Annotated in this window: 53 protein-coding genes and 1 tRNA gene (1 of these 54 cut by a window edge); 22 read left to right on the forward strand and 32 right to left on the reverse strand. The window is 70.8% G+C overall.

Annotation, left to right across the window (positions count from 1 at the left end; all coding sequences use genetic code 11):
- The 6 genes from ACIBP6_RS43700 to ACIBP6_RS43725 all read right to left on the reverse strand — a co-directional run.
- Positions 1 to 44, reverse strand: the start of a protein-coding gene (locus ACIBP6_RS43700) for a sugar transferase (RefSeq protein ID WP_397060728.1). It extends 1387 nt beyond the left edge of the window; the window shows 44 of its 1431 coding nt (coding positions 1-44); its start codon is at positions 42 to 44; its stop codon lies beyond the left edge, outside the window.
- Positions 45 to 164: 120 nt separating this feature from the next.
- Positions 165 to 749, reverse strand: coding sequence for an aminoacyl-tRNA hydrolase (gene pth / locus ACIBP6_RS43705; protein ID WP_397060730.1), 585 nt, complete (start codon positions 747 to 749; stop codon positions 165 to 167).
- Between the two features lie 66 nt (positions 750 to 815).
- Complete coding sequence (locus ACIBP6_RS43710) at positions 816 to 1436, reverse strand: 50S ribosomal protein L25/general stress protein Ctc (protein WP_397060732.1); 621 nt, start codon at positions 1434 to 1436, stop codon at positions 816 to 818.
- A 164-nt stretch (positions 1437 to 1600) separates the two neighbouring features.
- On the reverse strand, positions 1601 to 2578 hold the full coding sequence (locus ACIBP6_RS43715) for a ribose-phosphate diphosphokinase (protein ID WP_132620149.1): 978 nt from the start codon (positions 2576 to 2578) through the stop codon (positions 1601 to 1603).
- Positions 2575 to 4026, reverse strand: a complete 1452-nt coding sequence (gene glmU, locus ACIBP6_RS43720) for a bifunctional UDP-N-acetylglucosamine diphosphorylase/glucosamine-1-phosphate N-acetyltransferase GlmU (protein ID WP_397060734.1) — start codon at positions 4024 to 4026, stop codon at positions 2575 to 2577. Before glmU ends, ACIBP6_RS43715 begins: the two co-directional genes overlap by 4 nt.
- A 120-nt stretch (positions 4027 to 4146) precedes the next feature.
- Positions 4147 to 4218 (reverse strand) — tRNA-Gln (locus ACIBP6_RS43725).
- Positions 4219 to 4528: 310 nt separating this feature from the next.
- On the opposite strand from ACIBP6_RS43725, the gene ACIBP6_RS43730 reads away from it, so the two are divergent.
- The 4 genes from ACIBP6_RS43730 to ACIBP6_RS43745 all read left to right on the forward strand — a co-directional run bounded on the left by ACIBP6_RS43730 (position 4529) and on the right by ACIBP6_RS43745 (position 9472).
- The gene (locus tag ACIBP6_RS43730) at positions 4529 to 5467 is read left to right on the forward strand and encodes an acyl-CoA desaturase (protein WP_132620153.1); all 939 of its coding nucleotides are present in this window, start codon (positions 4529 to 4531) and stop codon (positions 5465 to 5467) included.
- A 49-nt stretch (positions 5468 to 5516) separates the two neighbouring features.
- A complete protein-coding gene (locus ACIBP6_RS43735) occupies positions 5517 to 6458 on the forward strand; it encodes a TetR/AcrR family transcriptional regulator (RefSeq protein ID WP_397060736.1) in 942 nt (313 codons plus the stop codon).
- 118 nt (positions 6459 to 6576) lie between these two features.
- On the forward strand, positions 6577 to 8637 hold the full coding sequence (locus ACIBP6_RS43740; protein WP_132620157.1) for an RNA degradosome polyphosphate kinase: 2061 nt from the start codon (positions 6577 to 6579) through the stop codon (positions 8635 to 8637).
- The gene (locus ACIBP6_RS43745; RefSeq protein ID WP_397060738.1) at positions 8630 to 9472 is read left to right on the forward strand and encodes an NUDIX hydrolase; all 843 of its coding nucleotides are present in this window, start codon (positions 8630 to 8632) and stop codon (positions 9470 to 9472) included. The genes ACIBP6_RS43740 and ACIBP6_RS43745 overlap by 8 nt, the downstream gene beginning before the upstream one ends.
- Here the strand turns inward: ACIBP6_RS43745 and ACIBP6_RS43750 are convergent.
- From ACIBP6_RS43750 to ACIBP6_RS43760, 3 genes are read right to left on the reverse strand one after another with little or no spacing between them, the layout of a single operon-like run.
- Entirely contained in the window at positions 9469 to 10947 is a 1479-nt protein-coding gene (locus tag ACIBP6_RS43750; protein ID WP_397060740.1) for a CYTH and CHAD domain-containing protein, read from the reverse strand. The two genes, ACIBP6_RS43745 and ACIBP6_RS43750, sit on opposite strands and share 4 nt — an antisense overlap.
- 52 nt (positions 10948 to 10999) lie before the next feature.
- Entirely contained in the window at positions 11000 to 11350 is a 351-nt protein-coding gene (locus ACIBP6_RS43755; protein WP_397060742.1) for a VOC family protein, read from the reverse strand.
- Positions 11347 to 12117: a trans-aconitate 2-methyltransferase gene (locus ACIBP6_RS43760; RefSeq protein WP_397060744.1), complete on the reverse strand. Its 771-nt coding sequence runs from the start codon at positions 12115 to 12117 to the stop codon at positions 11347 to 11349. The genes ACIBP6_RS43755 and ACIBP6_RS43760 overlap by 4 nt, the downstream gene beginning before the upstream one ends.
- A gap of 57 nt (positions 12118 to 12174) precedes the next feature.
- Between ACIBP6_RS43760 and ACIBP6_RS43765 the strand changes: the two genes are divergently transcribed.
- Entirely contained in the window at positions 12175 to 12681 is a 507-nt protein-coding gene (locus tag ACIBP6_RS43765; RefSeq protein WP_397060745.1) for a MarR family winged helix-turn-helix transcriptional regulator, read from the forward strand.
- 93 nt (positions 12682 to 12774) lie between these two features.
- Here ACIBP6_RS43765 and ACIBP6_RS43770 read toward each other — a convergent pair whose 3' ends face one another.
- Positions 12775 to 14589, reverse strand: coding sequence for an ABC-F family ATP-binding cassette domain-containing protein (locus ACIBP6_RS43770; RefSeq protein WP_397060747.1), 1815 nt, complete (start codon positions 14587 to 14589; stop codon positions 12775 to 12777).
- A gap of 121 nt (positions 14590 to 14710) precedes the next feature.
- Complete coding sequence (locus ACIBP6_RS43775; RefSeq protein ID WP_397060749.1) at positions 14711 to 15613, reverse strand: 4-(cytidine 5'-diphospho)-2-C-methyl-D-erythritol kinase; 903 nt, start codon at positions 15611 to 15613, stop codon at positions 14711 to 14713.
- A 357-nt stretch (positions 15614 to 15970) separates the two neighbouring features.
- Here ACIBP6_RS43775 and ACIBP6_RS43780 point away from each other — a divergent pair, with 357 nt between their 5' ends.
- On the forward strand, positions 15971 to 16783 hold the full coding sequence (locus ACIBP6_RS43780) for an arginase family protein (protein WP_397061285.1): 813 nt from the start codon (positions 15971 to 15973) through the stop codon (positions 16781 to 16783).
- Between the two features lie 98 nt (positions 16784 to 16881).
- On the opposite strand, the gene ACIBP6_RS43785 is transcribed toward ACIBP6_RS43780, so the two are convergent.
- A complete protein-coding gene (locus tag ACIBP6_RS43785; RefSeq protein WP_397060750.1) occupies positions 16882 to 17988 on the reverse strand; it encodes an epoxide hydrolase family protein in 1107 nt (368 codons plus the stop codon).
- Positions 17989 to 18050: 62 nt separating this feature from the next.
- On the opposite strand from ACIBP6_RS43785, the gene ACIBP6_RS43790 reads away from it, so the two are divergent.
- Positions 18051 to 19040: a helix-turn-helix transcriptional regulator gene (locus tag ACIBP6_RS43790; RefSeq protein WP_397060752.1), complete on the forward strand. Its 990-nt coding sequence runs from the start codon at positions 18051 to 18053 to the stop codon at positions 19038 to 19040.
- Between the two features lie 185 nt (positions 19041 to 19225).
- Here the strand turns inward: ACIBP6_RS43790 and ACIBP6_RS43795 are convergent, their stop codons facing one another.
- Positions 19226 to 19489, reverse strand: a complete 264-nt coding sequence (locus ACIBP6_RS43795; RefSeq protein ID WP_397060754.1) for a hypothetical protein — start codon at positions 19487 to 19489, stop codon at positions 19226 to 19228.
- 311 nt (positions 19490 to 19800) lie between these two features.
- On the opposite strand from ACIBP6_RS43795, the gene ACIBP6_RS43800 reads away from it, so the two are divergent.
- Positions 19801 to 20460, forward strand: a complete 660-nt coding sequence (locus ACIBP6_RS43800) for a TetR/AcrR family transcriptional regulator (protein WP_397060756.1) — start codon at positions 19801 to 19803, stop codon at positions 20458 to 20460.
- Positions 20447 to 20680 (forward strand): Tn3 family transposase, encoded by a 234-nt coding sequence (locus tag ACIBP6_RS43805; RefSeq protein WP_397060758.1) that lies wholly within the window; start codon positions 20447 to 20449, stop codon positions 20678 to 20680. The genes ACIBP6_RS43800 and ACIBP6_RS43805 overlap by 14 nt, the downstream gene beginning before the upstream one ends.
- A gap of 221 nt (positions 20681 to 20901) precedes the next feature.
- On the opposite strand, the gene ACIBP6_RS43810 is transcribed toward ACIBP6_RS43805, so the two are convergent.
- From ACIBP6_RS43810 to rsmA, 3 genes are all read right to left on the reverse strand, one after another.
- A complete protein-coding gene (locus ACIBP6_RS43810) occupies positions 20902 to 21324 on the reverse strand; it encodes an ester cyclase (protein ID WP_397060760.1) in 423 nt (140 codons plus the stop codon).
- Between the two features lie 1127 nt (positions 21325 to 22451).
- Positions 22452 to 23645, reverse strand: coding sequence for a C40 family peptidase (locus tag ACIBP6_RS43815; RefSeq protein ID WP_397060762.1), 1194 nt, complete (start codon positions 23643 to 23645; stop codon positions 22452 to 22454).
- 344 nt (positions 23646 to 23989) lie between these two features.
- Complete coding sequence (rsmA, locus tag ACIBP6_RS43820) at positions 23990 to 24850, reverse strand: 16S rRNA (adenine(1518)-N(6)/adenine(1519)-N(6))-dimethyltransferase RsmA (protein ID WP_397060764.1); 861 nt, start codon at positions 24848 to 24850, stop codon at positions 23990 to 23992.
- 46 nt (positions 24851 to 24896) lie between these two features.
- Between rsmA and ACIBP6_RS43825 the strand changes: the two genes are divergently transcribed.
- Together ACIBP6_RS43825 and ACIBP6_RS43830 are read left to right on the forward strand one after the other, a co-directional pair.
- A complete protein-coding gene (locus ACIBP6_RS43825; RefSeq protein ID WP_397060766.1) occupies positions 24897 to 27275 on the forward strand; it encodes a serine/threonine-protein kinase in 2379 nt (792 codons plus the stop codon).
- Positions 27275 to 28513, forward strand: coding sequence for a hypothetical protein (locus ACIBP6_RS43830; RefSeq protein ID WP_397060768.1), 1239 nt, complete (start codon positions 27275 to 27277; stop codon positions 28511 to 28513). Before ACIBP6_RS43825 ends, ACIBP6_RS43830 begins: the two co-directional genes overlap by 1 nt.
- 39 nt (positions 28514 to 28552) lie before the next feature.
- Here ACIBP6_RS43830 and ACIBP6_RS43835 read toward each other — a convergent pair whose 3' ends face one another.
- The 6 genes from ACIBP6_RS43835 to ACIBP6_RS43860 all read right to left on the reverse strand — a co-directional run bounded on the left by ACIBP6_RS43835 (position 28553) and on the right by ACIBP6_RS43860 (position 35145).
- Positions 28553 to 28996 (reverse strand): hypothetical protein, encoded by a 444-nt coding sequence (locus tag ACIBP6_RS43835; RefSeq protein WP_397060770.1) that lies wholly within the window; start codon positions 28994 to 28996, stop codon positions 28553 to 28555.
- Positions 28997 to 29107: 111 nt separating this feature from the next.
- The gene (locus ACIBP6_RS43840) at positions 29108 to 30070 is read right to left on the reverse strand and encodes a ubiquitin-like domain-containing protein (RefSeq protein ID WP_397060772.1); all 963 of its coding nucleotides are present in this window, start codon (positions 30068 to 30070) and stop codon (positions 29108 to 29110) included.
- Positions 30071 to 30149: 79 nt separating this feature from the next.
- Complete coding sequence (locus ACIBP6_RS43845; protein ID WP_397060774.1) at positions 30150 to 31004, reverse strand: TatD family hydrolase; 855 nt, start codon at positions 31002 to 31004, stop codon at positions 30150 to 30152.
- A 28-nt stretch (positions 31005 to 31032) separates the two neighbouring features.
- The gene (metG, locus tag ACIBP6_RS43850; protein ID WP_132611029.1) at positions 31033 to 32814 is read right to left on the reverse strand and encodes a methionine--tRNA ligase; all 1782 of its coding nucleotides are present in this window, start codon (positions 32812 to 32814) and stop codon (positions 31033 to 31035) included.
- 49 nt (positions 32815 to 32863) lie between these two features.
- Complete coding sequence (locus tag ACIBP6_RS43855) at positions 32864 to 33868, reverse strand: alpha/beta hydrolase-fold protein (protein ID WP_397060776.1); 1005 nt, start codon at positions 33866 to 33868, stop codon at positions 32864 to 32866.
- A gap of 56 nt (positions 33869 to 33924) precedes the next feature.
- Positions 33925 to 35145 (reverse strand): glycosyltransferase family 2 protein, encoded by a 1221-nt coding sequence (locus ACIBP6_RS43860; protein ID WP_397060778.1) that lies wholly within the window; start codon positions 35143 to 35145, stop codon positions 33925 to 33927.
- A gap of 99 nt (positions 35146 to 35244) precedes the next feature.
- On the opposite strand from ACIBP6_RS43860, the gene ACIBP6_RS43865 reads away from it, so the two are divergent.
- A complete protein-coding gene (locus ACIBP6_RS43865; RefSeq protein ID WP_397060780.1) occupies positions 35245 to 36792 on the forward strand; it encodes a hypothetical protein in 1548 nt (515 codons plus the stop codon).
- Here the strand turns inward: ACIBP6_RS43865 and ACIBP6_RS43870 are convergent.
- Both ACIBP6_RS43870 and rsmI read right to left on the reverse strand, forming a co-directional pair.
- Positions 36728 to 38314 carry a dolichyl-phosphate-mannose--protein mannosyltransferase gene (locus tag ACIBP6_RS43870; RefSeq protein ID WP_397060782.1) on the reverse strand — a complete coding sequence of 529 codons (1587 nt, stop codon included), beginning with the start codon at positions 38312 to 38314 and terminating at the stop codon, positions 36728 to 36730. The two genes, ACIBP6_RS43865 and ACIBP6_RS43870, sit on opposite strands and share 65 nt — an antisense overlap.
- 10 nt (positions 38315 to 38324) lie before the next feature.
- Positions 38325 to 39173, reverse strand: a complete 849-nt coding sequence (gene rsmI, locus ACIBP6_RS43875; protein WP_397060784.1) for a 16S rRNA (cytidine(1402)-2'-O)-methyltransferase — start codon at positions 39171 to 39173, stop codon at positions 38325 to 38327.
- Between the two features lie 177 nt (positions 39174 to 39350).
- Between rsmI and ACIBP6_RS43880 the strand changes: the two genes are divergently transcribed.
- Both ACIBP6_RS43880 and ACIBP6_RS43885 read left to right on the forward strand, forming a co-directional pair.
- The gene (locus ACIBP6_RS43880) at positions 39351 to 40886 is read left to right on the forward strand and encodes a dolichyl-phosphate-mannose--protein mannosyltransferase (protein ID WP_397060786.1); all 1536 of its coding nucleotides are present in this window, start codon (positions 39351 to 39353) and stop codon (positions 40884 to 40886) included.
- A 113-nt stretch (positions 40887 to 40999) separates the two neighbouring features.
- Entirely contained in the window at positions 41000 to 42187 is a 1188-nt protein-coding gene (locus tag ACIBP6_RS43885) for a hypothetical protein (protein WP_397060788.1), read from the forward strand.
- Here ACIBP6_RS43885 and ACIBP6_RS43890 read toward each other — a convergent pair.
- The gene (locus ACIBP6_RS43890; RefSeq protein ID WP_397060790.1) at positions 42174 to 42578 is read right to left on the reverse strand and encodes a MerR family transcriptional regulator; all 405 of its coding nucleotides are present in this window, start codon (positions 42576 to 42578) and stop codon (positions 42174 to 42176) included. The two genes, ACIBP6_RS43885 and ACIBP6_RS43890, sit on opposite strands and share 14 nt — an antisense overlap.
- Positions 42579 to 42714: 136 nt before the next feature.
- On the opposite strand from ACIBP6_RS43890, the gene ACIBP6_RS43895 reads away from it, so the two are divergent.
- Positions 42715 to 43647 carry a DUF5996 family protein gene (locus ACIBP6_RS43895; protein ID WP_397060792.1) on the forward strand — a complete coding sequence of 311 codons (933 nt, stop codon included), beginning with the start codon at positions 42715 to 42717 and terminating at the stop codon, positions 43645 to 43647.
- A 418-nt stretch (positions 43648 to 44065) separates the two neighbouring features.
- Here the strand turns inward: ACIBP6_RS43895 and ACIBP6_RS43900 are convergent, their stop codons facing one another.
- Together ACIBP6_RS43900 and ACIBP6_RS43905 are read right to left on the reverse strand one after the other, a co-directional pair.
- Positions 44066 to 45304, reverse strand: coding sequence for an RNA polymerase sigma factor (locus ACIBP6_RS43900; RefSeq protein ID WP_449595890.1), 1239 nt, complete (start codon positions 45302 to 45304; stop codon positions 44066 to 44068).
- The gene (locus ACIBP6_RS43905; RefSeq protein ID WP_397061287.1) at positions 45301 to 45711 is read right to left on the reverse strand and encodes a YciI family protein; all 411 of its coding nucleotides are present in this window, start codon (positions 45709 to 45711) and stop codon (positions 45301 to 45303) included. The genes ACIBP6_RS43900 and ACIBP6_RS43905 overlap by 4 nt, the downstream gene beginning before the upstream one ends.
- Before the next feature lie 114 nt (positions 45712 to 45825).
- Here ACIBP6_RS43905 and ACIBP6_RS43910 point away from each other — a divergent pair, with 114 nt between their 5' ends.
- A complete protein-coding gene (locus ACIBP6_RS43910; RefSeq protein WP_397060796.1) occupies positions 45826 to 46629 on the forward strand; it encodes an alpha/beta fold hydrolase in 804 nt (267 codons plus the stop codon).
- Here the strand turns inward: ACIBP6_RS43910 and ACIBP6_RS43915 are convergent.
- Positions 46601 to 47251, reverse strand: a complete 651-nt coding sequence (locus ACIBP6_RS43915) for a haloacid dehalogenase type II (RefSeq protein ID WP_397060798.1) — start codon at positions 47249 to 47251, stop codon at positions 46601 to 46603. The two genes, ACIBP6_RS43910 and ACIBP6_RS43915, sit on opposite strands and share 29 nt — an antisense overlap.
- Before the next feature lie 10 nt (positions 47252 to 47261).
- The gene (locus ACIBP6_RS43920) at positions 47262 to 47846 is read right to left on the reverse strand and encodes a TetR/AcrR family transcriptional regulator (RefSeq protein WP_397060800.1); all 585 of its coding nucleotides are present in this window, start codon (positions 47844 to 47846) and stop codon (positions 47262 to 47264) included.
- A gap of 59 nt (positions 47847 to 47905) precedes the next feature.
- On the opposite strand from ACIBP6_RS43920, the gene ACIBP6_RS43925 reads away from it, so the two are divergent.
- Together ACIBP6_RS43925 and ACIBP6_RS43930 are read left to right on the forward strand one after the other, a co-directional pair.
- Positions 47906 to 48718, forward strand: coding sequence for an AraC family transcriptional regulator (locus ACIBP6_RS43925; protein WP_397060802.1), 813 nt, complete (start codon positions 47906 to 47908; stop codon positions 48716 to 48718).
- Positions 48719 to 48756: 38 nt separating this feature from the next.
- Entirely contained in the window at positions 48757 to 49386 is a 630-nt protein-coding gene (locus ACIBP6_RS43930; protein ID WP_397060804.1) for a LysE family transporter, read from the forward strand.
- A gap of 227 nt (positions 49387 to 49613) precedes the next feature.
- Here ACIBP6_RS43930 and pip read toward each other — a convergent pair whose 3' ends face one another.
- From pip to ACIBP6_RS43945, 3 genes are read right to left on the reverse strand one after another with little or no spacing between them, the layout of a single operon-like run.
- Positions 49614 to 50564, reverse strand: a complete 951-nt coding sequence (gene pip / locus ACIBP6_RS43935; RefSeq protein WP_397060806.1) for a prolyl aminopeptidase — start codon at positions 50562 to 50564, stop codon at positions 49614 to 49616.
- A gap of 43 nt (positions 50565 to 50607) precedes the next feature.
- On the reverse strand, positions 50608 to 51165 hold the full coding sequence (locus ACIBP6_RS43940) for a DUF6624 domain-containing protein (protein ID WP_397060807.1): 558 nt from the start codon (positions 51163 to 51165) through the stop codon (positions 50608 to 50610).
- A gap of 4 nt (positions 51166 to 51169) precedes the next feature.
- Positions 51170 to 51946, reverse strand: coding sequence for a hypothetical protein (locus ACIBP6_RS43945; RefSeq protein ID WP_397060809.1), 777 nt, complete (start codon positions 51944 to 51946; stop codon positions 51170 to 51172).
- A 242-nt stretch (positions 51947 to 52188) separates the two neighbouring features.
- On the opposite strand from ACIBP6_RS43945, the gene ACIBP6_RS43950 reads away from it, so the two are divergent.
- The 4 genes from ACIBP6_RS43950 (at position 52189) to ACIBP6_RS43965 (ending at position 54800) form a co-directional block, all read left to right on the forward strand.
- Positions 52189 to 52644 (forward strand): hypothetical protein, encoded by a 456-nt coding sequence (locus ACIBP6_RS43950; protein WP_397060811.1) that lies wholly within the window; start codon positions 52189 to 52191, stop codon positions 52642 to 52644.
- A gap of 56 nt (positions 52645 to 52700) precedes the next feature.
- Positions 52701 to 53723, forward strand: a complete 1023-nt coding sequence (locus ACIBP6_RS43955) for a hypothetical protein (protein WP_397060812.1) — start codon at positions 52701 to 52703, stop codon at positions 53721 to 53723.
- 92 nt (positions 53724 to 53815) lie between these two features.
- Entirely contained in the window at positions 53816 to 54289 is a 474-nt protein-coding gene (locus tag ACIBP6_RS43960; RefSeq protein WP_397060814.1) for a GNAT family N-acetyltransferase, read from the forward strand.
- Between the two features lie 61 nt (positions 54290 to 54350).
- Complete coding sequence (locus ACIBP6_RS43965; RefSeq protein WP_397060816.1) at positions 54351 to 54800, forward strand: hypothetical protein; 450 nt, start codon at positions 54351 to 54353, stop codon at positions 54798 to 54800.
- The last annotated feature ends 23 nt before the right edge of the window (positions 54801 to 54823 follow it).

The raw sequence follows: 54823 nt of genomic DNA on the forward strand, positions 1-54823 counted from the left end.
GTGCCAGGGACCGTGACGGGGGTGCCCGGCCGCACCACGGTCATGAGTCCTTCATCGCGGGCTCCACCGCGCACGCGCGCCTCCATGTGACCAATCCTGTACGGACAGTCACAGATCGTAGCCGCGTGGGCCGACAAGAACCGGCGAACGGTTCATTGCGGGGATCAGCGTGGAGGGCCGGAAATGTGCAGATCAGCCCGGTGAAAGTCGTTCTGGGTGGCCTCCAGGCCCCGGGCCATCAGCGACTCCACCACGTCGGCCGCCCGGTCGACGAGGAAGGGCAGGTCCTTGCGCTCCATGGTGGCGAAGTCGCGCAGCACGAAGGTGGCCGGGTCCATCCGGCCGGGCGGGCGCCCGATCCCGAAGCGGACGCGCAGGTAGTCGCGGGTGCCGAGGACCTTGGTGATCGACTTCAGGCCGTTGTGGCCGTTGTCGCCGCCGCCCAGCTTGGCGCGCAGCGCGCCGTAGGGCACGTCGAGCTCGTCGTGGACGACGATCAGCCGCTCGGGCCCGATCTTGTAGAAGTCGCCGAGCGCCTTGACCGGCCCTCCCGACAGGTTCATGAACGTCAGGGGCTTGGCCAGCACGGCGGCGCGCGTCTCGCACACCTCGGCCCGGCTCTTGTGCGCCTTGAACCGCCCACCGGCCCTGGCGGCCAGCTCGTCGAGGACCATGAAGCCCGCATTGTGGCGGTTGCCCGCGTATTCGGGCCCCGGATTGCCCAGTCCGGCGATCAGCCAGCGGTCCATGTGCTCCCCTTGGGACGGCGGAACGGGACGGCCGTCGGCGGGCCGCCCCGTTCGCGGGAAAACGCGTTACTCGGCAGAGGCCTCGGCGGTCTCGCCCTCGGCGGCGGGAGCCTCGGCGGCCGCGCCCTCCTCGGCGGCCTCGAGGACCTCGACCGGCTTGTTGATGACCTGCAGGATGACGGCCTCGGGGTCGGCGGCCAGCGTGGAGCCCTGCGGCAGCCGCAGCTGAGCGGCGGTGATCACGGTGCCGATTTCCAGGCCCTCGACGTCGACCTCGATGCCGGTCGGGATGTGGGTGGCCTCGGCCTCGACGGCGATCTGGACGAGCTGCTGGTCGAGCAGGCCGTCGGAGTTGACGTCGCCGACCGTGGTGACCGGGATCTCGACCGTGACCTTCTCGCCGCGCTTGACCAGGAGCAGGTCGACGTGCTCGACGAAGCCCTTGATCGGGTCGCGCTGGACGCCCTTGGGCAGCGCCAGCTCGTCGACGCCGTCGCCCTCGAGGCGGATCAGCACGTTGGGCGTGCGCAGCGCGAGGAGGACCTCGTGACCGGGCAGGGTGAGGTGCTTGGGGTCGATGCCGTGCCCGTAGAGAACGGCGGGCACCTTGTCGGCGCGGCGGATCTTGCGGGCGGCGCCCTTGCCGAACGCGGTGCGCGGTTCGGCGGCGATACGTACTTCAGACACGACATCTCCTAGGGATGCTCAGGCGGATTGTTGAGCGCTCCCCCTCACCCGCCCTAGCGGAAGGCGTTACGAGCGCAACCCGTAAAGTCTACCCCGCCATTCGCCGAGCCCCGCCCGGAAAAGCTGCGACAGACGCCCTCGCTACGCTGCGGATCCGTCACAGCTCACGTGTCGCCCTCGAACAGGCTCGTGACGGAGCCGTCCTGGAAGACCTCGGTGATGGCGCGGGCGATGAGCGGGGCGATCGACAGGACGGTGAGCTTGTCGAAGCGGCTCTCCTGCGACAGCGGCAGCGTGTTGGTGACGACGACCTCGGAGATCCGGGAGTTCTTCAGCCGGTCGACCGCGGGGTCGGAGAAGACCGCGTGGGTGGCGGCGACGACGACGTTGGTGGCGCCCTGCTCGTAGAGGGCGTCGGCCGCCTTGCAGATGGTGCCGGCGGTGTCGATCATGTCGTCGATCAGCACACACGTGCGGCCGCGGACCGTGCCGACGACCTCGCTGACCTTGACCGAGTTGGCCACGTCGAGGTCACGCCGCTTGTGGATGAACGCCAGCGGCGTGCCGAGCGTGTCGGCCCAGCGCTCGGACAGGCGCACGCGGCCGGTGTCGGGCGAGACGACCGTGGTGTTGTCCAGGTCGAGCCTGCCCTTGAGGTAGCGCTCCAGGACCGGCATGGCGAACAGGTGGTCGACCGGGCCGTCGAAGAACCCCTGGATCTGCGAGGTGTGCAGGTCGATCGACATGAGCCGGTCGGCGCCCGCGGTCTTGAACATGTCGGCCATCAGACGCGCCGTGATGGGCTCGCGGCCGCGGCCCTTCTTGTCCTGACGCGCGTAGCCGAAGAACGGCATCACCGCGGTGATGCGCTTGGCGGAGGCCCGCTTCAGCGCGTCGACCATGATGAGCTGTTCCATGATCCACTTGTTGATGGGCCCGGTGTGGCTCTGGATGACGAAGGCGTCACAGCCGCGTACGGACTCGAGGTAACGGGCGTAGATCTCGCCGTTGGCGAAGTCGATGAGCTTGGTGGGGGTGAGGGAGACGCCGACGTGCTCGGCGACCTCCTCGGCCAGCTCCGGATGGGCACGGCCGGAGAAGAGCATGAGGTTCTTCTCGCCCGGCTGCTTGATGCTGGTCACTGGTTCTTCTCCTGCTGCTCTTGCTCGGCCAGCGCCCGCTCGGCGGCCGCGGCCGATTTCGTCCCCGCGCGCCTGCGCAAGACCCATTTCTCGATGTTGCGCTGCCGCGCCCGTGCCACGCCGATCGCGCCCGGGGGGACCTGGTCCGTGATCACGGATCCCGCCGCCGTGTAGGCGCCGGGGCTGACCGTCACGGGGGCGACGAGCATGGTGTCGCAGCCGACGAACGCGCCGTCGCCCACGGTCGTGTGGTTCTTCTCGACTCCGTCGTAGTTGACGAAGACGGTGGAGGCGCCGATGTTGACGTCGTCACCGAGAGTGGCGTCTCCGACGTAGGACAGGTGGGGCACCTTGGAGCGTTCGCCCACCTTGGCGTTCTTCATCTCGACGAAGGTGCCGGCCTTGGACCCGCGGCCGAGCACGGTGCCGGGCCGCAGGTAGGCGTACGGGCCGACGCTGACCTGCGGGCCGATCCGGGCGCTGTCGCAGACGGCGTTGCGCACGACCGCGCCCTCGCCCACGAAGGTGTCGGTCAGCGTGGTGGCGGGGCCGACCTCGGCGCCGGGCTCGATCACGGTGTCGCCGTGGAGCTGGGTGCCTGGGTGGATGACCGCGTCGGGCTCGATGCGCACCCCGACGTCGATCCACGTGCTGTCGGGGTCGACGACGGTGACGCCGGCGCGCATGTGGCGCTCCAGCAGGCGCCGGTTGAGCAGCTTGCGGGCGGCGGCCAGCTGAACGCGGTCGTTGACGCCCTCGACCTCGACGAAGTCGGCGGCCACGCAGGCGCCGACGCGGTGGCCGTCGCCGCGCAGGATGCCGAGGACGTCGGTGAGGTACTCCTCGCCCTGGGCGTTGTCGGTGGAGACGCGCTTGACGGCGTCGGCCAGCAGGTCGCCGTCGAAGGCGTAGATGCCGGAGTTCATCTCCTTGATCGCGCGCTGCTCGGCGGTGGCGTCCTTCTCCTCGACGATGGCCAGCACGGCGCCGCCCTCGTCGCGGAGGATGCGGCCGTAGCCCGTCGGGTCGGGCACCTCGGCGGTCAGCACGGTGACCGCGTTGCCCTCGGTGGCGTGGCGCTCCAGCAGCTCGGCCATGGTCTGGGTGCGCAGCAGGGGCACGTCGCCGTACGTCACCAGGACGGTGCCGGAGATCGTGCCGACCTCTTCGAGCACGGTGCGGACGGCGTGGCCGGTGCCGCGCTGCTCGCGCTGGACGACGGCGCGCGCGTCGGGGCTGGTGACGGACAGATGGCCGGTGACCCGCTCCAAGGCGTGGCCCACGACGACGATCAGCTGCTCGGGGCCGAGGTCGCGGGCCGAGGCGAGCATGTGGTCGACGAGCGCACGGCCGCACAGCTCGTGGAGGACTTTCGGGGTCCGGCTCTTCATGCGGGTGCCCTCGCCGGCGGCGAGGACGATCACGGCTGCCGGGCGCGGCACACTCACGGACTGAGGCTCCCTGTGATGGAACGGATCAGAATGATCGGCAACTGCACGGTCATCCTCCCGACACCGTGAGGATACCTGTCCTCCCCCCGCGCGTTGGCGCTGGGGAGCACCTCAGAGCTCCCGGAAGAGGACTCGAACCCCTACAAAGTGGACCAAAACCACTTGTCCTGCCGATTAGACGATCCGGGACAGATCGGACAGGCGACGTCCGACAGTCCCTACGATACCGACCCCGCACCCGGCCGCGCGCCGGGAATTACGCCTAACACCCGCCCCACGGGGAACGGGGGCCATGAGCCCGGGCGCTCGCACAACCGAAGAGCAGCCGTTCCATAACAGAGCCGGCAAAGAGTCGCAAGACACGAAACCCACGCAACCGTGGGCAGCACGCCGTCACGTTCCCCCCATTCACGGCTTAGGTCTTCCTAACTTACGCTGGCGTAGGTTACGGTTGCGTAGCCAGGACATTCGTCCACATACATGCCGTTGGAGGTTGCCCATGACCGTTCTCACCGAGCGTTCCGCACCCACACCGAAGCCCGAATTCGAACCCGAGCCCAAGTCGAAGGCGGAGCTGTTCACCTTCGGCCTGGTCGTCGGTCTGCCTCTGGTCGCGATCGCGGCCGCGGTGCCGCTCGCGTGGGGATGGGGCCTCGGCTGGACGGACATCGCGATCGCCTTCGTCTTCTACGTCGTCTCCGGCCTGGGCGTCACGGTGGGCCTGCACCGCTACTTCACGCACCACTCGTTCAAGGCCAAGCGGCCGCTCAAGATCGCCCTCGGCATCGCCGGCAGCCTGTCGCTGGAGATGTCCGTGCTCGACTGGGTCGCCACCCACCGCAAGCACCACAAGTTCTCCGACAAGGAGGGCGACCCGCACTCGCCGTGGCGCTTCGGCCCTGGCTTCAAGAACATGGCCAAGGGCCTGCTCTACGCCCACATGGGCTGGCTGTTCGAGAGCGAGCGCACCAACCGCCAGAAGTACGCCCCGGACCTGTGCAAGGACGAGGACGTGCTCAAGATGCACAAGTGGTTCGGCGCCATGGCGCTCACCTCGATCCTGCTGCCGGGTGTGCTCGGCCTGCTGCTCACCTGGTCGTGGCAGGGCGGCCTGACCGCGCTCTTCTGGGGCTCGCTCGTCCGCATCGGGCTGCTGCACCACGTGACCTGGTCGATCAACTCGATCTGCCACGTCTTCGGCGAGGAGTCCTTCGAGGTCCGCGACAAGTCGCGCAACGTGTGGTGGCTGGCCATCCCGTCCTTCGGCGAGTCCTGGCACAACCTGCACCACTCCGACCCGACCTGCGCCCGCCACGGCGCGCTGAAGGGCCAGATCGACCTGAGCGCCGGCCTCATCCGGATCTTCGAGAAGCTGGGCTGGGCGTACGACGTCCGCTGGCCGACGCCGGAGCGGCTGGCGGCGAAGCGCATTGCCTGACCTCGACGTGGATCGGCCGGTGGACGGTCATGGAAGCGTGGCCGTCATTATGGAAACCGTGACCGAACCCCGATCTCGCAGGCGCATGTCCGGTAGCGAGCGACGCGAGCAGCTGATCCACATCAGCCGCACGCTCTTCGCGGAAAAGGGGTTCGACGGGACCTCCATCGAGGAGATCGCCGCCACCGCTCAGGTGTCGAAACCCGTGGTGTACGAACATTTCGGCGGCAAGGAAGGCGTCTACGCGGTCGTCGTGGACCGCGAGATGCAAAAGCTCCTCGGCATGATCACCGAGGCCCTCGCCGCCACCCATTCCCTGATCAAGCTGGAGCGGGCCGCCCTGGCCCTGCTCCAGTACATCGAGGAGAGCAGCGAGGGCTTTCGCATCCTGGTCCGCGACTCGCACGCCGCCTCGGGCACCGGCACGTTCGCGAGCCTGATCAGCGAGATCGCCAGTCAGGTCGAGGACGTGCTGGCCGACGAGTTCGCCTCTCGCGGCTACGACCCCAAGCTGGCGCCGATGTACGCCCAGATGCTCGTCGGCATGGTCGCGCTGACCGGGCAGTGGTGGCTCGACGTACGCAAACCGGGCCGCGAGGAGGTCGCGGCCCACCTGGTCAACCTGGCCTGGAACGGCCTGACCGGGCTCAACCCCAACCCGTCGATCACCGCGGCCACCCGCGATCTGTCGCCGTCGGCCAAGCCGCGCCCCGCCGCCGCCGCCGACAAGCTGCGCGAGTTCGAGAAGGCCAGGGAGAAAGAGCTCAAAGAGGCCGAGAAACTCCGCCAGCGCGAGCTGAAGGAGGCCGAGAAGGCCCGCGTACGCGAGCTTAAAGAGCGCGAGCGGCTGCTGAAGGAGGCGGAGAAGGAGCGCGAGCGGCTGCTCAAGGAGGCCGAGAAGGCCCGCGAGCGCGAGGAGAAGATCCGCCAGCGGGAGGCCAGGCTGGCCGAGCGCGCGGCCCGTCTGGAACAGGTAGATCATCCCGAGTAAGCCTTGAACGAGCGACTGTTCCCGGGTGACCATGGAGTTGAGCAGGGCTGACCCTCAGGGGTGAGCCGTTGCGGCGTCGTTAACGTGCTGTTCAATCAAACGGGGCAATATACGCCATATGTCCGCAGAACCGTTCCAGCCTCCCGGCGACCTCCCCCTTCCGCAGGAGCGGTTCCTCAACCGCGAGGAAAGCTGGCTCCAGTTCAACCAGCGGGTGCTCGAACTCGCCGAGGACGCGTCGGCGCCGCTGCTGGAACGCGTGCAGTTCCTGGCCATCTTCGCCAGCAACCTCGACGAGTTCTTCCGGGTCCGCGTGGCCGGCCTCAAGCGGCGCATGGCGACCGGTCTGCTGCTGCGGACCAAGAGCGGGCTCAAGCCGAGCGAAGAGCTGGTCAGGATCGCGACCATCGCCGACGAGCTGGCCCGCAGGCACGCCGCCGTCTTCCACGACAAGATCTGCCCGCAGCTCGCCTCCGAGGGCATCGAGATCGTCCGGTGGGAGGATCTGGGCCGCGAGGAGCGCACGGAGCTGCGCAAACTGTTCAGGGAGCGGATCAGGCCGGTGCTCACGCCGCTGGCCGTCGACCCCGCCCACCCCTTCCCGTACATCTCCGGGCTCAGCCTCAACCTGGCGGTGCTGGTCCGCAATCCGGCCACCGACCACACGGTGTTCGCCCGGGTCAAGGTGCCCTCGCAGCTGCCCAGGTTCGTGGCGGCGTCGAAGAACCGGTTCGTCCCGATGGAGGACGTCATCGCGGCGCATCTCGGCCAGCTGTTCAAGGGCATGGAGATCGTCCAGCACCACGTCTTCCGCGTCACCAGGAACGAGGACCTCGACGTCGACGAGGACGTCACCGAGAACCTCATGCAGGCCCTGGAGAAGGAGCTGCTCAAGCGGCGTTTCGGCCCGCCCGTGCGGCTGGAGGTCGAGGAGACCATCACGCCCGAGGTGCTCGCGCCGCTGGTCGAGGAGCTGGAGCTGGCGCCGCACGAGATCTACCGGCTGCCCGGGCCGCTCGACCTGACGGGTCTGCACGCCATCGCCGACCTCGACCGCGGCGAGCTGAGCTACCGGCCGTTCGTGCCCGCCGAGGTGATCAACGCCGAGGACGACATCTTCACGGTGCTGCGCGAGCGCGACGTGCTGCTGCACCATCCGTACGACTCCTTCAGCACCACCGTGCAGCGCTTCATCGAGGACGCCGCGAACGACCCCAGGGTCCTGGCGATCAAGCAGACCCTCTACCGCACCAGCGGCGACTCCCCCATCGTCAACGCGCTCATCGACGCGGCCGAGGCGGGCAAGCAGGTCGTGGTGGTCGTGGAGATCAAGGCCCGCTTCGACGAGCACGCCAACATCTCCTGGGCCCGCAAGCTGGAGCGGGCCGGCTGTCACGTCGTCTACGGCGTGGTCGGGCTGAAGACCCACTGCAAGCTCGCCCTCGTCGTCCGCCAGGAGGCCTCGGGCGAGCTGCGCCGTTACTGCCACATCGGCACCGGCAACTACAACCCCAAGACCGCCCGCCAGTACGAGGACTTCGGCCTGCTCACCTCCGACCCGCTGGTCGGCGAGGACGTGACCGACCTGTTCATCCACCTGACCGGCTACTCCCACCACTCCGCCTATCGGCGGCTGCTGGTCGCTCCCCACTCCATGCGCAGCGGCCTGCTGGCCAGGATCGAACGCGAGATCGCCCACCAGCAGGCCGGCCGCCCGGCCCGCATCAGGATCAAGACCAATTCGCTGGTGGACGAGCCGGTCATCGACGCCCTCTACCGCGCCTCGCGGGCCGGCGTCCCGGTGGACCTGTGGGTGCGCGGCGTCTGCATCCTGCGCCCCGGCATCCCGGACTTGTCAGAAAATATCCGCGTACGCTCCGTCCTGGGGCGTTTCCTGGAGCACTCCCGGGTGTACGAGTTCGGGCTCGGACGGCGGCCCGAGATCTGGATCGGCAGCGCCGACCTGATGCGCCGCAACCTCGACCGCCGCGTCGAGGCCCTGGTCAAGGTGACCTCGCAGCAGCACAAGGCGTACCTCATCGAGCTGATGGACCAGGTCATGGCCGACTCCACGAACACCTGGTGGCTCAACCCCGACGGCACCTGGACCCACCATCCCGGCGAGGACCTGCAGAGCCGTCTCATCGGCGCCCGCCGCTGGAGGACCGTTGATGACTGACCCGCTCCGCGCCGCCGGAGCCGTGGTCTGGCGCGGCGACGAGAGCGACCCCGAGGTGGCGGTCATCCACCGCCCCCGCTACGACGACTGGACGTTCCCCAAGGGCAAGCTGGAGCCCGGCGAGCACGTGATCGCCGCCGCCCTGCGCGAGGTGCGCGAGGAGACCGGCATGACGGTGGCGCTCGGCCGCGCGCTGCCGCCCGTCCACTACCTGAGCGACCGCCGGCTCAAGCGGGTCGACTACTGGACGGCGCGGGCGCTCGCCGACGACGGGTTCGAGCCCTGCGACGAGGTGGACGAGCTGCGCTGGCTGCCGCCGCAGGAGGCCAGGCGGCTGCTGACGTTCGAGTGGGACGTGGGGCTGCTGCGCGCGCTGCGGGCGGCGCCGCTCGACACCGTGCCGCTCGTGCTCGTCCGGCACGCCTCGGCCGGGTCGCGCGCCGAGTGGGCGGGCGACGACGCGCTTCGCCCGCTCGACGCCGACGGCCTCTCCCAGGCGGCCGGCGTGGCCACGGCGCTGCCCGCGTACCGGCCGGAGCTGCTGATGAGCTCGCCGAGCAGGCGGTGCGTGCAGACGCTGGAGCCGTACGCCGCGCGGGTAGGAGCCGAGATCAGGACCGAGCCGCTGCTCAGCGAGGAGAGCCAGGACCCGCAGAAGACGCCCGTCCTCGTCGGCGACATCACAGCGCCGGCGGCCGTGTGCAGCCACGGCAAGGTGCTGCCCGCGCTCATCGAGTCGCTGAGCGGCACGCGGGTGCACCTGCGCAAGGGCTCCTTCGCCGTCCTGCAGCGCAGGGGCCGGTTCGTGGTCAGCGTCGAGCGCTACACCGCTTAGAGGACCTTCCGCACCGCCTCGACCGTCTCCTGCCACACGCGGGGGAACTCGGCGTGGGCGCGCTCGGCCCTGGCGCGCTCGATGCCGGCGAGCAGGCCGTAGGTGAAGGTGTCCTCGCCGGCTCTGCGGGCGCTCTCGGCCTCCTTGACCAGCGTCTCCTGCGCGACCACTCCGTCCTGGTACGTCCCCAGCACCTCCTGGATGCCGGCGGCCAGCTTGGCCAGCCTGGACATGTCCGCGCCGAGCGTGGGCCGCAGCGCCTCCGCGGTGTAGCGGGCACGCTTGGCCGACTTGCGCACGTCGTGCATGGCGATCTCGCGGCGCTCCAGGTCGTCGATGGCCATGGCCAGGTCGTACGCCTTGGTCACGCGGTTCCAGCCGGCGGCGGCGACGTCGCGCAGCTTCTCCTGCGCCGGCCGCTGCGCGGCCTTGCCCAGCTCGGGGCCGGCGACGAGCTCGTCCAGCGCGTCGAGGAGGCGATAGTAGCGCTCGCCGCTCAGCGTCTCCTTGATCCGCGCGTACGCCTGCCGCTCGCGTTCGTGCAGGTCGGAGCCGAGCCGGGCCTGGATGGGGCCGACGACCAGCTCCGGGGCGAGGCCGCGCAGCTCCCCGGCGAACCTGACCCTGATCACCTCCAGGTCGCGGGCCTCACCGAGCACCGTGGCGAGCCAGCGCAGCTCGTCCCGCACGTGGCCGGTGTCGGCCACCACACTCTTGAACGCCTTGAGCGCGCTGCGCAGCCGCCGCGAGGCGACCCGCATCTGGTGGACGGCGTCCTCCTCGGCCCTGCGGACCCGGGGATCCTGCGCGAGCAGGGCGCGCACCTGGTCGGCCAGGTAGGCGAGGACCGCCTCGCCGGCCGATCCAGGTGCGGTGGCGGCCACCGCGGGCGGGGCCGGTTCGAGCAGCTTGGCGAGTTTGCTGGCGGCGTCGGAGGGCGTGGCGCCCGCCTTCTTGAGCCGCTTGCCGACCTTGGCCAGCATGGCGCGGGTGCCGCCGTCCAGGAGCTCGGCCTCCACCTCGCGCCATCGCACGACCTTGGGCTCCGCGCCGTACACCGTGCCCTTGACGCGGTCGTCGGCGATCTCCACCAGCCGGGCCTCGCCGTCGAGCAGGACGGTGACGTCCCTGCGGGTGTCGAGCTCGGCGACCACGCCCAGCTCGGCGCCGCGGGTGTAGGCGCGGACGAGCTCGGCGAGCTCCGCGGGCACCACCTTGGTGCTGCGGGTGAGCGGATGGGTGATCTCCTGACGGACGCCCTTGGCCTTGGGCAGCTTCAGGTGCCAGCCGGGGTCGGTGCCGCCCCTCCTCCGCCGGAGCGTGACGCCGCGGGCGGCCAGCCGCAGGTCGGGGGTGTCGTAGTACAGAGCCACGAGCTGGTGACTCTTCGGGCCCTGCACGGTGGCCAGGCCGGTCAGATCCGGGATCGCGTAGCCGGGAGGAATGTCGAACTTGTCCTCGATTTCGATGCCCACTACACCTCGCAATTGTCCGGTATCTGACCATGATGCCACCGGAAGGTGCGCCTCACGCGGCCTGCAGCAGCTCGATCCTGTTGCCCACCGGGTCGGAGACGTAGATCCGCCGGTAGCCGGGGAAGAGGTCGTCGGGCACGGCGTCGGGCAGCCGGGCGGCGTACGCGTCGAGGTCGTCCACCAGGAAGGCGGGGTGAGCCTTGCGGGCGGGCCGGAAGTCCTCCTCGATGCCGAGGTGCACCTCCACGCCGTCGCCCCGGAACCAGGCCCCGCCGCGCGCGGCCAGCTCGGGCGGCTTGGGCACCTCGCGCAGCCCGAGCACACCCGTGTAGAACGCGCGCAGCAGCGGCTCGCTGCCCGGCGGCGCGGCCAGCTGGACGTGGTGCAGCGCCATGACCGTCATTTCTGCGCCACCACGAAGATCCGCCGGAAGGGGAAGAGCGTCCCGTAGCTCTTCGCCGGGTAGGCCTCGGCGAGCAGCCTGCCCAGGTCCTGCTTGAAACGCCGCTGGTCCTCCGGGCCGAGCCGGTCGAGGATCGGGCGCAGGGCGGTGCCGGAGACCCACTTGAGCACAGGGTCCTCGCCCTGCAGGACGTGCACGTACGTGGTCTCCCAGGCGTCCACCTGGGAGCCGCCCTGGTTGAGCAGGTCGACGTACTCGAGGGTGTCGGCCACGGGATGGATCCGTACGACGTCGCTCAGCTTGTCGGACCACGTGCGCGACGCGCACAGCTCCCGGATCGCCACGTGGCTGGGGGCCTCGAAGTTGCCCGGCACCTGGAAGGCCAGCCAGCCGCCCGGGGCCAGATCCTCCATCCAGTGCTCCAGCACGGCGCGGTGCTCGGGCACCCACTGCAGGACGGCGTTGGAGATGATCACGTCCACGGGCCTGTCCGGTCGCCAAGTGGTCACGTCGGCGACCGCGAACCTGGCCTTCGCCCCCAGCGCGCGAGCCTTGGTGATCATCGCGGGCGAGGTGTCGAAACCCTCGATGGTGGCGTCCGGCCAGCGATGGCCCAGCTCGACGGTGAGCTCGCCGCTGCCGCAGCCGGCGTCGACGACATAATCGGGATCGATCGCCCCCACCCTGGAGACCAGCTCGACGAACGGGCGGGAGCGTTCGTCGGCGAAGACCGCGTATGTCACCGGGTCCCAGATATCTCTTGACATAAAGATAATTGATATCGAGAGATATATCTCGATGTCAAGACAGTACACTCTTGTGTCATGACGGAGGACGCTAGAGACGAGGTCGATCGCCTCGTCGCAGCCTGGCGGACGGAGCGCCCCGACCTCGACGTCGAGCCGCTCCAGGTGCTCTCCAGGGTGTCACGGCTGGCCAAGCATCTCGACAGGGCGCGACGGGCGTCGTTCGCCGAGCACCATCTGGAGCCGTGGGAGTTCGACGTCCTCACGGCGCTGCGGCGAGCCGGCACACCGTACGAGCTGAGCCCGGGTGCGCTGCTGCGCGCCACCCTGGTGACCTCGGGCACGATGACCAACCGCATCGACCGGCTGGCTCAGGCCGGGCTGGTGCGCCGGCGCCCCGATCCGGAGGACCGGCGGGGCGTGCTGGTGTCGCTCACGGAGACGGGGCTGGAGCGGGTGGACGCGGCGTTCGAAGGGCTGCTGCGGAGGGAGCAGGAGCTGCTGTCGAGCCTCGGCCCCGACGACCAGCGCACCCTGGCCGCCCTCCTCCGCGCCCTCCTCACCCCCTTCGACTCACCCTCCTGACCCGCACCTGCCCGGCGGGCGCACTCACGCGTGCACGGCGCCACGGGGTGTGCCGGGGGGCGCCGAGGGGGCCGTGCCGCCTCGACGCCGGAGTCACTCGCCGAGGCGGTCGGCCACTTCGAGCCACTCGGCTTCGATCGTGTCCTTCTGGGCGAGGATGTCGCGCAGCTGGGCGTCGAGCGTGCCGAGCTTGGCGTAGTCGCTGGCCGCGTCCGCCATGGCGGCGTGGAGCCGGGCCTCCTGGCCGCTCAGCTTGTCGAGCTGGCGCTCCAGGCGGTTGAGCTCCTTGCGCAGCTCGCGTTCCTCCTTGGTCGACAGCCCGCCCTTCGCCTCGCCGGTGGCATCGCCCGGGGCGGCGTCGACCTGACTGGAGACCGTCTCGCCGGAGCTGAGGCGGGCGGTCACCGCCGTGCCCGCCGCGCGGCGTTCGAGGTATTCGTCCACCCCGCCGGGCAGCAGCGACAGCTTGCCGTCGCCCAGCAGCGCGACGGACCGGTCGGTCACCCGCTCCAGGAAGTAGCGGTCGTGGCTGACCAGGATCAGCGTGCCGGGCCAGCCGTCCAGCAGGTCTTCGAGCTCGTTGAGCGTCTCGATGTCGAGGTCGTTGGTGGGCTCGTCGAGGAGCAGGACGTTGGGGTCGTCCATCAGCAGCCGCAGGAGCTGCAGTCGCCGCCGCTCGCCACCCGACAGGTCGCCGATCACCTTCCACTGCGCGTCGCCCCGGAAGCCGAGGCGTTCGAGCAACTGGGACGCCGTCCACTCCCTCTTGCCGAGCTGCAGGTACTTGCGCACTTCCTCGACCGACTCCAGCACCCGCCGGGTCGGGTCGAGCTCGGTCAGCTCCTGGGACAGGTGGGCGAGGCGTACGGTCTTGCCCCTGACCACGCGGCCCGAGTCGGGCTGGACCGTGCCCGCGAGCAGCCGCAGCACCGAGGACTTGCCGGACCCGTTGACGCCGATCAGCCCGATCCGGTCGCCAGGACCGAACTGCCACGTGAGGTGATCGAGCACCAGCGGCCCCGCGCCGGGGCCGCCCGCGTGCAGGGTGACGTCGTCGAGGTCGTAGACGGTCTTGCCGAGCCGGGCCGCGGCGAAGCTCATCAGCTCGACGGTCTCACGGGGCGGGGGCTCGTTCGCGATCAGCGCCTGCGCGGCGTCGATGCGGAACTTCGGCTTGGACGTACGGGCGGGCGGGCCGCGCCGCAGCCAGGCGATCTCCTTGCGCATGAGGTTCTGGCGGCGGTCTTCGGCGGCCTGGGCGATCCGCGCACGCTCGGCCTTGGCCAGCACATATGCGGCATATCCGCCTTCGTACCGCTCGACGCGGCCGTCCACGACCTCCCACGTACGGGTGGACACGGCGTCGAGGAACCACCGGTCGTGCGTCACGACGACCAACGCGCTCTTGCGCCCGGCCAGATGGGCGGCGAGCCACGCGATGGCCTCGATGTCGAGGTGGTTGGTGGGCTCGTCCAGCATGATCAGGTCGTGGTCGTCGATGAGCAACCGGGCCAGCGCCGTGCGCCTGCGCTCGCCGCCGGACAGGTCGCCGGCCTTGGAGTCGAGGTCGAGGTCGCCGATCAGGTTGGCCAGGATCTCGCGAACCCGCTGGTCACCGGCCCACTCGTGCTGAGCCTTGCTGCCGAGGACGATCTCGCGCACGCTCGCGCCGGGATCGAGGGTGTCCTGCTGCGACAGGAAGCCGACGCGCAGGCCACGGGTGTGGGTGACGCGACCGCTGTCGGGCCGTACGGTTGCGGCGAGGACGGACAGCAGGGTCGTCTTGCCGCCGCCGTTGCGCCCGACGACACCGATGCGCTCGCCTTCCTCCACCCCGAGGGAGACGTCGCTGAGGAGAGGCTTGGGCCCGTAGGCGTGGGAGACCGACTCAAGATTGACCAGATTCATCGCCCTCCCAGGGTATCGGCTCCCCGCCGACCCCCCGCCCGCCGACTGGACGCCGAGATCGTCGGCGTCACCTCGGCATGCCGCTGCTCGGCGGCTCCGTGCGGCGGCCCGGGGCGGGCGGTCAGACCAGGGTGGCGCCCTGGACGGGGCCGTGGGCGGCCACCGCCGTGTGGGCGGCCCCCGTCGTGGTCAGGCTGAGCGCCAGGTCACGGGCGTGGGTGGCGTCGATCGCGAGGAACGCGCAGGTCGGGCCCGAGCCGGAGACGATCGCGCCCAGAGCGCCGTGCTGGCGGCCCGAGTCGAGGGTCGGGGCGAGTTCGGGGCGGAGACGGAGAGCGGCGACCTGGAGGTCGTTGCTCAAGTGCGACCCGAGTGCGTACGCGTCACCGGTGCCGAGGGCCTCCATCAGCGAGTCGTTCAGCTGCGGCCAGGGCACCTCGGCTCCGGAGGCGGCCCTGAGCCGATCGCACTCGGCGTACACGCTGGCCGTGGAGAGCCCGCCGTCGGCCAGGGCGAACACCCAGTGGAACGTGCCGCCCGTGGGCAGCTCGCACAGCTGCTCACCCCGCCCGGTGCCGACCGCCGTGCCGCCGAGCAACGAGAACGGCACGTCGCTGCCGAGGTCTCCGGCGATCTCCATGAGGTCTTCGAACGGCAGCCCCAGCCCCCACAGCTCGTTGCACGCCACGAGGGCGCCGGCGGCGTCGGCGCTGCCACCCGCCATCCCGCCCGCCACGGGGATCTCCTTCTGGATGACCAGGTCGGCGCCGTAGGTGCGGCCCGCGTGCTTGGCGAGGGCGCGAGCGGCGCGGATCGCCAGGTTGCCGTCGTCGGTCGGCACCTGGTCGGACCATTTGCCGTTCACCTGAACGGTGATCGACTCGGACTCCTTCGCCATCACCTCATCGAAGATCGACACGGCGTGGAAGACGTTGACCAGGTCGTGGTAGCCATCTTCCCGGAGCGGGCCGACAGAAAGCTGCACGTTGACCTTCGCGGGCACACGTACGGTCACCGAACTCATCGATCTTCTGCCACTCTCATCACTTGCCGGGGCCAAGGACACTCGATGTTATCCGGGCACGCTGCCCTGACATGCGGTTCTCGAAATATGACCCGGATGACTGCGCCGGCCGCACCACGGAGCGTCAAGTTGGCGACCATTTGCCCCCCTCCTGTTCGGTAACGAACAGTGAACCGACCATTCTCTCGTGACGGTACGCCCACCCGTCGGAGCCTGTCGCCGCCCGGCGTCCGGAGGGTCGTCCGTGCCTTGGCCCGCGTCCGACGGGGCTGGAGAGGGTGGACACGGGTGGGGTTCGTTGCCAGGCTGGCGAGGAAACGTGAGCGCGGACGTTCGGGGAGGAGCGCGTTGTCCGAGGTGACGGTGGTGGAGGTGCCCCAGTGGCGGGGCTCCGCAGCTCCCACGTCGGAGCGGTTGCGCGAAGGGGCGCGGTTGCTCGCCGGCATGGTGGACGCCGACCGGCGGGTGCGGGTCGAGGTCGACGACGACCTCGTGAGCACGTCGGCCAAGGTCCGCGCTGCGCTCGCGGACCTTGGCGGGCCGTCCCTCCGCCCATCGTTCGAGACCGACGGGCTCGTCGTCACCGCGGGTGGGGACTGCGGCGTCGAGTTGCAGCCGGTGGCGGCGGCTCGGAAGCGGTACGGGGATCGGCTGGTGGTCGTCTGGTTCGACGCTCATGCGGACATGAACAGCCCCGCCTCGTCTCCTTCCGGGGCCTATCACGGGATGGTGCTGCGGGCGCTGACCGGTGACGGCCCCGAGGGCCTGGTCCCCGAGCAGCCGTTGCGGCCCCGGCAGATCGTGCTGGCCGGAGTGCGTGACCTCGATCCCGGTGAGCTCGCGTTCGTCCGGGACCAGGGGATTCGGCATCTTCCTCCCGTCGTGGACGCCGCGGCGCTGGTGCGGGCGATCGAAGCGGTCGCCGAGGCTCCCGTGGTGTACGTGCACATCGACTTGGACGTGCTGGATCCGAGGGCATTCGAGAGCGTCGGCTCCCCCACGCCCGGCGGGTTGCGGCCCGACGAGCTCCTCGCCCTGGTCACCGCCGTGGCCGAACGGTTCCCCGTCGCCGGGCTCGGGCTCATGGAGTACGAGCCGTCGCGGAAGGAGGACCAGGAGTTGTTGGCGGAGCTGGTGCCGCGGGTGGTGGCGGCCTGCGCCCGAAGCTGAGCGGACAGTCCAGCACCGGCGCCGGCAGGACCACCACCAGGGGGAGCCCACCCGGCCGCGATCGGGCTCCCGCCTGTTCGTACGATGTCCGCCCCGCGTCAGCGGAAGAAGGCGCGCAGGTCGTCGATCAGGAGGTCGGGGGCGTCGTGGGTGGCCCAGTGGCTGCCGCGGTCGTACTCGTTCCAGGAGACGATGTTCTTGTGGTCGCGCTCGGCGAAGCGCCGCAGCGGGCGGAAGTCGTAGGCGAACGAGGCCAGGCCCAGGGGGAAGCTGGTGGGTTCGGTGGTGGACGGCATGCGGTGGTTCTCGTAGTAGAAGCGGGCCGAGGACGCCGCGGTGTTGGTGAGCCAGTAGATCGTGGCGTTGGTGAGGATCACATCAGGGTCGGGGACTCCGGCGAGGAGCTGACCCATCCAGGCGAGCTGGCCGGCCGGTGAGTCGGCGAGGGCGTGCGCGAGGGTCTGGGGCTGCGCCTGTTGGACACGGTCGTGGACGGCGTGCTCGACGAAGGCGCCGAGGAAGCCCAGGTACTGCTGCTCCTCGGGGGTGAGCCCGGCGAGTTCGCCCGGGTCGCCGGACGGGAAGCTGAAGATCTGGTTGACGTGCACGCCGATGACGCGGTCGGGGTGGCGGCGGCCCAGCTCGGGGCTGACGATGGCGCCCGCGTCGTTGCCGTGCGCGCCGAACCGCTGGTAGCCGAGCCGCCGCATGAGCTCGGCCCAGGCGTCGGCGACGCGGGCGGCGTTCCAGCCCTTGGTACGGGTGGGGCCGGAGAAGCCGAAGCCCGGCAGGGACGGGATCACCACGTGGAAGTCCTCGGACAGCGGACCGGCCAGATGGAGGTACTCCACGAAGGTGCTGGGCCAGCCGTGGGTGAGGATCAGCGGGGTCGCGTCCGGGCGCGCGGAGCGTACGTGCACGAAGTGGATGTCCTGCCCGTCGATCTCCGTGGTGAACTGCGGATACGCGTTGAGCTCGGCTTCCCTGGCCCGCCAGTCGAAGGCGCGCCAGCGGGCCACGAGGGCGCATACGAAGGAGCCCGGCACGCCGTACTCCCAGCCGGGCTGGACGGGACCGCGCGGGACGCCGTCGGTGACCTCGGCGACCGGCAGCTCCTCGGCGAAGCGGGTACGCGCCAGACGGTCGGCGAGATCGTCGAGGTGGGCCTGCGGGACGTCGATGCGGAACTCGTGAATGTCGCTCATGGACCCACTGTTTCAGCCCATTAGGAGAGGTTCGTTCCTAATGGTGCGGCATGCTTGGCGCCATGCTGGAAACCTCGGCGCGTCTGCTGCGCCTGCTCGCCCTCCTGCAGACCCCGCGCGACTGGACAGGCGCCGAACTGGCCGAACGGCTCGGCGTGAGCGGTCGCACCATTCGCGCCGACGTCGAACGCCTGCGCTCGCTCGGCTACCCCGTCCTGGCCGGCAGGGGCTCGGCGGGCGGCTACCGGCTCGGCGCGGGCGCGTCCCTGCCGCCGCTGCTGCTGGACGACGAGGAGGCCGTCGCCGTCGCGGTCGGCCTGGGCACCGCCGTGAGCGGCGCCATCGCGGGGAACGCCGAGGCGTCGCTGCGCGCGATGGCGAAGCTGGAGCAGGTCATGCCGTCCCGGCTGCGGCACCGTGTCAGCACGATGCGCTTCGTCACGGTGCCGGTGCTGGGCGACCGCACCACATCTGCTGTGGACCCGCAGGTCCTCACGACTGTCGCCGCCCTGTGCCGTACGCACGAACGGCTGCGTTTCGACTACACCACCCACACGGGCGAGGCCATCACTCGCGAGGTCGAGCCGTACCGGCTGGTCAACTGGGGCCGCCGCTGGTACCTGCTGGCCTTCGACCTCGGCCGCGACGACTGGCGCACCTTCCGCGTGGACCGGCTGACGCCCCGCGTGCCGGCCGGGCCGCGCTTCACCCCCCGCGACCTGCCCGACGACGTGGCGGGCTACGTCTCGGGCCGGGTCTCGGCCGCCGCCTGGCGTCACCGGGCAAGCGTCACGGTATACGCGCCCGCTTCAGCGGTGGCAGAGCGGATCAGCCCGGCGGTCGGCTCGGTGGAGGCACTCGACGACGACAGCTGCGTCCTGCACACCGGCGCCGACACCATCGAGGGCCTGGCCGTCCACCTGGGGCTGCTCGACGCCGACTTCCGCGTCACCGGCCCGCCCGAGCTGCTCGACCACCTGCGCACCCTCGCCACCCGCTACACCAAGGCGATCGATGCAGAACCTGCCGCTGACCCGACCGAAAAGCACTGATCGGGGACGCGACATCGCTCCCCGCCCGGCCCGTACCCACCGCGGCCTGCGAGGTGACCCGGGGACGACCGGGGGCTCGGCCGACAGGGAGCCGCCGACCCAGCCGCGTCGTCTGCCGTAGGCATACCGACCGCACCCGAGATCGAAGCGGGAGACGGTGGCGGCCGTCTCCCGGTGATGCCGGCTCATGCGGGCTTGGAGCCGTCCTCGGGGACGCCGCTGCCCTCGTAGGAGTCGAGGTTCTCGACCAGGTCGAGGAGTTCGGGGTGGTCGGTGAACCGGTCGCCGTGCACCTGGGCGATCTTGTCGCCGATCTCGGGGTCGGGGTCGTCGGTGAGGTCCATGGAGATCATGTTGGCCACGAGCGGCAGGCCGATGGCGTCGATCTGACGGTGCAGCGGGTCGTACATGTAGGTGCGGTAGGCGTCGATGTCCTTGAGCGCGTACATGGCGCCGTAGTGGAAGTCGCCGCCGAAGTCACGCCGACCACGAAGTATTCGACGGCGTCGAGCTTGTCGCCGAGCTTGCGCATCAGGTCGAGCGCGTGCTGGACCTGCTCTTGGGGAGCGTCGGGCTTCATGGCGATGCGGATCTGGTGGTAGATCATGGCGCTTCTCCTTGGGATGGACCCTGACGCAACGCGTTGTTGTTCTCGGGTCCAGAGACTCAGTCGCCACTAACGCAACCGGATGTTGGCTTAATTCCCGATTAATGCACCTAAGAGGTGCGTCTAGGGTTCGCATCGCTCTAGCCTGGCCATATGGCAGGGGATCCGCTGGAAGACGTTCAGCATCTGCACGCCGACACCGCGACGGCCCGGCCGGGCGGCCGGACGGCACGTGTGGGTGAAGCCGTCATCGATGCCACCATCGCCGAGTTGAGCGAGGTCGGTTACGCCGCGCTGCGCGTCGATGCGGTGGCCAGGCGCGCGGGTGTCAACAAGACGACGATCTACCGCCGCTGGGGCGACAAGGTCGGTCTGGTGTCCACCGCCCTCATCGAGCGCCGCGGCCAGTTGGTGCCGCCCGCCGACACCGGCAGCCTGCGCGGGGATCTCGTCGAGCTGCTCAAAGAGATCCGGCTCGGCCTCAAGGTCCCCTGGGTCGCCGCGCTGCTGCGCGAGGCCGGCCCGCGCACCGCCGCGAGCACCGACCTGTACGAACTCCTCGACATGTTCTGGCCGGCCCGATTCAAGGTCTCAGGGGTCATCTTCGAGCGCGCCGTCGAACGCGGCGAACTACCCGCCGGCGCCGACCCCGGCTTCCTGCTGGAAATGATCTCCGGGCCGCTCTACTTCCACTGGCTCATGCTCGGCCACCCGCTGGACGACGCCTTCCTCGAGCGGGTGGCCGGCTTCGTGCTCCATGGCGCGCAGGCCGGACCGCCGGGCGCCGAGGTGCCGGAGATTGGCGGCATGTAGCCATGCGTCAAGGTCACCCGGCGCCCTCGGCCTGGCGCTCAACGCGGTCATCTGGTGCAACAGCCTCTACATCGACGCCGATCAGCCAAGTGAACCGGGCTTTGCCGCCGCCGAGGGGCTGTGCGCGCGGCTGTCACCGATCCGCTACGACCACATCAGCTTCCTGGGCGGCTACGCCTTCCCGCGCCGACATCACTTCAGGACCTCGGCCGTTCCATGAGCCGGCGACTCCTCTGAAGCCAAATGCGATCGACTCGTTCCTCCCCGGAAAGGGGAAAGCGTGATTCATGTGAGACTGCGTGCCATCGGGCCCATTCACAAGGTTGCAGGCACAAGCGCCCACGGATGCCCGCCGCTTCCGGTGACATCACCCGCGTGTGCCGCCTGGACTACGCCGCAACGAAACGCCCCCGCTGCGGTGCGGACGAGTGCTCCCCCGGTTCACGGGGAGGTGAAGGGAATCGAGGCGCCGAGCTGCATGTACAGCTCCAGCTGATCGAAGTAGAGGCGAAGGGCGGTGATCAGGTCGTGCTCCACGGTGAACATCCAGCATTCGTGAACGTTCACCTTCCGGCCCGACGGCTCCAGCAGCCGCCCTCCCGCGATCAGGAACGGCCCGGTGTGGGTGCCGTTGAAGGTGGCCTCGATCGCCACCCGGCCGTCACCGGCGACTCGGTCCCACACCGTCATGCAGGTGTCGGGAACGCCCTCCCAGACATGGGCGTGGTACGACTCGATCTCAGCCCAGCCTTCGGCCTGCAACTCCGGTCCCACCATGGTGGCGTCGAGGCTGTAACAGCGAAGGCATGCCTCCATGTCATGTGCGTTCACTGCCTCGATCAAGCGGTCAACGACGTCGGCCATCTCGACGGCACCCTTCTCTCCGCTCGCGTCGTCGGTGGAGGCTGATCTCCTACCCCAGACCTCCAGTGCTACTAGTGCACCTGACGGGAGCTTTCCGGCATATCACTCATGTCAGGTGCGCCGACTCGGTACTGACCGGGGCACGGGTGCTGTCGGCGCCTGACAACGCCAACCAGATCACCGGCCCCCGACGGCATCTCACCGACCACGAACGTGTACCTGTGGCAGCCCATCACCGGCTCGTTCTACGCCCCCTCCGTGAACGGCGACTACGACAAGTGCGGCTTGAGTGGCCGGTGACCGAAGACGACGGCCGAAAACGGCGGCCGGTGGCCGGTGGTGGCCGATGGTGGCCGGTGGCCGGTGGTGGCCGATGGTGGCCGGTGGCCGGTGGTGGCCGACGGTGGCCGGTGGCCGACGGTGGCCATGGTGGCCGTGGTGATAGGTGGCCGACGGTGGCCGTGGTGGTCGATGGCCGGTGGCCGACGGTGGCCGGTGGCCGAAGACGATGGTCGAAAACGGCGGCTGGTGGCTGGTGGCCGGTGGCCGATGGTGGCCGATGGTGGCCGATGGTGGCCGATGGTGGCCGATGGTGGCCGATGGTGGCCGATGGTGGTTGCTGGCCAATGGTGGCCGGTGGTGGCCCTGGTGGTCGGTGGCCGGAGACGGTCGGTAGCCGATGGCAGCCGGTGGCCGGAGACGGTCGGTGGCCATGGTGGCCGATGGTGGTCGATGAGGTCACGGCGGAAGCCTTTCCCGTAACCGCCGTCGCTTGACTCAGCGCAGGAACACGTCCTCGTGCTGATCACCTGTCCGGTGATCCAGGTGACCTCGTCCGTGGCGCCAGCGAACCAAGCAACCTCCTCCATGGCGAGCCAACGAACCAGACGACCTCCTCCGGCCGACCCGACCGGCCCGCGGGCAGCGCGTTGGCGGCCTGCGGGCAGCGCGTTGGCGGCCTGCGGGCAGCGCGTTGGCGGCCTGCCGGGTCAGTTCGGGGCTGGCCCGCCCTGTATCAAGGGGACCAGGATTGACCGTGTTGACGGTGTTCACGGTGTTGATGCGATCGATGACCGCCTTGGAGAGGCTGGCCGTCGTCTGATGGATTGCGCCCTTGCTCGGCGGGGTCAGCCTGGGCGTACGACGCCTCGGAAGATCTTGCGGTAGTAGCTGGAGTTGCGGAAGTCAGTGGTTCGCACCACGTCGCCTGTCTTCGGGGCGTGGATCATGAGGTTTCCTCGGAGGAACAGGCCCACGTGGGTGGGGTCGCCGGTGCCGCCGCCGAAGAACAGCAGGTCGCCTGGGCGGCGGGCGGAAAGCGGGATCTTGCGGCCCTGGCGGAACTGGGTGCCTGTGTAGTGGGCCAGCTTCACGCCCGCTTTGGACCAGGCGTACAGGGCGAGGCCGCTGCAGTCGAAGCCCCTGGTGGAGGCTCCCCTGCCGATGCCCAGAGTGGGGCCTTTGGCGGAGCCGCCGCCCCAGGAGTAGGAGACGCCGAGCTGGCGGAGGGCCGCCGAGAGGGCGATCTCGCCTCCGGTGCGCCGCTTGTTCACCTGGGCCGGCACCTTCGCTGGGGCACCCTTCTTCCGGCCCAGCAGGGTCCCCGCGGCGCGCTGCCCATCGTCCAGCAGGGTTCCGGTGGCGCGCCTCCCTTGATCCAGCACCGTTCCCGCCGCGCGCTCCCCCTGATCCAGCAGCGATCCAGTGGCGCGCCTCCCTTGGCCCAGCACCGTTCCCGCCGCACGTCCACCCTGATCCAGCAGCGATCCGGTGGCGCGCCTCCCTTGATCCAGCAGCGTTCCCGCCGTGCGCTGCCCCTGATCCAGCAGTGATCCAGTGGCGTGCTGCCCCTGATCCAGCAGCGTTTCCCTGGTGCGCTCGCCATGACCCAGCGGCGTTCCGGCGGTATGCCGCCCCTGGTCGAGCAGGGCTCCCACGTCGCTCTTCCGGTCGGCGGCTCCCCAGTCGCCGTTCTGGTCGACGGGTGGAGGTGCGGCGCCGTTCATGTCGGCGAGCAAGATGCCCGTGGGGTCGTTCTCGCCGAAGGCGTCGTCGAGGTGCTGCTCCGCGACGAGCAACGTCCCCGTGAGGTGCTCTCTTCGCAAGTGCGGGGCGCCGGTGACGCCCTCGTCTTGGGCGGGTGGGGTCGTGTCGCTCTTTTCGGCCTGGGCGGGCGTCTGTCTCTCATGGATGGACGCGGCTTCGGGGGTCTCATGGGCGGAGGCGGGGGATGTGGCTACGACCGCCACGAAGCCCGTACAGAATCCGCCGCCGCCGGCGATGAAGCACTTGAGCCACACGGGCCATGGGTGAGTGGTCATGATCGGCCTCCCTGAGCTTGCTGGGGTTCGGGGAGGCCAGGATCTGCTGACGAGGGTTCCGGGCGCGGAGCCGAATGCCGTTCTGTGGAAAGCGCCGAGAGAGCCGGATAAGGCTGTGGAAAACCTGGTGGCACGACTCATCCGGCGGATCCGACGGTGAGCGGCAGAGGCGGAGCTCCAGCGAGAGGCGAGGCGGAGCTCCGGTGAGGGGCCAAAGCGGAGCTCCAGCAAGAGGCAGAGGCTCCAGCGAGGGGCAGAAGCCGAGCTCCGGCGAGAGGCCCAAGCGGAGCTCCAGCAAGAGGCAGAGGCTCCGGTGAGGGGCAGGGGCCGAGCTCCGGCGAGGGTCAGGGGCGGAGCTCGGCTATGCGGGCGAAGGCGTGGATGTCGAGTTGTTCGCCGCGGGCCGACGGGTCCACGCCTGCCGCCCGCAAGGCCGCCTCCGCCTGTGCCGCGCTGCCCGCCCAGGAGGCCAGGGCGGCGCGCAGAGTCTTGCGGCGCTGGGCGAAGGCCGCGTCGACGACCTTGAAGACCTCCTCGCGCGAGGCCGTAGTCGACGGAGGGTCGCGGCGGACGAGCGAGACGAGCCCGGAATCGACGTTCGGCACGGGCCAGAACACCGTACGGCCCACCGGGCCGGCCCGGCGCACGTCGGCGTACCAGGCCGCCTTGACCGACGGCACGCCGTACACCTTGGAGCCAGGACCCGCGGCGAGGCGGTCGGCCACCTCCAACTGCACCATGATCAGGCCCTTGCGCAGCGACGGCAGCTCCTGCAGCAGGTGCAGCACCACGGGGACGGCCACGTTGTACGGGAGGTTGGCCACCAGCGCGGTCGGGACGTGGCCCAGGAGATCAGGCAGGGTGATCTTCATGGCGTCGGCGTTGATGACCGTGAGGTTGTCGGCGACGCCGTGCTCGGCCGCGGTGATGGGCAGTTGGGCGGACAGCACCGGGTCGATCTCGACCGCGACGACGTGAGAGGCTGCCGGCAGGAGCGCCAGCGTGAGCGAGCCGAGACCGGGCCCCACCTCGATCACCACGTCATCGGGCGAGAGGTCGGCCACACGGACGATGCGCCGGACGGTGCCTGCGTCGATCACGAAGTTCTGGCCAAGTTTTTTTGTCGGACGAATATCTAGCTTATTCGCCAAAATACGTATTTCTGCAGGGCCCAACAGCCTCATCATCCAACCAGTCTCTCGCATCGAAGAACCTGCGATGGCGGGTGGGGAGACCAAGGGAGAGGATGTCGTGGAACAGGAAGGGCCGTCCCTCATGGAGCCAACGGGCGCCGCGCCGCTCCGCCCGACGGACTTGCGGGAGATCGGGCCGTACCGACTGCTGGGGAGACTCGGCGAAGGCGGGATGGGCACGGTGTTCCTCGCGCGTGCTCCGTCGCGGCGTTTCGTCGCGCTGAAGGTGGTCAAGGCCGAGTTCGCCAATCAGCAGGGCTTCGCGGCCCGGTTCCACGCGGAGGTCGAGAACGCCCGCAGGGTGGCGTCGTTCTGTACCGCTCAGGTGCTGGACAACGGCAACACCGGCGACGGCCGGCCGTACATGGTGACGGAGTACATCGCGGGCACCCCGCTGTCGGAGCAGATCACCACCTACGGCGCCCTCGAACCGGGAGCGCTGCACGGTGTCGCGCTGGGGGTGGCGGCGGCGCTGGCGGCGATCCACGTGTCGGGGCTCGTGCACAGGGACCTGAAGCCGGCGAACGTGATGCTCTCCCTGTCCGGCCCACGCGTGATCGACTTCGGCATCGCCAGGGCGCTCGACCGGGAGACCGGGTTCACGATGTCCGGGGAACTGCTGGGAAGCCCGGGGTGGTGGGCGCCCGAGCAGGTACGCGGCGAGGCCGTCACCCCGGCGGTCGACATCTTCGCATGGGGCTGCCTGGTGGCTTACGCCGGCAGCGGACAGCATCCGTACGGGCGCGGCGACGCCATCACGCTGGCCACGCGGGTGCTCAACACCCCTCCTGACCTCGGTGCGCTCCCCCCGCCGCTCGACGAGCTCGTACGGCGCGCCACCTCCATGGACGCCGCCACGCGCCCCACCGCGCAGGACCTGCTGATCGCCCTGGTCGGTGGCACCCCGATGCGGGCCGCCGACCCGCCCACCCTGGTGGCGAACGAGATGCTGAGCGGCTGGCAGCCGCCGCAGAACGTCGCCGAGGTACCGGACATCACGGCCGCGTTCACCACGCCGCCGCCGAGTGACGCGACCGGGAAGGCGCCGATTCTGCCGCCCGCCGGGTTCGGCGCCGCCCCTTCGGTGTCTCCCGGCGAGTCTCGTTCGCTGGAGGAACGGGCCCGCAGGGAGGAGGAGGCGGCCCGGGAGGAACTGGCCCGCTGGGAGGTTCCCCAGCCGGACGCACCGAGGCGGGAAGGCGGACGTGCCCGCCGGCTGTTCCGCTCGGGCGAGAAGCGACAGCGCGCGGGAAAGCAGGAGGAGACGGAACAACCGCTGCAAGAGGGGCCCGCCCAGACACCACTGGCCGAATCGGGAGCCGGCCACCCGGAACCGCCCCAGACAGGAGCAGGCCCGGCCGGCCCTGCCCAAGCGGGAGCCGGACGCCCCGGACCGGCCCGGACCGGAGCCGAACAGGCGGGACCAGCCCAGGCAAGAGCCGGGAGGGCCGGAGCGGTCCCGGCTGCAGGGCCGAGTCCTTCTCCGGGGACCATTCCCACGACGGGCGTTCCCACGACGGGACCGCTCCCCTCCCCGGGCCCAGTCCCGACCCCAGGCCCAGTCCCGACCCCAGGCCCAGTCCCCACCGCGGGATCCGAGACCCGTACGACGCCGCGGCCGGCGGCGTTCCGGCAGGAGGCTGGGCAGCCGCGGCGAGGCGGGCAGGCAGGCTTGGGGGCGGGCGACGCTCGGCCGGGCACGACCGGCACCCAGGGCGGCTCGTCCTGGGGAACCACCAGCCCCGGGGGCGCTTCGCACTTCACCGACCCTGGTTCTTCGCGGCTCGCGGACGCCGGCGCCCCCCGCCTCACCGACCGTGGCGCCTCGCAGGTGGCGGGCGCCGGCGCCTCCCAGCTCGGCGTTTCCGGCGGCGAGGAGCAGGCCGCCGTCCCGGTCGAGGAGCCCGGGACACTCCGCGGTACGCGAACGTCCGGCACCCGGTGGCTCATCGCCGCGGCGGCGGCCGTGCTGGCCATCGTCGTGACGGGGGCGGTGCTGATCGTCACCTCCGGTCGCGACACGGCCGCTCCAGGAGGCGTCTCCCAGGTCGCGGCCGGTTCCGCGCCCAATGACGTGGGACGCAGGTTCGCGCTGGGGACCGAGTTCGACGATCCCATCGCGATCGTCCCGACGGCACCGCAGTGCGGGTTGAGGGAGTACGAGGGCAGGACGGCCGCCAACGGCCAGCTCTGCGTGATCCGCTGGTCGGTGATCAACCCGGGCGGCGAGCGCCGGGTACTGGTGCAGCCCGTGGTCTCCCTGCTCGACGACCGGGGCGCCGAACACGACGCGGCGCCGATCACGCTCCCTCCGGCGATTCTGCCGGGCGCACGGGTGGACGGTGCGTTCGTGTTCGACCTGGCGATGTACCGCAAGCCGGTCAGGATGACCGCGACCATGCTGGAGAACGGCACGCAGATCGAGGTGGCGCTGTGATGACCCGCTCGTCCCTCGTCGCCCTCCTGCTGGCCGCGACCAGCGTTCCCGCCGTCGCCACCCCGGCGACGGCGGCCGTACCGACCCGAGCGGTGGGAGCGGCCGGTTCGGCACCGGCGGCCTGCGCTGGTGCTGCCGACTTCGACGGCGACGGCGCGGACGATGTCGCCGTGGGGGATCCGTTCGCCGATGGCCAGAAGGGCTCGGTACAGGTGCTGTCGGGAGACAAGATCGTCCCTGTGACCGTCCCCGGGCTGGCGGCAGGTGATGCCTTCGGCTGGTCCGTACGCCTCGCGCAGCTCAACGGCGACGCCTGCGCCGACCTGGTGGTGGGCGCCCCGTACGCGGACGTGGACGGCGAGGAGGACGCCGGTGCGGCGTACGTCGTCCTCGGCGGCGGGGTGGCGCCACCGCAGCGTCTGACCGCCCCGCAGCCCCAGCGGTCGGCGCACTTCGGCTGGTCACTGGCCGCCCGGGGCGACCTGGTGGCCGTCGGGGCGCCGTACGAGGACGAGGCCGGGCTGTTGGACGTCGGCGCGCTCTACGCCCGGAAGGGCGACGGCGAGCTGCGCCGCATCAGCCAGGAGACCTCCGACGTACGCGGCAACAGCGAGGTCGGCGACCAGTTCGGCTGGTCGATGGCGTTCGGGCCGGAGAACGAGCTGCTCGTCGGCGTCCCGTACGAGAACGCCGACGGCGCTGGCCGCCAGATCGAGGCCGGGCGGATCAACTCGGGCTCGGCCGTGTTCATCGACGACGTGCTGGCCTCGGAGATCACGTCGTTCAAGCTGGACTCGCCGACGGACGCGTCCGGTGACCGGTACGGGTACGCGGTGGCGTACGCCGAGGGGGCGGGATACGCGGTCAGCTCTCCCGGGCCCGGCTCGGTGCAGCTCCTGGACACCGCCAGGAAGCCCATGCGGACGGTCGACCAGGCGGGCAAGCAGGCGTTCGGCTTCTCGATGGCCGCCTCGGCGGACGGCCGGTTGGCGATCGGCGCCCCCTACGGCGGTGGCGTGCGCATCATCTCCTGGAAGGACGCCTCGGAGGATCGCCGGCTGCCGGACGGCGGTGGGTTGTTCGGCTGGTCGGTGGCCTTCAGCGGCAACAAACTGTTCGTCGGCCGGCCGGACGCCGAGCCGTACGGCAAGGTCGCGGTGGCCGGCCGCAACGCCGAAACCCTCCAGCCCTTCGGCCCCGCCCAGGGCGCCGACTTCGGCACCTCCGTGTCGAACTGACCCGATCGCACAGCACAGGCAGGGGACGCCCCGGCCCGATCAGCCGGCGGTGCCGCCCGGGTCGGGAACCGGGGTCCAGAGGAAGTCGTAACGGCACATCGTCAGATCGTTCTTCGCCACGACCCGGCCGTTGATCGTGATGCTGCAGCGGACGATCGGCTCGCCTTGGGCGTAGGCGAGCAGGTCGTCCACGCCGGGCTTCTTGGAGGGAGTCCCACCGGCCCAGACGGAGGTATGGTCGGGCCAGGTCAAGGACACGCGCCGCTGCACGGCCGTATTCCCCGGGACGCGCTCCTTGTGGTCTTCGCCGCTGTATCCCCACTGCACGTCGAGGTCGAAGAAGGCGTGCGCGTTGACCAGAGCCACCTCGAAGACGGCGTACTGCTGCACTGGCTTCTCCCGCTCGTCCAGTATGGACGTGTCCGAGAAGGAGCAACCGGCCAGTGAGCCGGTCAGCGCGATGATCGCAACGGAACGTCGCATGATTTTCCTTGGGGGGCCGGCGGCGGTGACGAACCCGTAGCTTAGCGTGCGCCGACGAGCGTTGATCATCATGGCGCCGGGTCCGCCTGCCCTCGTCAGCCCTGAAGACCGTCAGGGGCGTAGGGCGGCACGGGGAGTGTCGGAGGGCGGAGAGATGGAGGGGGGCGGAGGGAAGAGGTGGGGGCCGCAGGTGGGCCATTGCCCCTTCCAGTGGCCGTTCACGTGCTGGTAGAGGAGCTGGGCGCGATACGTCTGCTCGTCCTCGGGCCACGTGCTCGGGAGGCCCATGCCGCCCACCACCTGCCACATCGGCAGGCTGAACTGGTAGAGGCCGTAGTAGGGCCCCTCGGGGTTGTACGCCTGGGGATCCCCGCCTGACTCGCACAGGGCCAGCGACTGCCAGTCGAGGACGGCGACCTCTGGAGGGATCGGGGTGGCGCGCGGCGGGGTGATGGTGATGACGGTGCCGTCCTGGGGGAAGCTGCCGAGTGGCGGGTGCACCTGCGAGCCGGGGCTCAGGGCGATGCGCTTCTGCCGGAGCACCTCGCGCACGGTCCTGGCGGTGGTCCGGGAGGCGAGCCGCGTGCTGCCCGCGACGACGTACACCCTGCGCCGCGTGTCGACGGTCAGCTCCATGCCCTCCAGCGGCACCACGTCCGAGGGCGGGGCCGACAGCCGGCCGCCGGCCGGGGCGATGTCCAGCTCGGCCAGGGCGTCGCCGACGTTCGTGGCGGTGACCAGGTGCCGGCTGGTACGGCCGTCGAGGGTCAGGGTGAGGGGCCTGGCGCGGCGTACCTCGATGGTGGCCCCGTCGGAGACCGTCTCCTGGGTGGCGGGGCGTACGACGTCGGCGAAGCCCAGCGAGACCCCCGCGTCGGCGAGCACCTCCTCGACGGTGCCGGCGAAGCCGCGCACCGGTTTGCGTGCGCCGTCGACGACCACGACGACGTCTTTCACCAGCGCCGACACCGCCACGATCGCGCTGACCGCGACCGCGCCCGCCACGCACACGACCGGCGCCCACGGGGAACGCCACGGAATCGGCGGACGGGGCGCACGTCTCTTGCCTCGCACGAGCCACCTCCGTATACGGAATCGGCCCGAACGCTAACGCTCGGTGTGCGCGCCCATCACCTGGTTCACCAAAAGATGGTCACCACTCGCCGAAGACCGTGACTCCGTTGGCACTGATCGCCTCACCCAATCGGTCGGGATGGACGCCTTTGACCTCGGCCAGGCAGCGCAGCGTGAGCGGGATCAGGTAGGGCGCGTTGGGCTTGCCGCGGTGCGGCACCGGCGGCAGGTAGGGGGCGTCGGTCTCGACCAGCATGAGCTCCGGCGGCGCGACCTCGGCGGCCGCACGCAGGTAGCCGGCGTTCTTGTACGTCACCGGCCCCGAGAAAGACATGAAATATCCGGCCGCGACGCACTTTTTCGCCATCTCGGCGTCGCCGGAGTAGCTGTGGAACACCACCTTCTCCGGCGCACCCTCCGCCGCCAGCACCCGCAACACGTCGTCGTGGGCCTCGCGGTCGTGGATGACCAGCGCCTTCCCGGTGCGCTTGGCGATCTCGACGTGCGCCCGGAAGCTCGCGTGCTGGTCGTCCTTGCTCGCCCAGTCGCGGTAGTAGTCGAGCCCCGTCTCCCCCACGGCCCGCACCTCGGGCCGGCCGGCCAGCGCCTCGATCTCGGCCAGCACCTCGGGCGTCGACGCGTGCGCCTCGTTCGGGTGGATGGCCACGCCGGCGTAGACGCCCTCCTGCTCGGCCGCCACGTCGGCGTTCCACCGGGAGGAGGGCAGGTCATAGCCGATCGTGACCAGCCGCGTCACGCCGACCGCCCGCGCGTCGTCGAGGATGCCCCGCACGGTGGCGGAGGCCGCCTGCGCGGCCTGCGCCACCGGATCGCCCGAGGACGCCTGCCGGTTGCCGACCATGATGTCGAGGTGGCAGTGGCTGTCGAACACGGGCGAGGAAAGCGGCTCTGGCGCGGCGGGAAGCTTGCTCACGGCATCAACCGTAGCCGCCCCCGATGAGTCACTCGCCCAGCCGGGCCAACTCCTCGTCGACGACCTTCGGGTCGAGCTTCTTGAACAGCGGCACCGGCGGCGCGAGCGGCCTGCCCGGCCGGATCGGCCGGTGCTCCCACCGGGCCGCGCCGTCGTACTCGCCGGTGATCACCGGGTACGGTGTGCCGCCGTCCTCGTCGACCTCGCGGATCTCCGGCATGCCCGACCACACGCCCTCGCCGCCCAGCATGGCGAAGACCTTGTTGGACGAGCTGGGCAGGAACGGCGTGAGCATCGTCTTGGCGTCGTCGACCACCTGGAGGGCGACGTGCAGGATGGACTTCTGCCGCTCGGCGTCGTCCTTGAGCTTCCACGGCTCCTGCTCGGCCAGGTAGCGGTTGGCCTCCCGCACCACGTCGAACGCCTCGGTGATCGCGTTCTTGAACCTCGACCTGGCGAGCTCGGCCCCCACGGGGCCGAACGCGTTGCGCGAGCGCTCCAGCAGCGCCCGGTCGGCGTCGGTCAGCTCACCGGCCTCGGGCACGACCCCGAAGTTCTTCGCCGCCATGGAGATCGACCGGTTGACCAGGTTGCCCCAGGCGGCGACCAGCTCGCCGTTGTTGCGGTTGACGAACTCCTGCCAGGTGAAGTCGGTGTCCTGGTTCTCAGGACCGGCCACCGCGATGTAGTAGCGCAGGGCGTCGGCGTCGTAGCGCGCGAGGAAGTCGCGGACGTAGATGACGACCTGGCGGGAGGAGGAGAACTTGCGGCCCTCCATCGTCAGGAACTCGCTGGAGACCACCTCGGACGGCACCTCCAGCGCCCCCAGGGAGCCGGACTTGCCGCCGCGGTCGCCCTGGCCGCTGTAGCCGAACAGCATCGCCGGCCAGATCTCGGCGTGGAAGACGATGTTGTCCTTGCCCATGAAGTAGTAGCCGCGGGCGTCGGGATTCTGCCACCACTGGCGCCAGGCGTCGGGGTCGCCGGAGCGCCTGGCCCACTCGATGGAGGCCGACAGGTAGCCGATGACCGCGTCGAACCAGACGTAGAGCCGCTTGTTGGGCTGGTCGCGCCAGCCGTCGAGCGGGATCGGCACACCCCAGTCGAGGTCGCGGCTGATCGCCCGCGGCTGCAGGTCGCCGAGCAGGTTGAGGGCGAACTTCAGCACGTTGGGCCGCCACTCGCCCTGCTTGGACTGCAGGTAGGAGCCGAGCACCTCGGCGAAGGCGGGCAGGTCGAGCATGAAGTGCTCGGTCTCGGCGAACACCGGGGTCTCGCCGTTGATGCGGCTCACGGGGTTGATCAGCTGGATCGGGTCGAGCTGGTTGCCGCAGTTGTCGCACTGGTCGCCGCGCGCGCCGTCGTAGCCGCAGATGGGGCAGGTGCCCTCGATGTAGCGGTCGGGCAGCGTGCGGCCGGTGGACGGCGAGATCGCGCCCATCGTGGTCTTGGGGAAGATATAGCCGTTGTCGAAGAGGCCCTTGAAGATCTCCTGCGTGACGGCGTAGTGGTTCTTCGTGGTCGTGCGGGTGAACAGGTCGTACGACAGGCCGAGGCCCGTCAGGTCTTCGGCGATGACGCGGTTGTAGCGGTCGGCCAGCTCCTTCGCGCTGACGCCTTCCTGGTCGGCCTGCACCTGGATCGGCGTGCCGTGCTCGTCGGTGCCGGACACCATCAGCACCTTGTTGCCCGCCATCCGCTGGTAGCGGCTGAAGACGTCGGAGGGCACGCCGAAACCGGAGACGTGCCCGATGTGGCGGGGGCCGTTAGCGTACGGCCACGCGACGGCGGTCAGGATGTGCTGGGACATGTCCCTAAGCCTACGGGGACCGCGCGGACACCTCGTACCGAATCCCCGGTCATCCGGGCGGGAGGATTCCGTAGCGGCGCGCGGTGGTCGGGTCGCGCCGGGCGGCCTCGGCGAGCTCCGGTGCGAGCATGGCGCGGACGGCCGTGGAGGCGCTGACGCCGAAGGCGTCGAGCCGGGGCGGTGCTCCCTGCCGGCCGGCGGCTGCCCAGTCGCGCCAGGCGGCCTCCAGCTCGCGGTCGGCGTCCGTTCGGTCCTCCCCCGCCGCTCGGCGCTGGGCCGCGCCGACGAAGGCCAGCGCGGCGCGCTGGGAGGCGACCGCCTCGGGCCCGAGATGGTCGCCGCCGTGGACGAGGTGGTAGTCGTGGCCGATGTCGAGGTCCCACAGCGCGCGGTGGAGCTGCTCGGAGCCGTCGTGCAGGGCGAAGACGTCCCGGTCGCCGCAGCGCAGCAGGATCGGCAGTCCGGCGGCCCTGACGGCGTCGGCGTTGCCGCGCAGCCGGTGCAGGACGTTGTTGGCCGCGTACCCGTCGCCTTCGGCGGCCATCTCGCGGCCCAGCGTGCCGAGCACGTCGAGGGTGTTGCGCGGGCGCAGGTCCTCCGGGGCCGGAGCCGGCAGCAGGGCGGGGGCGACCGCCGCGACGGCGAGCCACCGCGCCGGATCGGCGAAGGCGATCTTCAGGGCGCCGTAGCCGCCCATGGAGGCGCCCATCAGCGCCACACGGTCCGGGTCGGCGCCGTGTTCCTTCGCCAGCAGGCGGGGGAACGCCGTGGCGATCAGGCTCTCCCACGCGTTGCCGGGCCGGTCGATGTAGAAGCCCCCGGCCGTGGGGGTCGAGGCGCAGGCGATCAGGGAGGGAGGGAGCGTTCCGTCGGCCCACAGGGCTTCGGCGATCGGCTGGAGCATGGCGAGGAAGTCGCTGGAGGAGTTCGCGCCGTGCAGCACCACGATCAGCGGCAACGCCCCGCCGTGCCCGTCCGGCGCGAGCACGCCGTACGGGACTTCGTCTTCGACCAGCGGGTCGCGGAAAACGTCACGGGTGAGGCGGCTGTTCATGGCCGTCACCCTGGCACGGCGACACCGCCGGAGGCCACGGATTAACCCCCGGAGGGTCAGCCCTTGGTCTTCTCCAGCTTGACCGCCTCGGCGGCCTCCTCGGCCGCCTTGGCGGCCACGTCGACGGAGGACTCGCGGGTGCGGCGGATGCCGAGGATGCTGATGAACAGCGAGGCGAAGATGGTCTGGAAGCTCATGATGAACGCCGTGGCGGAGGGCACGACGATGCGCAGCGACTCGCGCGGGTTGAGCTCCCCGAAGCTGCGCACCTGCCAGTGGACCAGCGACATCACCAGGCCCACCAGACCCGCCAGCGCCAGCAGGCCGCCGGCGATGAGCCCCTTCTCCAGGCTCACGAGGTCGATGATCCTGCGGATGCGCGGCGACTCGGGCAGGAAGCCCTCCTCGGCGGCGTACACCTTCGTGAAGAGCGCGAACAGCGCCGCCTGGAAGCCGATCACGACCAGCGCGGACGTGCCCACCAGCGTGTCGACGTCGAACGCCAGCTCGCCGATCTCGACCGGCCCGAACGTCAGCGCCGTGCCGGCCACCAGGCCGATGGCCATCATCAGCACGCCGGGGTAGAAGAACAGCCATTTGGGGCTGTACAGGAGCAGGAAACGCAGGTGGCGCCAGCCGTCGCGCCAGGAGCGCAGGTGGGGCGGGCGGGAGCGGCCGTCGGGCGAGAGCGTCGTCGGCACCTCGCGGACGTCGAGCCCCGCGAGCGTCGAGCGCACCACCATCTCGGAGGCGAACTCCATGCCGCCGGTCTGCAGCTGCAGCCGCAGGATCGCCTCGCGCCGGAAACCCCGCAGGCCGCAGTGGAAGTCACCGATCGCCGACGGGAAGAACAACCTGCCGACGAACGACAGCACCGGGTTGCCGAGGTAGCGGTGGAGCGGGGGCATGGCGCCCGGCGCGATGCCGCCCTTGAAACGGTTGCCCATCACCAGGTCGGCGCCGTCGCGCAGCTGCTCGACGAACGGCAGCAGGGCGGTGAAGTCGTAGGAGTCGTCGGCGTCGCCCATGATGACGAACTTGCCGCGGGCGGCCCTGATGCCGCCCATGAGCGCGTTGCCGTAACCCTTCTCGGCGACGTGGACCACGCGGGCGCCGGCGTCACGGGCCAGCTGCTGCGAGCCGTCCGTGCTGCCGTTGTCGGCGATCAGCACCTCGCCCTCGATGCCGTGCTCCGCCATGCACGCCAATGCCTTGCGCACACAGACTTCCACGGTCTCCGCCTCGTTGAGGCAGGGCATGACCACCGTCAGTTCCACGTGTCTACCCTTCAGTTAAGGCTCTTCCAGAAGACCATGATGCCCCGAACGCGACCATGCTCGGGCACGGACCTGGAAACGACTGGCATTCTTTACAGCATGGTGAGCGTCGCGGAGATTACCCCTGTGGACCCCTCCGCTCCTGGCTGGGCGGCTCGTCTGCTGGCCCTTCTGCGCAGGCATCAGGTGTTCGCCGCGGCCTTCGGCGTGGGCGCCGTGCTGCGGCTCGTGACCATGCTGGGCTACGGCCCCGCCATGTGGTTCAACGACTCCTACGAGTACGTCTCGGTGGCGCTGCACCCGAGACCCCACCCGATCAGGCCCGACGGCTACAGCTTCTGGCTGATGCTGCTCCAGCCCTTCCACAGTTTCACCCTGGTGGTCTTCACCCAGCATCTGATGGGGCTGGCCACGGCGGCGCTCATCTACGCCCTGCTGCGCATCAAGTTCCGGCTGCCCAAGTGGGGCGCCACGCTGGCGGCGGCGCCGGTGCTGTTCGACGCCTACCAGATGCAGCTGGAGCAGCTGGTGATGTCCGACACACTGTTCATGCTGCTCGTGGTGGGCGTCATCACGCTGGTGCTGTGGAAACGGCGGCTGACGTGGAAGGCGGGCGCGGTCATCGGCCTGCTGCTGGCGCTGACCTGGCTGACGCGCTCGATCGGCCTGCCGATCCTCGCGCTCGTGGTGCTCTACCTCCTGGTCAAGCGGGCGGGCTGGCGGCCTGTCACGGCGGTCCTGACCGCCTGCGCGATCCCGGTGCTGGCCTACATGGGGTGGTTCGCCTCGGCGTACGGCAAGTTCGCGATGACCAACAGCGACGGCCTCATCCTGTACATGCGCACGGCCATCTTCGCCGACTGCAACAAGATGGACATCGACAAGTACCGCGAGGTCGAGCTCCTTCTGCTGTGCATCAACGACCCCGTCGACCAGCGCAAGGACTACGCCCAGTGGTACTTGTGGGGTCAGGGGAACGGCGACGGCACCGGCACCGGCGAGGTGCTGCACCGGTGGGGCACCAACAAGAAGTGGAGCGAGATCACCAACGAGGCGGCCAGCGCGTTCGCCACGCGGGCGATCCTGTCGCAGCCCGGCGACTACCTGCAGGTGGTGGCGCGCGACTTCCTGCGCTCGTTCCACTGGTCGCGGCCGCGGTTCCCGGACGAGTCGACGTACAACATGTACGAGTTCAAGCCGTACGTCCAGATCGACGAGAACGGCCAGCCCAAGCGGCTGCCGAAGTGGTCGTCGTACGCGGGCGGCCGCACCGACACCGACGCGTTCGCCTACGAGCAGGGCCCGCCGGAGACGCGCATCGTGCATCCGTGGGCCGACATCATGGCCGGCTACCAGAAGGTCTTCTACCTGCGCGGCATCATGCTCGGCGGCATCCTGCTGATCGGCCTGTACGGCGTGGTGGTGCGCTGGCGGACGTTCGGCGGGCCGGTGGTGCTGCCCTGGCTGGGCTCGGTCGGGCTGCTGCTGGCCCCGGCGGCGACGGCGGAGTTCGACTACCGCTACGTGCTGCCGGCCGTGCCGCTGGCCTGCATCGCGGCGGCGATCACGCTGCGCCGGGGCGTCACCTGGGGGCGGAGGTCACCCAGGAGGAGAAAAGCATCCGGGTCGACCACTGTGCGCGCGTGATGGTCTCGGCGGTCAGCACGGGATGGAGCCACCCGAAGTTCACCAGCACGACCAGCGCGAACGCCCCCACCGCGGCCGCGCCGAACGCCCGCCGGTCGGGCGGCGCGGCCGCCCTGCCGAGCAGGAGCCCGGCCGCGAGCACGACCGCCAGCACCATGAACGGCACGACGGGGATCATGTAGAAGAGGTACATCGTGCGGTTGTCGGCGACGGCGTAGTAGAACCACGGCAGCCAGCCGGCCGCGGACGCGAGCAGCACGGCTCCGGCCCGCCAGTCGCGGGTGGCCGCGTACCAGGCGACGAGGGCGACGATCGCGAGCAGGGAGCCGTACCAGAGGGCGGGGGTGCCGACGCCGAGCACGGCCTGTGCGCACTTGTCGGCGCCGCAGGCCGACGGCGGCAGGTCGGAGGGGAAGTGGAAGGAGACCGGCCGTAACAGCAGCGGCCACTGCCACGGCTCCGACATGTACGGGTGGTACTCCTCCAGGCCGCTGTGGTAGCCGAGCACGTCGAGGTGGTAGCGCACCCACGACCGCAGCGAGTCGAACACGAAGAACGCCGGCCCTGACGACGTGGCACGCTCCCAGTCGCGCCCCCACCCGCCGGCGGTGGCGAACCAGCCGGTCCACGACGCCAGATAGGCCGCCGCGGGCACCAGCGCCAGCGCCCCCGCCGCGCCGGGCACGTCGTACACCCAAGCCCTCCGGTACGGCCGCCGCAGCCCCAGCGCCCGCCGGGCGCCCATGTCCCACATCACGCTCAGGACGGCGAACGCCAGCAGGAAGAAGATCCCCGACCACTTGACCGCGCACGCGGCCCCCAGGCAGGCCCCGGCGGCCAGCCGCCACGGCCGTGACCCGAGCCGCGGGCCCCGCTCGGTGACGGGAGAGCCGTCGTACCGGGCGGCCAGCCGGCCGCGTGCCCAGTCGCGGTCGGCCACCAGGCAGGCGAACCCGGCCAGTACCCAGAACATCAGGAAGATGTCGAGCAGCGCCGTACGCGACAGCACGAGGTGCAGGCCGTCGAGGGCCAGCAGCAGCCCGGCCAGGCAGCCGAGCAGCGTGGAGCGGGTCATCCGCCGCGCCACCCTGGCCATGATGAGGATCGACAGCGTGCCGGCCAGCGCCGCGGCGAAACGCCAGCCGAACGGGGTCATCCCGAACAGCCACTCCCCCGCGCCGATCATCCACTTGCCGAGCGGCGGATGGGCGACGAAGGAGGCGCAGTCGCTCTGCTGGGCGCACTCACGGAAGACGTCGAGGTTCCCGGCGAGGATGCGCCGGTCGGCCACGGGGTCGTCGGCGTCACCCAGCATGGCCCGCTCGACGCCGTGGACCAGCAGCGAGTACGCGTCCTTCATGTAGTACGTCTCGTCGAACACCACGGCCCTGGGCTCACCGAGCCGGACGAATCTCAGGACGCCGCCGAAGAGCGCGACCAGCAGCGGCCCGGCCCAGCCCAGCAGCGGCGAACCCGGCAGGGGCGGGACCAGCCGCCGCGCCGAATCCGCCCGGTTGCCCACGATGCGCACCCTATGGCGTGGTGGATCTCCTGTGAACCAGGTCGTACAGCTCCCGTTTGGGGATGCCGGCGTCCTTGGCCACGTCGGCGATGGCGAGCTTGCGCTGCTCGCCCTCGGCCACCCTGCGGTCGACCTCCGCGACCAGCGCGGCGGGGTCGTGCTCGGCGGCGCCCGCCACGTAGCCGGCCACCACGATCGTGATCTCGCCCTTGACGCCCCCGGCCGCCCATTCGGCCAGCTCGCCGAGCCCGCCCCGGCGGACCTCCTCGTACGTCTTGGTCAGCTCGCGGCACACCGCGGCCGGCCGGTCGGGGCCGAACGCCTCGGCCATCGCCGCCAGCGAGTCGGCCAGCCGGTGCGGCGCCTCGAAGAAGACCATCGTCCGCTCCTCCCGCGCGAGACCGGCCAGGCGGCGGGCCCGGTCGCCCGTCTTGCGCGGCGGGAAGCCCTCGAAGCAGAACCGGTCGCTGGCCAGCCCCGACACGGCCAGCGCCGTCGTGACGGCGCTCGGCCCCGGCAGCGCGGTGACCGTGACGCCGGCCTCGATCGCGAGGTGCGTCAGGCGGTAGCCGGGGTCGGAGACGCCCGGCATGCCCGCGTCGGTGATCACCACGACCGTGCGGCCCTCCTTGAGGGTCTCGACGAGCTCCTGGGCGCGGGCGGCTTCGTTCTGGTCGTAGTACGAGACCACCCGGCCGGTGATCTCGACGCCCAGGTCGGCGGCGAGCCTGCGCAGCCGGCGGGTGTCCTCGGCGGCCACGACGTCGGCGCCCGCCAGCACCTCCCGTAGTCGCGGCGAGACGTCGCCCGCCTGGCCTATGGGGGCTCCTGCCAGCACCAACCTGCCGTTCCCAGTCACCCGACCATTGTGGCAGGGCATCCCGATTGGACCGTGTTTCTTGGGTAACCACCACTCTGGGGCCCGTACGATGGCCAAGTGGCGGTGACCGACTCTTCGTACCAGGCATACGAGAGCCCGGGCGACGGCGAGGGCCGTCCTCAGGCCCGGTCCGTACGCGATCGGATGGTGCCCCCCATGCGCGGCAGCGTGATGTGGGGATGGGTGGGGCCGCTGCTCGTGACGTTGTTCGGCGGGATTCTGCGGTTCGTCCAGCTCGGCCATCCCAAGGCCGTGGTCTTCGACGAGACGTACTACATGAAGGACGCCTACTCCCTGATCAACTGGGGGGTCGAGCGGGTCACGGTCAAGGACGCCGACAAGGCGATCATCGCCGGCAAGACCGACATCTGGCAGTCGTGCGCGCCCGACGCCCTCGACAAGTGCGCCTCCTACGTCGTGCACCCGCCGCTCGGCAAGTGGATGATCGGCGCGGGCGAGTGGTTGTTCGGGCTCAACCCGTTCGGCTGGCGCGTCGCCGCGGCGGTGATCGGCACGCTGTCGATCCTCATCCTGGCCAGGGTCGCCCGCCGGATGACCCGCTCGACGCTGCTCGGCTGCTTCGCCGGGCTGCTGCTGGCCCTCGACGGCCTCCACTACGTGCTCTCCCGCACGGCGCTGCTCGACATCTTCCTGATGTTCTGGGTGCTGGCCGCGTTCGCCTGCCTGGTGGCCGACCGCGACCGGGCGCGCGAGAAGCTGGCCGCGTGGTACGAGAGCTCGCCCGCCTCACCACAGGGCCCGGGGCTGGGCGTCCGGTGGTGGCGGATCGGGGCCGGGGTGTGCCTGGCGTTCGCGATGTCGGTCAAGTGGTCGGGGCTGGCGTTCGCGGTCGCGTTCGCGATCATGTCGCTGATGTGGGACTTCGGCGCCCGTCGTGCCGTGGGGCTGCGCCAGCCGTACGTCGGGGCGTTCAACAAGGACGTGCCGCAGGGGCTGGTGGCGTTCGCGGTGGTGCCGTTCGTGGCGTACATGGCCACCTGGGCAGGCTGGTTCGCCAACGCCACCGGCTACGGGCGCAACTGGGATCGCGCCACCTCCGCCGACAACCCGCTGTTCTTCCTGTTCGACTCGATGCGGTCGTGGATCCACTACCAGTGGCAGGTCTTCACCTTCCACAGCGACCTGGTGACCTCCCACCCGTACATGTCCGAGCCGTGGCAGTGGCCGCTGCTGCTGCGCCCGGTGGCCTTCTACTACGAGGGCAGGCAGAACGCCTGCGGCGTCAAGGACTGCTCCGAGGCGGTGCTCGGGGTGGGCACGCCGGTGATCTGGTTCGGCGCGGTGGCCGCGCTGGTGGCGCTGATCGTGTGGTACTTCTCCTCGCGCGACTGGCGGGCCGGGGCCGTGCTGCTGGCGTACGCGATGGGGTGGCTGCCGTGGTTCTACTTCGCCATCGCCGACAACCGCACGATGTTCCTGTTCTACGCGATCCCGATGGTGCCGTTCATGGTGCTGGCGATCACGTTGTGCGCCGGGTTGCTGATCGGGCCGTCGGTCGGCACGGCGGCCGGTACGGTGCCGGTGCGGCGGACGATCGGGGCCGCCGCCGTCGGCGCCTTCGCGCTGCTCGCGCTGATCAACTTCTGGTGGCTGCACCCGATCCTGTCGGGCGAACTCCTCCCCTACACCGAGTGGAAGGCCCGCATGCTCTTCGAGAAACAATGGATCTGACCGTCCCGCAGTCCGATCATTAACCGCTTCTCGGAGTAATAGCTGTGCAAGACCCGATTCGCACTAGATTCGGTCATCGTCAGGCCCGGGGTCGATACGGCAAACTTCGAGGCATGAGTGCACCGGATGTCACCGCCCTGCTCGCCGAGTTGGAGCGCTCTCAACCGGACATGGCCGAAGAGGCCAGGACCGCCGTGGAATGGCTGACGGGCGGGGAACCGCTGGAGACGGTGACCCAGCTCGACGTCTGCGAGTTCCTCTGGTACACCCTGCCGATCAAGGTGGGTCCGCTCAACCACGAGCGGCTGGCACGCTCCCTCGGCCGGCTGCTCCAGCTCGGTGGCATGGAGCGGTACGCCGCCCTGTGCGACTCCCCGACCACCATGCAGATCCTGCGCACCTACCAGCAGGAGGGCGAGGAGGCCGGCACCAGCGCCTACCAGCAGGCGCTGGAGGCCACCGGCGTGCTCCCGCCCGACGTGCCGGAGCTGCAGTGGAGCATGATCATGGGCCCGGAGGAGCTGGGCGCCCACCTGGCCTGCTCCGCCGCGCTCGAGCTGGCCATCGTGGCCGGCGAGACGATCGAACGCGCCACGCTGACCCGCCGCTGGCTCACCGAGCCGCGCGCCGAGCTGGGCGGCGACAGCTGGCTCAACCGGGTGCACGGCGAGCGGCTCAACCGCTGGGTGCTGGGGCGCGGCCCGGCGCGGCGGGAGCTGGCGCAGCCGTTCGAGGTGCGGCTGCACGCGCCCGTGCCGGCGCAGCCGCTGCCCACGCTGCACCGGCTGCTGTCCGTGGCCGCCTCGGGCGAGACGCTGCCGCTGCGTCTCGCGCTCTCACCGGAGGCGCTGCGGCTGCGTGACCTGGCCGAACGCGAGCTGGGCGCGATCCGCCGCGACGGCGCCCGGCTGGCCATCACCGACTACGGCATGCGGCTGCTGCGCTCGAAGGAGGCCATGTGGTCGGCGGTCACCCGGCTGCTGCTGGCCAGGGGTGAGCACGAGTTCGAGGTGGCGGCCAGGGAGGCCGCGCTGATGTTGCTGGCCGACGGCACGCTCATGTCGCCCGCCCGGCTGCGCGAGCGGGTGGCCGAGGTGGTGGGCGGTGAGGGCTGGCATCCGGCGACCGGTCTCGACGACGTGGCCCGGCCGGTGGACGACCTGGTCACCCAGCTCACGGCGCTGGGGCTGGCGTTCGGCGACGAGCTGGCGGTGCGGATGGACCGGCCGGGGCAGCTCGCGGCCCTGGCGGCGCTGCGCGCCCACGCCCTGCGCCCGCGCAAGTACGTCAGCTCCGCGTGACGGGCACGCGGCGTACGGCGTGTTTGAACTCCGGGCACTCGACCAGCGGGTCGTGCTCGCAGACGGCGGCGTGGCGCAGGCTGTCGCGCAGGCGGGTGAGCTGGTCGACCCGCTCGGCCACCTCGCGCTCCTTGCCGGCCAGGCGGGCGCGCAGCTCGGTGTCGGACGGCCGCGCGCGCAGGAGCTCGGCGATCTCGGAGAGGGTGAAGCCGGCGTCGCGGGCGCAGCAGATCAGGTCCAGGCGCTCCAGCGTCTGGGGGCGGTAGGCGCGGCGCAGCCCGTTGCGGCCCTCGGCCTGGATGAGGCCCTTGCGCTCGTAGAACCGCAGCGCGGACGCGGCCAGGCCGCTGCGCCTGGCCACCTCGCCGATGTCGATCAACGTGTCGTCCACTGGGCTCCTTGACTTGAACCGCACTTCAAGTCAAGGAGTGTAGCCGCATCTGGGGCCCGCGACCCCGGGGATCTAAGTGAATACTGCGGGTAGTTACGATTGCGGTGAAATTGCTCTACGTCGGAGGGGGCCGATCATGGAGCTGTTCCCGGCCATGCCGCTCGCGGAGTGGACGGAGGCGAAGGAGACCTTCCACAGATTCGCGCAGATCGTGGGGAAGATCCGTCTCTCGTCCAGCAACCGGCGTAACCACTGGTGGCAGGTCCCGTTCCACCCGACGGGACGGGGGCTCACCACCCGTCCGATGGGCGGGCTGGACGAGCAACCGCTGTTCTGCATCGACTTCGACCTCATCCGCCACCGCCTGGTGGTCGACGTGCTCGACGGGCGCAGCGCGGAGTTCAGCCTGATCGGCCGGTCGGTCGCGTCGTTCCACGACCGGCTGTTCGAGACGCTGGCCGGTCTGGGGATCCGGCCGGAGATCTGGGCCGTGCCGTTCGACCTGGACGACGACACGCCGTTCCCCGAGGACACCCTGCACGCGCGCTACGACCCGATGCTGATCAACCGGTACTGGCGGGTCCTGTCGCAGGTGGTGCAGCTGCTCGACCGGTTCGCCGCCGACTTCGCCGGCAAGACCAGCCCGGTGCACCACTACTGGCACACCTTCGACATCGCCGTCACGCGGTTCACCGGGCGGGTGGCGAAGGTCTCACCGGACACCGACCCGGTCACCCGGGAGGCGTACAGCTGGGAGGTGATCAGCTCGGGCTTCTGGTTCGGCGACAGGGAACGGCCGTGGCCGGCGTTCTACTCCTACACCGCGCCGGAGCCGGAGGGCCTGGAACGCGAGCCGCTGCGGCCGGCCGAGGCCGAGTGGATCCCGGCCAGGGGCAGCCACCTGGCCGTCCTGCGTTACGACGACGTCCGGGCCATGGACGACCCCGTGGGGGCGGTGCTGGAGTTCCTGGACAGCGCCTACCAGGCGGGGGCCCGGCTCACCGGGCTCGACACCGAGGTGCTGGCCTCGCCCGGAGGAATCACGGACCCGTACTACGGGAAGGTGTGAACGCAGAACGCCCGCCCTCTGGTGGGAGGGCGGGCGTTCCACACGTGCGTACCGGTGTGCAGGTCGCCTCTCGGCGAAAGGCACAACGCGGCTCCAGCCGAACGGTATTCCGCGAAGGCAATAGGTGAGGCCCGGGGACACTGGACACACCGGCCACGATGTATGTAACCACACCCGCCCGGGAGTCATTCCCCGCCCGCCCGGATTATTTTCCGCGTGTCGCCGGGCGGTGCGGGCTGATGCGCCGTGCAGGAAGAGGTCGACCAGTTCGGCGGGGGTGAGAGGGGTGGGGCCTCGGCCGGCGGCCATGGTGAGGAACTGGAAGGCCTCGGCGAGGCGGTCGGGGCCAAGCCGGAGGGCGTCGCGTTCGGGCTCGAACAGGCCGGCCAGGACCTCACGGGTGGCGGCCGTCGACGCCTCACGGCCGTTGACTTGCCCTGGCGCGGAGGTAGCGCTGCTGGGGCAGGGTCATGGCGCGGCGGGCCGCCTCCTCGTACGCCTCCCGGGCGGCCGCGTGGTCGCCGGACCTCTCCAGCAGGTGGGCGCGTACGGCGTGCAGGCGGTGGTCGTCGGCGATGCGGGTGTCGTGCCGGAGGCGTTCCAGCCGGGCGAGCCCGGCCGCCGGGCCGCGGGACATGGCGACGGCGACGGCGTGGTTCAGCGCGACCACCGGGTTGTCGGACATGTCCATCAGCCGCTCGTACAGCGCCGTGATCTGCGGCCAGTCGGTCTCCTCGGCGGTCGGAGCCTCGTCGTGCAGCGCCGCGATGGCCGCCTGCAGCTGGTACGGGCCCGGCCGGCCCCGCGACAGCGCGGCGGTGACGAGGTTGACGCCCTCGGCGACGAAGGCGGCGTTCCACCGGCTCCTGTCCTGCTCGGCCATGGGGACGAGCGCGCCGTCGGGCCCCGTGCGCGCCGGGCGGCGGGCGTCGGTGAGCAGCATGAGGGCCAGCAGGCCCGCCACCTCGGGGTCGTCGGGCAGCAGCCGGTGCACGATACGCGTCAGCCGGATCGCCTCGGCCGTCAGCTCCGCGCGGTGCAGGCTCGGCCCGGACGTGCTGGCGTACCCCTCGTTGAAGATCAGGTAGAGCACGTGCAGCACGGCGCCCAGCCGCCGCTCGCGCTCCGGGCCGTGGGGCAGCCGGAACGGCACCCCGCTGTCCTTGACGCGCTGCTTGGCCCGGGTGATGCGGCGCGTCATGGTGGCCTCGGGCACCAGGAACGCGCGGGCGACCTCCGCCGTGGTCAGGCCGCCGACCGCGCGCAGCGTGAGCGCGATCTGCGAGGCCGGCGACAGCGACGGGTGGCAGCACAGGAACAGCAGGATGAGCGTGTCGTCGGAGTCGGCGGGCGGGCGGTCGGCCGCGGGCGCCCACGGGTCCGGCGTCCAGCCGGCGACGACCTCTTCGCGGCGGCGGCGCGCCTGCTCACTGCGGAGCAGGTCGGTCAGCCGCCGCGCGGCGACGGTGATCAGCCAGGCGCGCGGTTCGGCCGGCACGCCCTGCTTCGGCCACTGGGTGGCAGCGGCGAGCAGCGCCTCCTGGACGGCGTCCTCGGCGAGGGCGAAGTGTCCGTAGCGGCGCACGACCGCGCCGAGGGCCTGCGGCGCCAGCTCGCGCAGCAGGTCCTCCGGCACGGACGGGGGCACGGCGCTCAGAACCCAAGGTCCTGGCTGGACTCGACGACGGGCCTGATGTCGGCGTAGGCGTCGCCGTAGACGCCGGGCGGGTGCGGGCACTCGCCGAGGCGGCCGGCGATCTCGGTGGCGCGGTCGAAGCTCTCGCACTCGACGATCCAGTAGCCGGCCAGGACCTCCTGCGTCTCGGCGTACGGTCCGTCGGTGACGAACGGCTGCCCGTCGCGGGCGCCGACCCTCCTGGTGTGCACGGGCGCGGCCAGCCCACGTGTCTCGACCAGCTCGCCCGACTCCTCCAGCTCCTGGTTGAACCGCACCATGAACTGGTGCATGGCCGCCACGTCCTCGGACGCCCAACCGTCCTGGCCGTCGGCGTCCTTGCCGGACAGGGCGTCGTAGTCGTGCTGGGAGCCGTACGAGAGGATCATGTACTTCACGGTGTCGACCTTTCCTCGGGTGTGTCTTCGCCGGGGACGTCGGAGCCGGGGCCGCCTACCGGACACCGTCTCACACACTCCGCGCGATGGGGCACCATCGAAGACGTGCCATACGCGACCGCCTCCGACGGAGTGAAGCTGTCCTACCAGGTCCGCGGCGACGGGCCGCCGCTCGTGCTGCTGCAGGGGCAGGCCAACGACCACCACTGGTGGGACCCGGTACGCGCGGACTTCGAGGGGGCGTACCGGACCATCACCTTCGATTATCGCGGCACGGGCGACAGCGACAAGCCGGACGAGCCGTACACGACGCGCGGGTTCGCCGACGACGTGGTGGCGGTGCTGGACGAGCTGGGGGTGCGGCGGGCCCACGTGTACGGCACGTCGATGGGCGGGCGGGTGGCCCAGTGGCTGGCGGCCGACCAGGCCGGCCGGGTCGGCGCGCTGGTGCTCGGGTGCAGCTCGCCGGGCGGCGCCCACGGGTTCGAGCGGAGCGACGAGGTGCGCCGGTCGCTGGCTCAGCCGGACCGGGCGGCGGCGACGCGGGCGCTGCTGGAGCTGATGTACACCCCGGCGTGGCTGGCCGCGCATCCGGGGCCCTACCACACGGTGGGCGACCCGCGGATGCCCGCCTACGCCCGCCGCCGTCACCTGGCCGCGAGCGCGGGCCACGACAGCTGGGCCGCGCTGCCCGCCGTCACCGCGCCCACGCTGGTCGTCCACGGCACCGACGACGTCTTCAACCCCGCGGCGAACGCCCCGCTGCTGGCCGAGCGCATCCCCGGCGCCTCGCTGCGGATGATCGACGGGGCCAGGCACGCGTACTTCGAGGAGTTCCGCGAGGTGGCGAGCCCGCTGGTGCTGGAGTTCCTGGCCGGCGTCAGCTCCAGCGGCGCGCGAGTTCCCTGAGGTCGGGCGCCGTGACGTGCGGAGTGCTCATCACCTCGGGGTACGCCGTGCCGCGCCGGTCCAGGTACGCCCCGATCAGGCCCGCGCGCTGGGCGCCGTCGATGTCCCACGGGTGCACGGCGACCAGGGCCGCCTGCTCCGGGCGCACGCCGGCCCGCGCGACGGCGTACTCGTAGGCCGCCCTGGCGGGCTTCCACACGCGCGGGCCGCTCACGTCGAGCGTGGCCTCGACCAGGTCGAGCAGGCCCTCGCGGCGCAGGATGCCCTGGGTCATGGCGGCGGCGCCGTTCGTCATGGTGAACAGGCGGATCCCGGCGGCGCGCAACATGCGCATGCCGTCGGGGATGTCGGGGTGCACCCGCAGCTCCGTGAACGCGCCGAGGATGTGCTCGGCCTCCTTCTCCTGCAGGCCCATGCCTTTGAGGACGTCGTTCGCGACCCGGGCGAAGTCGGCGTAGCCGCCTGCCGCGGTCAGGGCGATGCCGTCGCGCAGCACGCCGGCGAACCAGGTGTCCAGCCGGCCGGCGGGCAGGCCGGCCTGCTCGAACGCGGCGCGCAGCGGCTCCATGTCGGTGAGCGTCTCGTTCACGTCGAAGATCACGACGTGCGGTCTGGTGTCCATGGTCGTCTCCTCAGGGTGCGGTGCAGCGAAGGGCGTCGAGTGCGGCCGTGACGCCGCGGCGCAGGGCGGCGGCCTCGGCGCCGGCGCGGGAGCGGACGTTCACGCCGTAGGCGAGCAGGGTGAGCGACTCGGCGGTGGCGTCGAGGTCGAGGCCGGGGCGGAGGTGGTCGCCGGCCGTCTCCAGGGCGGCGCGCAGGGCGGCGCGGAGCATGCCGTGGTGGCGGTCGAGCAGGTCGCGCACCTGCGGGTCGGCGGGCTCGGCGTGGGCGTTGGCGGCCATGCAGCCCCAGCGGGCGTAGTCCCCGGTGCACCTGGCCTCGATCAGGGCGTCGAAGAACGCGGCGACGGCGGGCAGGCCGCGACCGTCGTCCGTCAGGGTGCGGAACATCGGCTCGGAACGCCGCTCGACGTAGCGGCGCAGGGCTTTGACATAGAGGTCCTGCTTACCGCCGTAGGTGGCGTACAGGCTGGAACGGCTCAACCCGGTGGCGGCGACGACCTCGGCGATGCCGGTGGTGGCCGCGCCGCACCGCCAGAACAGGCGCTCGACCTGCTCCAGCACCGCGTCGGGATCGAAGTGCTTGACGTCCGGCAACGCTGCCCTCGCAATCTTGGAATGCCTATTCCAAGATAGCAGGCTCTAGGGTGGTCGGCATGCGGGCCCACGACGTCGACGGCACCCAGCTCGCCGTCGTCACCCCGGCCTCCGGCGGGTTCCCCCGGCACAGCCACGACGAGTACGTCATCAGCGTCAACCTCCGCGGGCGCGAGCGAGTGCGGCTGGATCGGGCGTCGTTCGACGTCGACCTGGACGAGGTGACCGTCTACCACCCCGGACAAGTCCAGTCCTGCACCACGAGCACCCCGGCGGGGACCGCGTACACCTGCGTCAGCTGGTACGTCCCACCCGCGGTGCTCGGGTCGCTCACCGGGGGCGCGCCGCCCGTCTTCGACCGTCCGGTGGTCCGCGACGCCCGCCTCCGTGCCGCACTGCTGCGCGCCGCCCGCGATCTCGCCGGGGACCCGGGCGAGGTCGCGCTCGGCGAGGTGGCGCTGGCCGGGGAGCGGCTGACGGTGATGCTGCTGCGGCTGCTCGACCTCGCCTCCCCCGCCCGGCGGGCATCGCGCGGCCCGGCGCCGGGGGACGCCAGGATCGCGGGCGTGCTGGAGCGGCTGCGCGCCGACCTGTCCAGGGCGCCGCGGCTGGCCGAGCTCGCCGACGCCGCCGGGATGTCCCGCGAGCACCTCGTACGCTCCTTCACCAGGGCCACCGGCTGCCCGCCGTACGCGTGGCATCTGCAGGCCCGTCTGGCCGAGGGCCGCCGGCGGCTGCGCGCGGGGGCGCGGGTGGCGGACGTGGCGCACGACCTGGGGTTCGCCGACCAGGCCCACTTCCACCGGCACTTCACCGCCGCGTACGCCGTCACGCCGGGCCGCTACCGCTCCGCCGCCGACGTCAACATCTGACAAGACCACGCGGGGGCCCGGACACCACAGTGGACGCCATGTCGGAGATCTTCGTGCTGGCCCTCTGGATCGGGCTGCTGTTCAACGCGGCGCCGGGCGCGGTGTTCAGCGAGTCGTTGCGCAGGGGCGTACGGGGCGGGTTCGGCCCGGCGTTCGCGGTGCAGGTGGGGTCGCTGGCGGGCGACGCCGTGTGGGCGCTGCTCGGGCTGGCGGGCGTCGGGGCGTTGTTCACCGTCCCGGTCCTCCGCGTGCCCCTGACGGCCGGCGGCTGCCTCCTGCTCGCCTGGCTCGGCCTGACCGCCCTCCGTGACGCTGTCTCCCCCAGGACCGCCCCCGCGAGCACGGACGCACCCGCGAACGGGGGCGCCCTCGCCGTCGGGGCCGCCATGTCGCTGGGCAACCCCTGGAACGTCGTCTACTGGTCGGGCGCGGCCGGGGCGGTCAGCGCCGTGCTCGGGGAGGACGCGGGGCCGGCGAGCCTGGCCGTCTTCTTCGCCGGGTTCATGACGTCGTCGCTGGCCTGGTGTTTCGTCGCGGCCGGGCTCATCGCGCTGCTGCGCCGGGCGTTGCCGCCGCCGGGCGTACGGGTGCTGGAGGCGGCCTGCGGGCTCGCGTTGCTCGTCTTCGCCGCGCTGCTGGCCGCCCGCCTCCTGCCCGGCGGTTCCTGACCGTCCCCGACGGTAAATGGGTGGTGGCCGCTCGGCCGCCACGGCTACGGTAGGCGCAGGTCAGCGAGCGGACAAGGCATGGTGATGGCGTCCCGGGCGCCTCGGCGCACCCTGTCCGCCCGCCGGCCACGCGAACCCGCGGCTCTCCCGTACCGGAATCGACCGACGGCGAGGCGATGGTCGCCAGGGGCACCGTCCAAACCCCCGACGAGCCGCGGGTTCGTCCCTCAGCGGTCCGCGAAGCGGTCGATGGCCGAGAAGATCGCCTTCCTGAACGCCTCGCTGCCGGTGTGTCCCGAGTCCTCCACGACGACCAGCTCGGCGTCCGGCCACGCCTGGGCCAGCTCCCAGGCGGTCCGGACCGGGCCGCCCATGTCCTGACGGCCGTGGATCAGCACGCCCGGGATGCCCGCCAGCCTGCCGGCGTCGCGCAGCAGCACGCCCTCCTCCAGCCAGGCGGCGTTGGAGAAGTAGTGGGAGCAGATCCGGGTCAGCGCCATGACGCCGTCGGCGGGCCGGTCGCTGTAGGCGTTCGGCTTGCCGTTGACCTCCAGGGAGATGACCGCGTCCTCCCAGGTCACCCAGTCGACGGCGGCTTTCTCGCGCACCTTCGGATCGGGGTCGGACAGCAGCCGCGCGTACGCCTTCAGCAGGTCGCCGTCGCGGTCGGCCTCGGGCACGCCGCGGCGGAAGCGGTCCCACGCCTCGGGGAAGAACCGCCCGACGCCGCGATAGAGCCAGTCGATCTCGGAGCGGCGGGTCATCGTGACCGCCGGGATGATGATCTCCGACACCCGTTCCGGATGGGTCTCGGCGTAGGCCAGGATCAGCGTCGAGCCCCACGACCCGCCGTACAGCAGCCACTTGTCGATGCCGAGGTGCTCACGCAGCAGCTCCATGTCGGCGACCAGGTGGTGGGTGGTGTTGGCGCTGAGGTCGGTCGCCGGGTCGGCGGCGTGCGGGCGGCTGCGCCCGCAGTTGCGCTGGTCGAACAGGACGGTGCGGAAACGTTCCGGGTCGAACGTGCGGCGCGCGTTGATCGAGCAGCCTGACCCGGGGCCTCCGTGGACGATCGCCACGGGCTTGCCGTCGGGGTTGCCGCAGACCTCCCAGTAGACGAGGTTGCCGTCGCCGACGTCGAGCATGCCGTGGTCATGAGGTTCGACAGGGGGACGCAAAGGAGGCTCCTCTCAAATGTAACAGCGCTTGAATATAGCGCTGTCACTCCAGCGACTTGAGCTCCTCCAGGTAGTCGGCCAGCGGGTCGAGGCCCATGTCCGCGCGCCGCTGGTCCACCTGCGCCTCGTTCTCGATCTGCGTGCGCGGGCGCCACTCTCCCTCAGGCGTGGTCTCCCACTGCGTGCCGTACACCTGCGGCTTTCGCTCCGCCACCCGCACCCGGTCGACCAGGTACGCCAGCTCCGACCGGTCGGCGTCGCCCTTCTCCACCGCCTGCCGCATCAGCTCCAGGCCGCGCCGCTGCAGGTCGAGGTCGCGGTCGGCGTGCTGGACGAGCGCCCAGGCGGCCTGCGCCCCGTCCTTGCCGACCATGGCGTACCCCGGCCAGCCGTGCTCGTCGAGGATCTGACGCATGCGCTCGGTGTTGGTCTTCTCCACGCGATCCCAGTCCTCCTGGGACGCCTCCAGTGTGCGGATCTCCTGGTCCGCCTTGAGCATCCGCAGCAGTTCGGCCCGCAGCTCCGGGTTGTGCGGGGAGTCGTCGCCACAGGCGGCGACCAGCGTCAACGCGGCCAGCAGGCCGGCGAGCAGCGCCCGCATGACGTCACGCCACCTTGGTGTGCGGGACGCTCCAGGTGTTGCACGACCCGGGATCGGCCGTGGAGAATCCGCGCTTCACCCAGTGACGGATGGTGGCCGGCTTACCGTACGACTCCTTCTCGCCCACGCTGTCGAGGAGGTCCACGAGGTGGTTCCAGTCCTTCGCGGTCCTGCCCTCCAGCGGCCACACACTCTTGAGGAAGGCGGCAGCCAGGCAGTTGGCCTGCAGGGTGCTGCGGCGGATCTGCTCCTGCAGCTCGGCCTTCTTGCCGTAGGGCAATTTCTCGAAGGCGGGGCCGATTTCGACGAGTTCCTGCACGTGATAGGCGTACACGTAGGAGGCCATGTCGAAAAGCCACAGGTCATCGGGTTCGCTGAGCCACTCGCGCCCCATCTGGACGGCGATGGTGCCGTTGTCGGAGCAATACCAGGCCTGCGAATCCTCCTTTCCGATGTCCATGCCGCAGTACTTCTTCGGAATCCGGGTCATGTGCCGTACCTTCACCTTCTCGTACGGCAGGCCGGCGGTGGTGAGGTGCTGCTCCCAGGTCGTCTCCAGGCAGTCGATGACCGCGTCGAAGTAGGCGCGGGCCTTCTTGCGGTCGTTGCGCTTGACCGGCTTCTCCGCGCACGTGGTGGACGGCAGCGGGCCGGTCTTGTAGAGCGGGCTGGCGGTGAGCTTCTGCTCTTTGACGGGGTATGTCGTAATTTCTGCGGAAGCGGTGCCGCCTAAAGGCGCGGCGAGAACGCCGGCTAAAGCCGCAATCAGGATAAGTTTCACGGATCGCGACAATAGGGCCTGGCAGGCGCTACGGCAATCCGCTTGACTAGCGACAAAGACTGCTGGATCCAACTATAAAGATGTGAACCACCACCAAGGGTACGGGTCGCTGCCACAAAGAGGATGAACGTATCCTCTCCCCCGCCGCGGCCCGGCTCCGTAAGATCGAGAATTCGATTGATCACGGGGTGACGCCTACCCTCGTGCACTTCCGCTGGGAACGCGACTAAGGGGAAATGACCATGGCAGACCGGCACCCCGCAATGGCCCGGCTCGACACCCTCCTCGGCCGCTGGACGGTGCGGCTCAAGGTGGACGGCGTCGGCACGAGCTGGACGGAGTTCTCCTGGCAGGACGACGGCCTGTTCCTGCACCAGCGCTCCGACGCCGAGATCCCGCCGTCGGCGCCGCCGGGCTGGCGCGAGAACGCGCCCTTCCCGGTCACCTCCCTGATCGGCCTCGACGACGCCTCGGAGCAGTTCACGATGATGTACGCCGACGCGCGCGGCGTCCACCGGGTGTACCAGATGACGCTGGCCGACGGGGTGTGGCGCATCTGGCGCCACGCTCCCGGCTTCAACCAGCGCTTCCACGGCACGTTCAGCCCCGGGGGCGACGCGATCGACGCGCGCTGGGAGATGTCGGAGGACGGCGAGACCTGGCGCGTGGACTTCGGGCTCACCTACACCCGCGACTGATTGTCGTACCCGCTTGGCAAGCTGGGCGCAGCCGTTCTCGCCGAAGGGGTCCTCGCATGCGCACGTCCGGCCGGGCCGACGTCCACGTCGCTTATCACCAGATGGTGGTGCAGGAGCAGGGTGACGCACACGCTCCCGGCCGCGCGCTGAACGGCCTGGTCACGTCGGCTCCCGGTGCCGGCCGCATCTTCACCGGCATCCACACCGGCGTGGTCGATGTGACCGTCCGGCTGACCGACGCGCCGCCAGGACCGGCCGCCGACGGCTGGGAGGAGACGGAGCAGGTCGAGCTCGTCAGCTTCACGGGCGAGATGCGGCTGGCCGGCCTGATGGGCGACGCGCCGGAGGAGTTGCCAGTCCTCACCGCCCACGGGCCCGGCCGCTACGGCCTGCGCGTGCACGCCAGGGGGCGCGGCATCGACTACGACGGCACGGCTGACGTGCCGTTCGAGTTCTATCTGCTGACGGTCTGGCCGATCGACGTGGGGCCCGAGGCCCGGGCCCGGCTCGGGGTGGGGGTCGCGGAGGAGCTGGGGCTGCCTGACCGGTCGCGCGAGATCCGCGAGTGGGCGCAGCGGCACGCGGTCCTCCACGAGCCCGGCCGACCGGCCCGGCAGGAACGACCCCTGCTGCCGCCCGTGCCGGTGCGCGGGGTGGCCCAGACGGTGGGGCATCGCTTACGCATCGTCAACCCGTACCAGGACACCGCGCCGGCGCCTGACCTGCCGTCCGGGCTGGTGGCCGCCGCGCCCGACTCGGTGGTGGTCCGCACGCTGAAGGAGCGCGGCCGGGTGGGCGTCCACCTGCGCTGGGAGCCGGCCGCGCCGCGTCTCGCGGTCATGGGCTGGGAGGAGACGGCGGAGATCGAGTTCGTCACGACGACAGGCGTCATGCGGCTCCCCGGCCTGTGGCCCGACGACGATCGCCCGGCCGACCTGACCTATCAGGGCGCCGGCCGCTACGGCCTGCGCGTCCACGGGCGTGCCCAGCGGGGAGAGCGCCTGTCCAACCGGCCCGGGGAGTCCTATCTGTTGATCGTGTGGCCTGTCGCGCTGGGGGCGGCGGCTGCTCTCGGGTGAAGCGCCGCAGGTCACCGCCGCAGACCTCGGCTACTCTCCGGCGAACCGCCGACAAAGCACCCGCCCCTTCCGTGCAGGCCTATCGTGGCCGGGTGGACATCATCGAGACGCCGCTGCTCACCCTCGTTCCCCTGCGTCCTGAGCACGCCGACGAGATGGCCGAGGTGCTGTCGGACCCCGCCCTGCACACGTTCACGGGCGGGGCTCCGCTCACCGCGCCGGAGCTGCGGGTCCGCTACGAGCGACTGGCCGCCGGGCCGCCCGGCTGGCGCAACTGGGTGATCCGGGTGCGCGCGGAGCACCGGCTGGCCGGATACGTGCAGGCCACGATCGAGGGGCGTACCGCCGAGGTGGCCTGGGTCGTCGGGACGCCGTGGCAGGGGCGCGGGCTGGCCACCGCCGCCGCCAAGGCCCTGGTCGAACGGCTCCTGGACGAGGGGATCGGCACGGTCGTCGCCCACATCCACCCCTCCCACGCCGCCTCGGCGGGCGTCGCCGCGGCGGCCGGCCTGCGTCCCACGGACCGGTGGCAGGACGGTGAGGTGCGCTGGGAACGCACGACCTGACCGGTTGTAACGGGAAAAGTCGCTATATGGGAGTGCCGGGCGCACGGTAGCCTCCTGGCCTGTGACCACGCACGATCATCTCGCCGCCGTCGACGACCTGGTGGCGCTGCCGTTCCCGGAGGAGAGCCGTCTCGAGGACGACCTCTCCAGCGGGCCGGGCCACCACCTGCGCGTCCTGGAGGCCAGCCGGGACTTCTGGGACGCCGACCTGGACGTCGTCGAGGAGGCCTACGAGGAGATCGAGACCTCCCTCCGCGGCCTGGCCGCCGCCCTCTCGGCCCGATGGGGCGACCCCCGGCCCGTCGATCTGGGGCCGTACCTGGAGGGCGAGGGGCCGGAGCCGATGTCGGCGCTGTCCATGGTGGCCGGCTCGATGCTGGTGTGGCAGCGACCGGGCACGGACAGGTGGCTGGCCCTGGCGATCGGCCAGGCCGACCGCGAGTTCCCCGTGGAGCTCATCGCCGCGGTCGGCACCACCCCTCTGGCCGCCCCGCCCACCGGCCCAGCCTGACCACGGCCGGCCCAGAAGCCGCC

Origin of the sequence: Nonomuraea terrae (genome assembly GCF_044465245.1) — a bacterium.
GTDB classification, from domain to species: Bacteria; Actinomycetota; Actinomycetes; order Streptosporangiales; family Streptosporangiaceae; genus Nonomuraea; species Nonomuraea terrae.

Excerpts from the sequence above, each read along its gene's own strand:
- pth (WP_397060730.1), bottom strand. The coding sequence starts at position 749 with ATGGACCGCTGGCTGATCGCCGGACTGGGCAATCCGGGGCCCGAATAC.
- ACIBP6_RS43730 (WP_132620153.1), top strand. The coding sequence starts at position 4,529 with ATGACCGTTCTCACCGAGCGTTCCGCACCCACACCGAAGCCCGAATTC.
- ACIBP6_RS43735 (WP_397060736.1), top strand. The coding sequence starts at position 5,517 with ATGGAAACCGTGACCGAACCCCGATCTCGCAGGCGCATGTCCGGTAGC.
- ACIBP6_RS43740 (WP_132620157.1), top strand. The coding sequence starts at position 6,577 with ATGTCCGCAGAACCGTTCCAGCCTCCCGGCGACCTCCCCCTTCCGCAG.
- ACIBP6_RS43745 (WP_397060738.1), top strand. The coding sequence starts at position 8,630 with ATGACTGACCCGCTCCGCGCCGCCGGAGCCGTGGTCTGGCGCGGCGAC.
- ACIBP6_RS43755 (WP_397060742.1), bottom strand. The coding sequence starts at position 11,350 with ATGACGGTCATGGCGCTGCACCACGTCCAGCTGGCCGCGCCGCCGGGC.
- ACIBP6_RS43760 (WP_397060744.1), bottom strand. The coding sequence starts at position 12,117 with ATGTCAAGAGATATCTGGGACCCGGTGACATACGCGGTCTTCGCCGAC.
- ACIBP6_RS43765 (WP_397060745.1), top strand. The coding sequence starts at position 12,175 with ATGACGGAGGACGCTAGAGACGAGGTCGATCGCCTCGTCGCAGCCTGG.
- ACIBP6_RS43770 (WP_397060747.1), bottom strand. The coding sequence starts at position 14,589 with ATGAATCTGGTCAATCTTGAGTCGGTCTCCCACGCCTACGGGCCCAAG.
- ACIBP6_RS43775 (WP_397060749.1), bottom strand. The coding sequence starts at position 15,613 with ATGAGTTCGGTGACCGTACGTGTGCCCGCGAAGGTCAACGTGCAGCTT.
- ACIBP6_RS43785 (WP_397060750.1), bottom strand. The coding sequence starts at position 17,988 with ATGAGCGACATTCACGAGTTCCGCATCGACGTCCCGCAGGCCCACCTC.
- ACIBP6_RS43790 (WP_397060752.1), top strand. The coding sequence starts at position 18,051 with ATGCTGGAAACCTCGGCGCGTCTGCTGCGCCTGCTCGCCCTCCTGCAG.
- ACIBP6_RS43795 (WP_397060754.1), bottom strand. The coding sequence starts at position 19,489 with ATGTACGCGCTCAAGGACATCGACGCCTACCGCACCTACATGTACGAC.
- ACIBP6_RS43800 (WP_397060756.1), top strand. The coding sequence starts at position 19,801 with ATGGCAGGGGATCCGCTGGAAGACGTTCAGCATCTGCACGCCGACACC.
- ACIBP6_RS43810 (WP_397060760.1), bottom strand. The coding sequence starts at position 21,324 with ATGGCCGACGTCGTTGACCGCTTGATCGAGGCAGTGAACGCACATGAC.
- ACIBP6_RS43815 (WP_397060762.1), bottom strand. The coding sequence starts at position 23,645 with ATGACCACTCACCCATGGCCCGTGTGGCTCAAGTGCTTCATCGCCGGC.
- rsmA (WP_397060764.1), bottom strand. The coding sequence starts at position 24,850 with ATGCGAGAGACTGGTTGGATGATGAGGCTGTTGGGCCCTGCAGAAATA.
- ACIBP6_RS43830 (WP_397060768.1), top strand. The coding sequence starts at position 27,275 with ATGACCCGCTCGTCCCTCGTCGCCCTCCTGCTGGCCGCGACCAGCGTT.
- ACIBP6_RS43835 (WP_397060770.1), bottom strand. The coding sequence starts at position 28,996 with ATGCGACGTTCCGTTGCGATCATCGCGCTGACCGGCTCACTGGCCGGT.
- metG (WP_132611029.1), bottom strand. The coding sequence starts at position 32,814 with ATGTCCCAGCACATCCTGACCGCCGTCGCGTGGCCGTACGCTAACGGC.
- ACIBP6_RS43855 (WP_397060776.1), bottom strand. The coding sequence starts at position 33,868 with ATGAACAGCCGCCTCACCCGTGACGTTTTCCGCGACCCGCTGGTCGAA.
- ACIBP6_RS43865 (WP_397060780.1), top strand. The coding sequence starts at position 35,245 with ATGGTGAGCGTCGCGGAGATTACCCCTGTGGACCCCTCCGCTCCTGGC.
- ACIBP6_RS43880 (WP_397060786.1), top strand. The coding sequence starts at position 39,351 with ATGCGCGGCAGCGTGATGTGGGGATGGGTGGGGCCGCTGCTCGTGACG.
- ACIBP6_RS43885 (WP_397060788.1), top strand. The coding sequence starts at position 41,000 with ATGAGTGCACCGGATGTCACCGCCCTGCTCGCCGAGTTGGAGCGCTCT.
- ACIBP6_RS43895 (WP_397060792.1), top strand. The coding sequence starts at position 42,715 with ATGGAGCTGTTCCCGGCCATGCCGCTCGCGGAGTGGACGGAGGCGAAG.
- ACIBP6_RS43905 (WP_397061287.1), bottom strand. The coding sequence starts at position 45,711 with ATGATCCTCTCGTACGGCTCCCAGCACGACTACGACGCCCTGTCCGGC.
- ACIBP6_RS43915 (WP_397060798.1), bottom strand. The coding sequence starts at position 47,251 with ATGGACACCAGACCGCACGTCGTGATCTTCGACGTGAACGAGACGCTC.
- ACIBP6_RS43925 (WP_397060802.1), top strand. The coding sequence starts at position 47,906 with ATGCGGGCCCACGACGTCGACGGCACCCAGCTCGCCGTCGTCACCCCG.
- ACIBP6_RS43930 (WP_397060804.1), top strand. The coding sequence starts at position 48,757 with ATGTCGGAGATCTTCGTGCTGGCCCTCTGGATCGGGCTGCTGTTCAAC.
- ACIBP6_RS43940 (WP_397060807.1), bottom strand. The coding sequence starts at position 51,165 with ATGCGGGCGCTGCTCGCCGGCCTGCTGGCCGCGTTGACGCTGGTCGCC.
- ACIBP6_RS43950 (WP_397060811.1), top strand. The coding sequence starts at position 52,189 with ATGGCAGACCGGCACCCCGCAATGGCCCGGCTCGACACCCTCCTCGGC.
- ACIBP6_RS43955 (WP_397060812.1), top strand. The coding sequence starts at position 52,701 with ATGCGCACGTCCGGCCGGGCCGACGTCCACGTCGCTTATCACCAGATG.